Origin of the sequence: Kutzneria sp. NPDC051319 (genome assembly GCF_040682195.1) — a bacterium.
In the GTDB taxonomy this organism is placed as follows: Bacteria; Actinomycetota; Actinomycetes; order Mycobacteriales; family Pseudonocardiaceae; genus Kutzneria.
In genome coordinates this window covers 1-50,874 of record NZ_JBFBAM010000068.1, presented here as the reverse complement: position 1 = coordinate 50,874, position 50,874 = coordinate 1, and the positions used below count along the sequence as shown (strand labels likewise).

Sequence of the window (50,874 nt, the reverse complement as noted above, 5' to 3'; positions counted from 1 at the left end):
CCAAGCTGTGTGTGTGTCTGCGCCCCACCTCCCGCTCCCCCTAACCCCCCGCCTCCCCGTGCTCCCCGCCCCGGGCGCGCCTACTCGTCTTCCTCGAACGCGTCCCTGGCCGCCATGACCTCTTCGATATGGGTCTCCGACCACGTCTTCACGGCCACCAGCACCGGGACCAGGGTCCGGCCCAGGTCGGTCAGCTCGTAGTCGACGCGGACCGGGACGGTGGGGGTGACCGTCCGGGTCAGCAGGCCGTCCCGCTCCAGCTTGCGCAGGGTCTGGGTGAGCATCTTCTGGCTGGCGCCGCGGATGGTCTTCATCAGCTCGCCGTGCCGGCGCGGGCCGTCGGCCAGCGCGGACACCACCAGTGCGGCCCACTTCTCGGCGATGGTGGCCAGCACCTGCCGGGTCGGGCAGGTGGCCATGAAGGCGTTGTAGACCACCTTCTCGTCGGATCGGCGCTGCTCCGCGGTGCGGGTCATCCCGTCCTCCCTTAGGCACTGACAGGTGCCTACTTACGAATCGTACCCACCACGCCGCAGGGTGGAGGCACAGTCGTTGAGGAGGAAGTCATGCGAGTCATCGAGGTCCGGGAGTTCGGCGGCCCCGAGGTGTTGTCCCTGGTCGACCGGCCGGAGCCGGTCGCCGCCGAGAACGAGGTCCTGGTCCGGGTGCACGCCAGCACGGTCAACCCGGTCGACCGGGCCGTCCGCGCCGGCCGGATCCCCAACCTGACGGCGCCGCTGGTGCTGGGCTGGGAGTTCGCCGGCACGGTCGACGGCAGCGCCGTGGTCGGCATGGTGCCGTGGTTCGTGGTCCGACGCGGTACCAATGCGGAGTTCGTCGCGGTCCAGCGGGAGTGGCTGGTGCCGCTGCCCGACGGCGTCGACCCCGTCGCCGCCGCCACCCTGCCGCTGTCCGGGCAGACCGCCAAGCAGGCCCTCGACCTGGTCGGCGTCCAGGCCGGCCAGTCGCTCCTGGTCACCGGGGCCGGCGGCTCGGTCGGCGGCTTCGCCGTGCAGCTGGCCTCTGCCGCCGGCGTGCATGTCACCGCCATGGCCTCCGACGCCGAGTACGTCTCTTCCCTCGGTGCGAAATCCGTCATTGGTCGCGGCGACGTCCAGGGCCAGTTCGACGCGATCCTCGATGCCGGCCTGGCCGGTCCGAAGCTGATCTCCGCGGTCCGCGACGGCGGCGCCTTCGTCACTGTCAACGAAGGCGCCAAGCCCACCCCCGAGCGGGATGTCCGCGTCGACGCCGTGCACACCAAGCCCTCCCTGGACGACCTCGACGCCATCGTCACGGCCTACGCCAGCGGCCGCCTGCACACCCGCGTCGCCGACGCCGTGCCCGCCGCGAACGCCGTCGAGGCCCACCGCCGTGCCGACGCCGGAATCCAGGGCAAGCTCGTCCTCACGTTCTGAGCAGGCACGTCAATGCCAGCGCGGAGCGGCGGAAGTACTCCAGGTCCACCGTGCCGGGCTCCAGCACGGCCCGGCGGACCAGGCCGCCGAGCAGGGCGGCGAGGGCCGGGGCGAGCTGTTCGGCCTGCTCGTGCGTGACCTCGCCGTCCTTGTGCCGACGGCCGACGAACAACTCGGCCAGCCGGCCGGACGTCGTCAACGACAGGACGGTGGGGTCGCGCAGCATGAGGCCCGCCAGTTCGAGCTCGAAGGCGAAGCGGCGGCGCGCGTCGGAGGCGGTGGCGACCTGGTGGAAGGCGTCGGCGCAGCCGGTGAGCACCTCGGGCAGGGACAGCCGGGGATCCGACAGCTCGGCCAGGTGGCCGTCGAGCTCGTCGGCGTAGCGGGAGACCACGGCCAGCAGCAGGTTCCGCTTGCTGCCGAAGATGGAGTAGACGGCGCCGGTGGTGAGCTCGGCCCGCTCGGCGATGTCGTCGAGGCGGGCCTGCTGGTAGCCGCGCTCGGCCATCTCCACCAGCGCGGCGTCGATCAGCGCGTCCCGGTTGCGCTGCCGCGACTGGGAACGGGTCAACCGCATGATGCCAGCCTTCTGACCACCGCCAGTGCCGCCTCGGACTGCACGCACACCAGCTGCCGCACCGGGAAGGGATCCTGCGACAGCTCGGTTTCCCCGGCGGCGCACCAGGTGTCGAACAGCTCGTCGACCTGGCGCCGGATCCGGCGGGACTCGGGCGGCTGGTTGCCGGCGGCGTGCTCGACGGCCAACTGCCGGCGCATCATGCCGGCGGCCCGCAGCCGCAGCATGTGCACCAGCGTCGACGCCGCGAACGTCTCGGCCACCGTGGCCGGTCGCTCCGGCGTGTCGTCGGCCACCGCTTCGTTGGCCGCGGCCGCCGACAACGCGGTGGCCAGCGTGTCGGCGATCGACCTCCGCATCGGTGTCGGCACCACGAGCCACGGTCGCATCTGCTCGTACAAGTCGGACAGCACGCCCCTATCGTCCCGCAGTTCGACCGCCGTGTGTCGGAGAGTGTCCCCGTAGGACCGGCCCGACTCGGAAAGGTCGTCCGCCCGGGCATCGTGCCAGAACGGCACCTCGGTGATCAGGGTCGTCGTGCCGTAGCGCTCCGCGTAGTGCGCGCTGGAACCCCCGTGCCGCACCGAATCCCGCGTTCCCCGCGCCGCCGCCTCGATCAACGTCTCGGCCGGCGGCATCAGGTAGACGGCCGGCGCCGCGGTGTCCCAGCCCAGCGTGTCCACCGGGCCCAGCGACAGCGGAACCCGCTGATCAGCCGCCACCCGGCCCAGATCTTCGGCCATGCCGGGTAAACCGCCGTTGAGGATGAAGAACACGCCGCCGAAGTTCGCGTTGTGCAAGGAATACTGGAAGCTGGGCCGCAGCTCGTCGATGACCCGGGCCAGCGCCTCGGTCTCGGGCAGCGTGCGGTCGAAGAACGCCCGCTCGTCCAGCACCGGGAAGGTCCATTCCGGCTGGTCGGAGAACGCCGGGCGGTAGAAGTTCTCGTGGTAGTTGCGGATGGTCAGCGGGCCGGCGAACCAGCCCTCGTTGAGCCGGGTCCCGTCCGGGTCGATGCACGGCACGAAATGCCAGCTGAAGTTCATGCCCTCCCGTAACTCCGGCGTGGTCGCCACCCGGCGGGCCAGGTCGAGCACCGTGCGCAGGCCGATCGGCTCGTTGGGGTGCGGGCAGCCGACCACCAGCGCGTTGCGCCGGCCGTGGCCCACCGACAGCATGCGCAGCGGCTCACCCAGCCGCGACGTGCCGATGCGGCGGGTCCGGCACACCTCCGGCAGGTCCGCGGCCAGCTTCTCGACCTCGGAGACCACCTGGTCGACGGTCGGGATCACGCGCCACCTCCGGCAATGGTAATCAGACTACTTTCGTAATCAGATTACCGAAACGCGAGCGTTCCACATCCGCCACAAGGTTGGATGCGGTGGACGTTCGCGACAAGCCGACCGTGCACGGCGCCGCGGGGTCGATGAACAAGGTCTACGAGGTTCGCGCCGGGTTTCGTAGCGGCGGCCGGGTGACATGGCCCACCGGCGGCCTCGGCGTGGTGACACGATGCTGGCGGGTCCTTGCCTTATCCGCCCGCGACCCGCGTCGACCAGGGGTTTTGTGCTCGAATTGGGGCGTGGAGGAGTTTCGGGAGCTGCTGTCGCGGCACGTGGGGAGCACGGCGATCGACGGGATGCGGATCTGCCGGACGGGGCGGGCGACGGCGCCGGAGCGGGGGATGTCGGGGACGGCGCTGGCGATCGTGGCGGACGGCAAGAAGCGGCTGGGGCTGGGGGAGCAGCTGTACGACTACGGCCCGGGCCAGTACCTGGTGACCTCGGTGGACCTGCCGGTGATGGGCCACGCGACAGGGCCGGCGCTGGCGTTCGGCATGACGCTGGATCCGAGAGAGATCGCGAAGCTGGTGACGGAAGGGCCGCGAGAGCCGAAGCCGGGAACAGCGGTCAGTGAGGCGGGAACGGAGCTGCTGGACGCGGTGGTGAGGCTGTTGCGGCTGCTCGACCGGCCGAGGGACCGCGAAGCGCTGGCGCCGCTGTACAAGCGAGAGATCCTCTGGCGGCTGCTGACGGGGGAGCAAGGCGACCGGCTGAGGCAGATCAGCGCCCCCGACCGGATCACGCGCGCGGTGGGCTGGATCAGGCAGAACTACCCGAGGCGGTTCAAGGTCGCGGAACTGGCGCAGCGCGCGGGCGTGAGCGTGCCGACGTTCCACCGCGACTTCCGGACGGTGACGGCGATGAGCCCGATCCAGTTCCAGAAGCACATCCGGCTCCAGTCGGCCCGGCTGATGCTGGCCAACCCGGGCCAGGACGTCACGAGCGTGGGCTACGAAGTGGGCTACGACAGCCCCTCGCAGTTCAGCCGGGAGTACCGACGCGTGTTCGGGGCGACACCCAGCCAGGATCGGGCAAGCCGGTGAGAGGATCTCGCTAGCACCGGCAACGCGGCCCTGATGTGCTGGAACACATGGAATATCGCAAGCTGGGCCGGACCGGGATCGACGTCAGCGCGTACTGCCTGGGCACGATGATGTTCGGACAGATGGGCAATCCCGATCACGAGGAGTCGATCCGCGTCATCCACCGTGCCCTGGACGCCGGCGTGAACTTCGTGGACACCGCCGACGGCTATTCCTTCGGTGAGTCGGAGGAGATCGTCGGCAAGGCGCTCAAGGGTCGCCGCGACGACGTGGTGCTGGCGACGAAGGTGTTCTACCCCATGGACGACAAGCCCAACCACGGCGGCACCTCACGGCGCTGGATCGTCCGGGAGGTGGAGAACTCCTTGCGGCGCCTGCAGACCGACCACATCGACCTGTACCAGATCCACCGGCCGAACCCGGACACCGATATCGAGGAAACCCTGTCCGCGCTCACGGATCTGGTGCGCGGCGGCAAGGTGCGCGCGATCGGCTCGTCCACGTTCCCGGCCTCAGGGATCGTGGAGGCGCAGTGGGCCGCCGAGCGTCGCGGCTACGAGCGGTTCCGGACCGAGCAGCCGCCGTACTCGATTCTCAACCGGAGCATCGAGCGCGAGGTGCTGCCGACGATTCAGCGCTACGGCATGGGCACGCTGGTGTGGAGCCCGCTCGGCCAGGGCATGCTGACCGGCCGCTACCGCAAAGGCCAGCACCAGCAGACTCATCGTGGAAGCTTGATGCCGCAACACTTCGAGGACGAACGCCGGCTTGAGGTCGTGGAGCAGCTTGCCGCCGTGGCGGACAAGGCCGGCCTCCCCATGACCCACCTGGCGATGGCCTTCGCGATCAACCACCCGGCCGTGACGAGCGCGATCATCGGCCCCCGCACCATGGCCCAGCTCGACGACGTGCTCGCCGGCGCCGACGTGCGACTGGACGACGAGATCCTGGACCGGATCGACGAGATCGCCCCGCCCGGCGCCGACGTCAGCCCCAATGCCGTCGCTTACACGCCGCCGGAGATCAAGGACGCCAGGCTCCGCCGCCGCTAGCTCACTCGAACGGCTTGCGGCCGACCCCGGCGTACACGCCTTCGGGCCCGGGTTCCCGCACGCCGGCGTCGGGCCGCCAGGAGGGGGCGCTGACCAGGCCGGGGTCGATCAGGTCCAGGCCGGCCAACATCGGCGCCACGTCGTCGTAGGCGCGGAAGTACATGGGATCCCGGCTGTTGCGCATGGCCTCGACGACACCGTCCATGGCCTCGGGCTGATGGTCGGCGGTCAGGTGGGACAGCGCCACGAAGCTGCCGGCGGGCAGGGTGTCGCGGTAGGCGGCGACGATGCCGGCGGGGTCCGATTCGTCCGGCACGAAATGCATCACTGCCACCATCAACAGCCCGATGGGCTGGTCGAAGTCCAGGAACTCCCGGGTGACGGGCGCGTCCAGCACCGCATCGGGCCTGGTCAGGTCGGCGGCGAGCATGATCGCGTCGGGATCGTCGGCCAGCAGCAGCTCGCTGTGCGCGACGGCCACCTCGTCGTGGTCCACGTACAGCACGCGGGCCGACGGGGCGATCTCGTGCACGTTGCCGGCGGTGGGAATGCCGGAGCCGAGGTCCAGGAACTGGGTGATGCCCTGCTCGACCAGGCAGCGCACGGCCCGCCGCAGGAAGGAGCGGTTGGAGATGGCGACCTGCCGCCCGTGGGGCAGCACCTGGAGCACCCGCTCGCCGACGGCCCGGTCGGCGGCGAAGTTGTGCGCCCCGCCGAGCAGGTAGTCGTACACCCGGGCGGCGCTGGGCAGGTCGACGTTGACGTCCTTGGGCACCCACGCGGCCTGGTTGACGGTCACCAGTTCCCCCCCATTGCAAAAGTCGCCGGGCATCCGTTCGGCCCTGTGGGGCACCCTACCGCCGGGTCAGCCGCCGCCGGTCAAAGTCGACCGGATGGAGGCATGGACCGCAGGCGGTACCGCTGCACCTTGCCGGTGGCGGTGCGGGGGAGGCTGTCCAGGAACACCACCTCGCGGGGGTACTTGTACGGCGCGAGAGTGCGCTTCACGAAGTCCTGCAACTCGGCGGCGGTCACCGCGCTTTCGGCCCGCGGCACCACAAAGGCCTTGACCACGGCGCCGCGCTCGGCGTCGGGGGCGCCGATCACCGCGGCCTCCAGCACATCCGGGTGGTCCAGCAGCGCCGCCTCCACCTCGGGCCCGGCGATGTTGTAACCGGAAGAGACGATCATGTCGTCGTTGCGGGCCTCGAACCAGTAGTAGCCGTCGGCGTCCCGGTGGTAGCTGTCCCCGGTCAGCGTCCATCCATTGCGGACGGTCGTGCGCTGGCGCTCGTCGCTCAGGTAGCGGCAGCCGGTCGGCCCCTTCACGGCCAGCCGGCCGGAAACGCCGTCGGGCACGGGATTGCCGTCCTCGTCGAGGATCACCGCCTGGAAGCCCGGCACCACCAGACCGGTGGCGCCGGGCCGGATCTCCTCGTCGGCGGCCGCGATGTAGATGTGCAGCATCTCGGTGCCGCCGATGCCGTTGATGATGCGGATCCCGGTCTGCGCCAGGAAGTCCCGCCAGGTGGCCGGCGGCAGGTGCTCGCCGGCCGAGATGCAGCGGCGCAGGCCTTTGAGGGCGGATGCCTTACCTCCGGCCAACATTGCGCGGTACGCGGTCGGGGCGGTGAACAGCACGGTGACGCCGTGCTCGGCCACGGCGTCGGCCAGCTCGACAGGGGTGGCCCGCTCCAACAGCAGCGTGGAAGCGCCGGCGCGCAAGGGAAACAGCACCAGACCGCCGAGCCCGAAGGTGAAGCCGATGGGCGGCGAGCCGGCGAAGACGTCGTCCTGGCTGGGGCGCACCAGGTGGCGGGAGAAGGTGTCGGCGCAGATCAGCAGGTCCCGGTGGAAGTGCATGGTGGCCTTGGGCTTGCCGGTGGTGCCCGAGGTCGGCGCGAGGATGGCCACGTCGTCGGCGGCGGTGGCGACGCTGGCGAAGGTGTCGCTCGCGGACTCGGCCAGCGCGGTCAGATCCCCCGGATCCGGTCCGCCGTAAGCGATCGCGGGCAGGTCGGGCGCGCCGAGTTGGAGCTCAGCCAGGAAGCGGTGATCGCACACGGCCAGATCCGGTCGGGTCAGCTCGACCAGGTCGGCGATCTCCCGGGACCGCAGCAGCGGCATGGTGGTGACGGCGACGCCGCCGGCCTTGAGCACGGCGAACCACACCGCCACCAGCCACGGATTGTTCGGTCCTCGCAACAGAACGCGGTTGCCGGGCTTGAGTCCGAAGTGGTCGGTCAGCACGTGCGCGGCCCGGTTGGCCGCGCCGAGCAGGTCGCCGTAGGTCCACGTGCCGGTCTGCGTGCGCAGGCACGGGCGGTCCGGGCCGAGCCGCCGGACGGTGTCGTCGAGCAGGGCGTCGGCGCAGTTGAGCCACTCGGGGTAGTGCAGCTCCGGACGGTCGAAGACCAGGTCCGGCCAGGCGTCGACCGGCGGTAGGTGATCCCGGCAGAAGGTGTCCACGTGCGCTGATCTGACAACCGGCATCGGCAGCACCTCTTCGGTGAGGAGTTGTCCCCCAGTATGCCTCGCTGATGACGACAGTCAAGAGAACGCGATAAAGCTCAGGAGACGTAGTCCCTCGCGCCCTCGGCCAACCGCTCGCGCAGGGCGAAGAACAGGTCGGCGGCGCGGGTTCCGACCCAGTCCGAGGGCAGAAGTTCCACCGGCAGACCGGGATCCAGGTACGGCAGCCGCCGCCACGCCGTCAGCACGCGCACGTAGTCCACGAACGCCTCGCGGCCCTCGCCGCTGCGCTTGCGCTTCCACCGCTGCCACACCGGCTCGTGCTCGTCCAGGAACGCCGCGTACTGGCGCTCCAGCTCGTCGAGATCCCACCACTGCCGCATCTTCCCGGCCACGTCGCCGAAGGCCAGGTGGTCGGCGCGGAACAGATCGGCGTAGCCGTCCAGATCCTGTTGGCGCAGCATGGCCGCCGTCGCCTCGTGCAGGTGCGCGGGCGCGATCCACACGCCGGGCGCGGCCGTGCCGAAGCCCAGCCGGGTCAGCTGGGACCGCAGCACGTGCCGCTTGTTGCGCTCCGACTCCGGCACCGAGAACACGGCCAGCAGCCAGCCCTCGGCCAGCGTGGAGCGGTCCCGGCGGAAGATCCGCTCGTCGCCCTCGCGCAGCACCGCGAGGCCCTCGTCCGACAGGGCGTAGCCGGCCGCGCCGCCGCGCCGCTCGGCCACCAGGATGCCCCGCCGCTTCAGCCGTGAGATGGACGACCGCACCGCCGGCTCGTCGATGTCGAGATCGGCCAGCAGCGCGATGAGCGACGCCACCGACAGCCACCCGCCGTCGGCGCGCGCGTACAGGCCGTACACCGTGACGATGAACTGCCGCGGCTGAGCCGACCGCGCGCCGGAATCACCGTCCGTGAAAGCCTCTCCGGCCGCTGTGATCGCCATGCCGGAACTCTAACCGTGCCGCCCGCCCGGATGCAGGGAAGGACGCCTTACCCGCGTTGAACGAGGGTAAGGCGTCCTTCCCTGCATCAGGGGTGTCAACGCGCGTCCACGACGGGATTGCGCAGGGTTCCGATGCGCTCGATCGTGGCCTCCACGACATCGCCCGGCCGCAGGAACTGCTGCGGGGTGAAGCTCGCGCCGACGCCGGCCGGGGAGCCGGTGGAGATCACGTCGCCCGGTTCCAGGGTCATGCCGGCGCTGATGTCGGCGATCAGGTCCGGGATGCGGAACAACATGTAGCGGGTGTTGGACTTCTGCTTCACCTCGCCGTTGACCCGCAGCGACAGATCGAGGTCGTGCGGGTCGGCCAGCTCGTCGGCGGTGAGCACGGCCGGGCCGAACGGGGCGTAGGAGTCCTGGCCCTTGGAGAAGAACCACTGCCCGGACCGGCGCTGGTCGCGGGCGCTGATGTCGTTCATGATGCTGTACCCGAACACGTGCTCCAACGCGTCCTCGGCCCGCACACGTTTCGCCGTGCGCCCGATGATCACGGCCAGCTCGCACTCCCAGTCCAGCTGCCGGGTCATGTTCCCGTTGTGCTGGATGGGCTCGTCCGGCCCGACCACGGCGGTGGCCGGCTTGCTGAACAGCACCGGCCGCTGCGGCAGTTCCTTGTCGGTGTCCAGGGTTCGGGCCGACTCGGCGACGTGCTCGGTGTAGTTCAGGCCGATGCCGACGATCTTGCCCGGCCGTAGCGGGGCATGCAGGGTCACCGCTGAGAGGGGGTGCCGAACGCCGGTCTCCGTGAGTCCACTGTGGAGAATCGACTCCGCGGTGGTCTCGAAGACCTCGTTGTCCCGCAGGATGCCGACCCGGCGCCGGCCGTCGATCGAGTACGTGGCAAGCAGCATCTTCGAACGCCCCTATTCGACGGTCTGGTGGCCGTTGTTGTCCGGGTAGGCCTCCTCGCGCCAGAACGCGAGCGAGCGCATCACCGGGAAGTCGTTGTAGGAGAACAGCACGGCGTCATCGGTCAGGTGGCCGTTGGCGTGCTCGTGCCACGCCCACGACGGCACGCAGAACACGTCGCCCTCGTTCCAGTCGTACCGCGTGCCGGCGATCACCGAGTGCCCGCTGCCCTTGGCCACGGTGTACATCACGGAACCGGTGTGCCGGTGGGCCTTCGTGGCCTCACCCGGCCGCAGCATCTGCAGGTGCGCGCTCATCGTCGGCATGACGGAGCCGCCGGTGAGCGGGTTGCTGTACTCCAGGATGATGCCGTCGTAAGGACTTCCGTCGCTCGCCGCGGCGACGTCCAGGAGCGCTTGATAAGTCTGCTCCCACGGATAGGCGAACAAGGGGGAGTAGCACCTGTCCCAGGCCTCGTAGCCGTACGGGCGCAGCTGCCCGTGGCCGTAGGTCAGCAGCGAGGAGTTCACCACCTCGCCCTGCTTCTGGCACAGGTCCGGGTGCACCTCGTAGAAGCCGGCGTCGTGCGCGTTCACGAGCGGGATGTCCAGGCCGTCCTGCCAGATCACCGGCTCGTCCGAGCCTTCGTTGCCGTGCTCGTGCCACGTCCAGTTCGGGGTGATGGCGAAGTCTCGCGGGCCCACCTTGAGCTTCTGCCCGTCGACCACGGTCCACGCGCCCTGGCCCTCCAGCACGAACCGCAGCGCGGCGGCCTGATGCCGGTGCGCGGTCATGGATTCGCCGGGGCCCATCACCTGGAGGCCGCTGTAGAGCAGGCCGACCGAGGCGGAGATGTCCTTGCGGCCGGGGTTGACCAGCATCACCACCCGGCGGCCGGCGTCGTCGCCGGTGACCAGGCTGAGCGCCTCCAGCACCAGCGGCCGCAGCTCCTGGTACGACCACAGCGTGGGCACCGACTTCGGCTGCGGGTACCAGGGTTCGATGTCGTTCGCGACCGTCCACAGTGCACCGGCCTGGAACTGGCCGAGCTTCGAGTAGTACGCCTTGAGATCGTCCGTGTCGACCACTCGCGCGCGGCCGAGCACGTCATCGCTGAGGGTCATGCCGTTATCTCCTTATCTTGACGGTCGTCATCGTCGCGCTATACCGTGGAGGTGTCAAGGAGGTGCTCCCCTTGTTCGAGGTGACGATCGAGCGCGTGGTCGAGTGGTACGACACCGACGCGGCCGGCCATCAGCACCATTCGGTGATCCTGCGGTGGGCCGAGGCCGCCGAAGCCGAGCTGCTGCGCCAACACGGCGTGGCCTGGCTGTTCGGCCGCACGCCACGCGTCCGGCACGAGGTGAACTACCGCTCGCGGCTGTGGTTCGGCGAGCTGTGCAAGACCCGGTTCTGGGTGGAGAGCCTCGGCCGCACCTCGCTGACCTTCGCGTTCGAGGTGCACGGATCCCACGGCCTGGCGGCCACCGGTTCCGTCGTCGTCGTGCACGCCGAGCCCGACGAGGGGAAGGCCACCCCGTGGCCCGAGGAAGTCGTGGCAGCGCTCGGAGGCCGGTCATGAGCAGATATGCGGTGATCGGCGGCGGCCCGGCCGGGCTGTACTTCGCCGCCCTGGCCAAGAGCCTCGACCCCACGCGCGAGATCACCGTGTGGGAGCGCAACGCGCCCGACGACACCTTCGGCTTCGGCGTGGTGTTCTCCGACGAGACGCTGGACGGCATCGCCGCCGCCGACCCGGAGATCTTCGGTGCGATGGAGTCGGAGTTCGCGCGCTGGAGCGACATCGACATCCACTACCGAGGCCGCATCGAGACCTCCGGCGGCCATGGATTCGCCGCCATATCCCGGATGCGGCTGCTCCAGATCCTGCAGCAGCGCTGCCTCGACCTCGGCGTGGACGTCCGCTTCCAGTCGGTCGCGCCGACCGCCGCCGAGCTGTCCGGGGAGTACGACCTGGTGGTGGCGTCGGACGGCGTCAACTCGCTCACCCGCGCCGCCCACGCCGAGGTTTTCCAGCCCTCGCTGGACGTTCGCAACTGCCGGTACATGTGGCTGGGCACCGACCGGGTGTTCGAGGCGTTCACGTTCATCATCGCCGAGACGCCGCACGGGCCCATGCAGGTGCACGCCTACCCGTTCAGCGGCGACCGCAGCACCTTCATCGTGGAGATGACCGAGCGCACCTGGCAGGCCGCCGACCTGACCGACGAGTGCGGGCCGATGCGGCTGGCCGAGCTGCTCGGCGACCACCTGGGCGGCCACAAGCTGATCACCAACAACTCCAAGTGGCTGCGCTTCACCACCGTGCGCAACAAGACCTGGCGGCACGGCAACATCGTGCTGCTCGGCGACGCCGCGCACACCGCCCACTTCTCCATCGGCTCCGGCACCAAGCTGGCCATGGAGGACGCCCTCGCGCTGGCCGCGAACATTCAGCGCCACCAAGGCATTCCCGCGGCGTTGGAGCGGTACGAGGCCGACCGGCGGCCGGTCGTGCAGTCCACGCAGCGGGCCGCCCAGGCGAGCCTGGAGTGGTTCGAGACGATCGAGCACGCCGTGGGCAAGGCGCCCGAGCAGTTCGCGTTCAACCTGCTCACTCGCAGCCGCCGCGTCACCTACGACAACCTTCGACAGCGGGACCCCGCCTACCTGTCGCGTTTGGACGGTTGGTTCGGCGACGGCAACCCGCCGCTGTTCCAGCCGTACGAGCTGGGAAATCTGCGTCTGCGAAACCGGATCGTCAGCGCGCCGATCACCTTGGACGCCGCCGTCGATGGCGTGCCCGGGGACGTGGAGTTCGCGCACCTGGTCGGCAAGGCGTTCGGCGGCTCCGGCCTTGTGCTCACCGGCCGGACCGCCGTCAGCGCGGAAGGGAGGAAAACCCCGTCCTGCACGGGTCTTTACACCGACGAACACGTGCGCGCCTGGCGGCGGATCACCGACTTCGTCCACTCACAGACCGGTTCACTGATCGGCGTGCAACTCAGCCATGCCTCCCGCGATCTCTCGCTGCGCGTGGAGGACCAGTTCGCGCAGGCCGCGCGGCGGGCCGTCGAGGCCGGCTTCGACGTCATCGAACTCCAGGCCGGGCACGGGAATCTGCTGTCCGTGCACCTGTCCCCGCTGACCAACCCGGGGCTCGACCGGTCGTTCCCGTTGCGGGTGCTGGACTCCGTCCTCGGCGAGCTGCCGGTGATCGTGCGGATCTCGGCCGTCGACTGGGCGCCCGGTGGAACCACCATCGAGGACGCCGTCGAGACCGCGGCGGCGTTGATGGCCCGCGGCGCCGCGGCGATCGACGTCTCCAGCGGCGAAGTCGTGGCCCACGAGAAGCCGGCGTACGGACGCAGTTACCAAACCCCGTTCGCCGAACGGATCCGCGCCGACGTCGGCGCCCCGACCATCGCCGTCGGCGGCATCTCCTCCTACGACGACGCGAATTCCATCGTGCTCGCCGGCCGTGCCGACCTCGTGGCCATCGGCCAGGCCCAGCTCCACGACCCGTCCTGGCCGCTGCACGCCGCCGCTTCTCTCGGCTATGCCGGCGAGGGCGCGTTCTGGCCGGCCATGCACCGGGCCGGCAGCCGACGACCCCTGTCCGCCGGCCGCCCCCGCCCGCAGCTTTCCCTGCGCCCCACCGAGGATCTCGTGCACCGACGCTGGAGGGCCAATGGATGAGTTCCCGCGGTTCACCGCCGCCGCCGTCCAGGCCGCGCCCGTCTACCTGGACGCCGCCGCGACCGTCGACAAGGCCGTGTCCCTGATCCACGAGGCCGCCGCCAACGGCGCCACCCTCGTGGCGTTCCCCGAGGTTTTCGTGCCCGGGTACCCGTACTGGAACTGGACCATGAACCCGGTCGACGGTTCCCCCTGGTACGAACGGCTTTACCGCTCCGCCATCGATGTCCCCGGGCCCCATGTCGAGACCCTGTGCGCCGCCGCCAAGGCCGCTGGATGCACCGTGGTCATCGGCGTCAACGAACGCGGACCGCACAGCCTGGGCGTGCTCTACAACAGCGTGCTGACCATCGGCCCCGACGGCACTCTCCTGGGCGTGCACCGGAAACTGGTGCCCACCTGGGCCGAGAAGCTCACCTGGACCAACGGCGACGCCAGCTCCCTCCGTGTGCACCAGACGCCCATCGGCCCGCTCGGTGTGTTGGCGTGCGGCGAGAACACCAACACCCTGGCCCGCTTCGCCTTGCTGGCCCAGGGTGAGCTCGTGCACGTGGCCGGCTACATCTCGCTGCCGGTCGCGCCGACCGACTACGACATGTCCGAGGCCATCGCCATCCGCACCGCCGCACATTGCTTCGAGGGCAAGCTGTTCTCCCTCGTCGCCTGCTCGACCATCACCGAGGAGATGATCGAGATCGCCGCCGGCGACAACGCCGTGATCGCCGAACGCATGCGCCGCAAGCGCAGCGCCCTGTCCGGCATCTTCGGCCCCGACGGCCGTCCCCTCGTCGACCCCCTCATCGACGAGGAGGGCATCGTCTACGCCGAGATCGACCTCGCCCGCTGCATCCAGCCCAAGCAGATGCACGACATCATCGGCCACTACAACCGCTTCGACATCTTCCACCTCACCGTGGACAACACCCCCCGAGCGCCGGTGACCTTCACCGCCTAGGGTCGGTTGTATGACCACAACGATCGGCTCCCTCACCGTCGGCCCGCGCTGCCTGGGCACCAACGTCTTCGGGCGCTCCGTGGACGCTCCCGGTGCGGCCCGGATCCTCGACGCCTTCGTCGACGGCGGCGGCGACCACGTGGACACCGCCGCGCTGTACGGCGGCACGCTGTCCGAGAGCTACATCGGGCAGTGGGGCAAGCGGGACGGCGTGGTGATCGCGACCAAGATCGGCTGGCCCGACGACGCGAACCACCCGGGCCTCCGGCCGGCGACCATGCGGGCCGCCGTCGATGGCTGCCTCCAGCGGCTCGGGACCGACCGGATCGACCTGCTCTACACCCACCACGACGACGAGACGGTGACCGTCCCCGAGATCATCGACACCCTCGACGAGCTGGTCCGGGCGGGCAAGGTGCGGGAGATCGCCGCCTCCAACCTGTCGCCCGAGCGTCTGACCGAGTCCCTGGAGTACTCCGCCAGCAACGGCAAGGCCGCCTACGTCGCGCTGCAGCCGCACTACAGCCTGATGTCCCGCGACACCTACGAGGGGCCGCTGGCCGCCGTGGCCGAGAAGTTCGACCTGGCCGTGTTCCCGTACTTCTCGCTGGCCATGGGCTTCCTGACCGGCAAGCACCGCCCCGGCGTGACCGCCGACTCCGTGCGCGCCGGCGGCGTGGCCCAGTACGTCGACTCCGAGCGTGGACGCAAGGTGCTCGCCGCCCTGGACGCCATTGCCGCCGCCACCGGCGCCGAGCTCGCGACCATCGCCCTGGCCTGGCTCGGCTCGCGCAAGCAGGTCGCCGCCCCCATCGCCAGCGCCCGCAAGCTCGACCAGCTCCCCGCCCTCCTGGCCGCCCCCTCCCTCCACCTCACCCAGCCCCACCTCGACGCCCTCACCGCCGCCTCGGCCTGATGCAGGGAAGGACGCCTTACCCGCGTTCAACGAGGGTAAGGCGTCCTTCCCTGCATGTCGGGGGTATCGCGGGCGTGCCGAATTGACAATGGGGGTTGCTGAAACTGCGATGGGGTGGTGGGTGACGAGCTGGAGCAGGTGCTGACGGAGGTGGGGCCGCGGCTGCGGGCCCTGCGGGAGCAGCGCAACATCACGCTGGCGGCGCTGTCCAAGGCGACCGGCATCTCGGTGAGCACGCTGTCCCGCCTGGAGTCGGGCGGCCGCCGACCGAGCCTGGAGCTGCTGCTGCCACTGGCCAAGGCCTATCAGGTGCCCCTCGACGAGCTCGTGGGCGCCCCGCCGACCGGCGACCCGAGGGTGCATCTGAAGCCGTTCCGCCGCGGCGACGAGACGATGATCCCGCTCAACCGCCAGCCCGGCGGCCTGCGGGCGTTCAAGCACATCATCCCGGCCGGCGTCCGCCTCGAACCGGACCTCAAGACGCACGAGGGCTACGAGTGGCTGTACGTGCTGACCGGGCGGCTGCGGCTGGTCCTGGGCGAGCACGACATCGTGCTGAAGGCGGGGGAGGTGGCGGAGTTCGACACGCACGTGCCGCACTGGTTCGGCAACGGCGACGACCGCCCGGTGGAGGTCCTGAGCCTGTTCGGCCCCCAGGGGGAGCGGATGCACGTCCGGGCCGCGCCCAGGAATTCTGGAGTGGACGGTCCGTAAACTGGGGTCATGACCGAGCGCCTGACTGCCAAGGGGCGGGCGACCCGTGAGCGGATCGTCTCGGCCGCCGCGCTGCTGATGTTCGAGCACGGCGTGGCCGGCACCAGCACCGAGGACGTGCAGACCGCGGCCGAGGTCAGCACGTCGCAGGTCTACCACTACTTCCGCGACAAGAAGGCCCTGGTACGGGCGGTGATCGCGCACCAGACCGAGGTCGTCGTGGGCCACCAGGAGCAGATGCTGGCCCGGCTGGACTCCGTGGCGTCGCTGCGGGCCTGGGCCGACGCCATCGTGGCCCTGCAGCGCGAGCTGGAGTGCCGCGGCGGCTGCCCGATCGGCTCGCTGGGCTCGGAGATCGCCGAGCACGACGCCGACGCCCGGGCCGACGTCGTGCTGGGCTTCAACCGCTGGGAGCGGGCGATCCGGGACGGCCTGCACGCCATGCGCGACCGCGGGGAGCTGCGCCGCGAGGCCGACCCGGACCAGCTGGCGATCACCCTGCTGACCACCTTGCAGGGCGGCCTGGCGCTGACCCAGCTGCGGCGCGACACCGTGATGCTGGAGATCTCGCTGACGCAGGTGATCGACTACATCGAGTCGTTCACGGCCTGATCTCGTCCAGCGCCGCGAGGATCTCCGACGCCTCGGTGCGGGTGGTGTAGTTCGGGTGCACGTCGATCCAGCGGATCACGCCGTCCGCGTCCAGCACGACGGTCGTCGGCATCGGCAGCGCGACCGTGCCGTCCGCGTTGATGCTGGTCAGGTCCATTCCCAGCGCCTTCTGGGCGCCGACGGCCGCGTCGGTCGGCGCGGTGAGGATGCCCAGCTTGCCGGCGATCTGGTTGCCGGGATCCGACACCACGGCGTACGTGAGGGCGTTGGTCTCCCGCATGCTCAGCGAGCCGTCGGGCTTCTGCGGGCTGAGGGCGACCAGCGTTGCGCCACGCGCGGTCAACTCCGGCACCAGTTCCGCTTCGTATGCCCGCAGCGCGACGTTGCAGTACGGGCACCAGGCGCCGCGGTAGAAGACCACCACCGCCGGCTTTCCTCGCGTGACCTCGGCCAGCGTGGTCGGCTGTCCGTGGGCGTCCAGCAGCTCACCGTCCGGCATCGGGCTGCCCGGCTCGGCCACCCCCGACGGCGTCCCCGCCGCGTCCAGCCCCTGCTGCTCCTCGGTGAACGGCCGTGCCACCTCTGCCGGCAGCTGGCCCGCCATACCGGCCTGCATCTGTTCGACCTGCTCCGCGATCGTCACGATCCCCAGCCTTCATAGTGGAGTGTTCACTCCATTCCACCCCGCCAATTCTGGAGTGTCAACTCCAAAACACCGCGAGTCCCGCTCTCGGGCACTCATATGTCGACTTCGGAACCCCCGCGAGTCCCGCTTAGCGTCACACCGAAATACGGATTCCGGCAGGTCAGCAGTCGGTCTGGAACACCAGGGCCTTGGCGCTGGCCGCCCACTGGTACGGGATCTGCCGGAACCAGTCCCACCAGGGCAGCGGCGAGGTCGCCACGGAGATCGTGCCCGGGAAGCACCGGCTGATCCGCAGCTGCGCGCGCAGGGCGTGATCGGGCGTGGTGACGATGATGACCGACCGCCAGTGCCGCTGCGCCGCCATCTCGCCGATGTAGCGGGCCTCGCCGCGGGTGGTGCCGGGGTCGGGGTTGAAGCACAGCACCTCGACGCCCTCGACCGCCGGCAGGCACCGGTGCGTGCCGGCCTCGACCGGCACCGTCGACTGCGCGACCACCGGCGCCCGGCCGGAGCGCACCAGCGCCATGGTCGTCGCGTCCCGATTACCCGGACCGGCCAGCTCGATGATCGCGTCGGCGTGCGCGGGCAGCGGGTTCAGGTCCGGCAGCACGAACAGGCGCACCGTGGCCACGCCGAACACCACCAGCACCAACACCACGACCACGGCCAGCTTGCGACGCCAGGTGGTGGTGACCGGCTGCTCCATGACCGGTACATCGTTCCATCGCGCGCGGACGTTGCCGGGATCTAGGCTCCGTGTCGTGCGTCGCATCGTGGTGAAGCTGAGCGGCCGGGCCATCGCCGGGCCCGACGAGTACGGATTCAGCGCCGCCGCGCTGGATCACCTGGCGTCCGAAGTGATCTCCGTGCGGCGGCTGGGCATCCAGGTGGCGGTGGTCGTCGGCGGTGGCAATGTCTTTCGGGGCAACAGATCCGAGGCGTGGGGCATCGACCGGGTCGAAGCGGACAACATCGGCATGCTCGGCACGGTCATCAACAGCCTGCTGCTGCGCGGGCGGCTCACCGCGCTGGGCGAGCACGACGTGCGGGTGATGACCGCCGTGCCGATCGACGCCGTGGCCGAGCCGTACATCCGGCTGCGGGCGGTGCACCATCTGGAGAAGGGGTCCGTGGTCATCCTGGCCGGCGGGATCGGGCAGCCGTTCCTGACCACCGACTATCCCAGCGTGCAGCGGGCCATCGAGATCGGCGCCGACGCGTTGCTGGTGGCCAAGCACGGCGTCGACGGCGTCTACGACAGCGACCCGAACCAGCATCCGGAGGCGCTGCGCTTCGCCCGGTTGACCTACGCCCACGTGCTGGACAACGAGCTGGGCGTGATGGACCAGTCCGCGTTCATCCTGGCCCGCGACCACAAGCTGCCGATGCACGTGTTCGACATCGAGCGCACGGGCGTGATGGCGGCGATCTGCGGCGGCGAGCGGCTGGGCACCTATATCGGGCCGGACGTCGAGCGATCGGTGCACGCGCACGATCGGCGGTAGCCTGGCTTTCATGGCCGATCTTCACGAGTACCGGCGGAAACGGGATGCCCGGCGCACTCCGGAGCCGGTGCCCGCGGACGGTCCGCTGCCCGTCGGCGACGACGACGTCTTTGTGGTGCAGGAGCATCACGCCACCCGGCTGCACTACGACGTGCGGTTCGAACGAGATGGCGTCCTGGTGTCGTGGGCCGTGCCCAAGGGGCTGGTGATGAATCCCGGCGCGGTGCGGCTGGCCGTGCACACCGAGGACCACCCCATGGAGTACGCCTCGTTCGAGGGCGACATTCCCAAGGGGGAGTACGGCGGCGGTCACGTGTCCATTTGGGACCGTGGCACGTACGAGACGCACAAGTGGACCGACTACGAGATCGACGTGACCTTCCACGGAACACAGCTCGACGGGCGCTATGTGTTCATCCACAAGGAGGACAAGGACTGGCTGGTCCGCAAGCGTGGCAAGCGGATCAACACCTCGACCATGGTCGAGGTCGAGGGGCGGCGGCTGAAGCTGACCAACCTGGAGAAGATCCTCTATCCGGCCGACGGCTTCACCAAGGCGCACGTCATCGACTACTACCGCCAGGTCGCGCCGGTGCTGTTGGCGCATCTGGCCGAGCGGCCGGTGACGCTGAAGCGCTTTCCCGACGGCGTGGACTCGCAGTCCTTCTTCGAGAAGAACGTCTCCCGCCACGCGCCGGAGTGGTTGCGCACCATGACCTTGCCCACGCCGGGCAGCTCGCGCGGGGCCGAGACCCTCGACTTCGCCATGATCGACGACCTGCCGGGCCTGGTGTGGTCGGCCAACCTGGCGGCCCTGGAGCTGCACGTTCCACAGTGGACCGTCGGCCCGCGCGGCGGCGTGCGGCCGCCCGATCTGCTGGTCTTCGACCTCGATCCGGGCCCCGACACCACCGTCGTCGAGTGCTGCGAGGCCGCCCTGCTGATCCGGGAGATCCTGGCCGAGGACGGGTTGACCGGCTTCCCCAAGACCAGCGGCTCCAAGGGGCTTCAGATGTACGTCCCGGTTCAGGTCCGCGACCCGGAGCGCACCTCCGAGTACGCCAAGGCCGTGGCTCAGCGCCTTGCGTCCGCCCACCCCGACCGGTACGTCGCCGTGATGGCCAAGGCCCGTCGTGGTGGCCGGGTTTTTGTCGACTGGAGCCAGAACAACCCGGCCAAGACCACCGTCGCGCCGTACTCGCTGCGGGCTCGCGACATGCCGACCGTGTCCACGCCCGTCACGTGGCGTGAGGTCGAACGCTGCCGCAAGCCGGCCGACGTCACCTTCACCGCGCCGGACGTCCTGGCCCGCCTGGCCAAGCACGGCGACCTGCTGGCCGATCTGCACAAGGAGCCGGGCCGGCTGCCGCGTCCTTAGGGTGTCGATGCGGTTCGATTTGGGCACGGTGACTCGTTGTCCAGCGTGGGTGTGGACCTATTTCGCACATTTATCGTGAGCGTCGCCGGTGGTTGCGACGCGTCAACGAAGGCCGTCGTGAATACCGTGGGTGCCAATAGCATCACGCGGCGGCGATTTGTATACCGTAGTCATCCCATGACGGGACCATCACGTGGTCCATTCGTGTATAGGGATCGTTGCGGCCCAAATGCTCTGCGGATATGGCAGTTGACGTGCATGGATGTGGAGATTCGGACAGTGGTGACCGCTATTGCGACCTGGCCTGTGATCCAGTTCATAAGTTAAGATGTGGATGAAGTTCAGGTCTGCCTGCCTGAGGTTTGTTTTGCCATGCAATGCGAACTTGAGGAGGCATGACCATGCGCCGCCGTGGTTTGGTGCGGATTACTGCTGTGCTGGCCGCCCTGACATTTGTCGCTGCCTGCGGATCGAAGGGGCCGGCCGGATCGCTGAGTGCGGACGCCGGTCAGGGCCACCTGACCATCGGCATCCGGTTCGATCAACCCGGGCTGGGTGAGCGCACGCTCAACGGGGAGTTCAAGGGCTTCGACGTGGACGTGGCCAAGTACGTGGCCAACGAGCTGGGCGTCAGCCCGGAGAACATCACCTGGAAGGAGGCCCAGCCCACCTACCGGGAGACGCTGCTGACCAGCGCCAAGGTCGACATGGTGGTCGCCGCGTACACGATCAGCGACGAGCGCAAGAAGCTGGTCGACTTCGCCGGCCCGTACTTCACCCTCGGGCAGGACCTGTTGGTGCGGCTGGACGACCCCTCGATCACCGGGCCGCAGTCGTTGAACGGCAAGAAGCTCTGCACGGTGCCCAACACGACGTCGGCCCAGGCCGTGAAGGACAAGTTCGCGCACGAGGTCGCCCTGGTCGAGTACCCGCGGTACACCGACTGCATCACGGCCCTGCTGGCCGGCATCGTCGACGCCGTCACCACCGGTGACGTGATCCTGGCCGGCTACGCGGCGCAGAACCCTGAGCTGCTCCGCATTGTCGGCAAGCCCTTCACCAACGACGCCTACGGCATCGGCCTGCGCAAGGGCGACCCCGACGGCATGGCCAAAGTGGACGCCGCGCTGCGGAAGATGATCACCAGCGGGGCGTGGCGGGCGTCGGCGCAGGCCAATCTCGGCGCCTCCGGCTACCAGCTGCCCTCACCGCCGGCCATCACCGAGCACTGAGGGCTTCGGGCCTCCGGCGGCGGGATCCGTCGCCGGGGCGCCCCGCCGTCAGACCGAGCCGACGAGTTCGGTCAGGGCCTGGCCGAGCGGGCGGTCGACCCGCACCGTGGCCTCCTTGTCGCCCCGGGTCCGGCCCTTGTTGATGATCAGCACCGGCTTGCCGGCGCGGGCGGCGTGCCGCACGAAACGCAGGCCGGACATGACGGTCAGGGAGGAACCCAGCACCAGCAGGGCATCGGAGTCGTCGACCAGCTGGTAGCACTGCTCGACCCGTGGGCGCGGCACGTTCTCGCCGAAGAACACGACGTCCGGCTTGAGCACGCCCTGGTCGCACCCGCCGCAGTCGACCAGGGAGAACCCGGCCACCACCTGCTCGTCCAGCTCGACGTCGCCGTCCGGGTTGATGCGGGTGGCGACGCCACCGAAGTCGGGATTCACGGCGTGCAGGCGCCGGTCCAGCTCGTCGCGGGGCGAGGTCTCGCGGCAGCCGAGGCAGATCACGCGGTCCAGGCTGCCGTGCAGCTCGATCACGTCGGTGGCCCCGCTGGCCTGGTGCAGGCCGTCCACGTTCTGCGTGATGACGCCGGTCAGCAGGCCGCGTTTCTGCAGCTCGGCGACGGCACGATGGCCGTCGTTCGGGGCCGCGCGGGCGATGGTGCGCCAGCCGACGTGGCTCCGGGCCCAGTACCGCCGGCGGCCGTGCTCGGTGGCCACGAAGTCGTCGTAGGTCATCGGGGTGTGCCGGCGCAGGCTGCCTTCGTCGCCGCGGTAGTCGGGGATGCCCGACTCGGTGGAGAGGCCCGCGCCGCTGAGCACGGCGACCCGGCCGCGCCCGACAACGTCGACAACCTCGGTCAAGCTGGTGGTGCGCGGCAGCTCCGCACCGGGATCGGTCCAGGTCAGGGTCGGTCGAGTCCGCACCTTTGCAGCTTACGTTTCAGCGGGCCGGCGGTGTGGTCTGCGTGATCTGCACCAGGAAGTCGGCGTTGGTGCTGGTCTTGCGCAGGCCGTCCAGCAGCACGTCCACGTCCCGGCCCTCCAGGGCCCGGCGCATGCGGCGGGTGGCGGCGAGCTCGGCCGGCGTCATCAGCAGCTCCTCGTGGCGGGTGCCGGAGCCGGTCACGTCCACGGCCGGGAACACCCGCTTGGCCGCGATCTTGCGGTCCAGGCGCAGCTCGGCGTTGCCGGTGGCCTTGAACTCCTCGAAGATCAGATTGTCGCCCAGCGAGCCGGTGTCGACCAGCGCCGTGGCGAAGATGGTCAGCGAGCCGCCGTCCTCGATGTTGCGGGCCGCCGCCAGGAACTTCTTCGGCGGGGCCAGCGCGCCGGCGTCGATGCCGCCGGACAGGATGCGGCCCGAGTTCGGGGCCGACAGGTTGTAGGCGCGGCCCAGCCGGGTCAGGGAGTCCAGCAGCACCACCACGTCCCGGCCCATCTCGACCAGGCGCTTGGCCCGCTCGATGGCCAGCTCGGCGATGGCCGTGTGCTCCCTGGAGGGCTGGTCGAACGTCGCCGCGATCACCTCGCCCGGCACCGATCGGGCCAGGTCCGTGACCTCCTCCGGGCGTTCGCCCACGAGCACCAGCATCAGGTGGCACTCCGGGTGGTTCTTGCTGATGCCGTGCGCGATCGCTTGCAGCACAGAGGTCTTGCCCGCCTTCGGCGGGGCGACGACCAGGGCGCGCTGGCCCTTGCCGACCGGCGTCACCAGGTCGGCGACCCGGGTCGTGAGCAGGTGCGGCTCGGTCTCCAGGCGGAGCCTTTCGTTGGGGTACAACGGGGTCAGGTTCTCGAACTGCGGACGGCGATAGCCCGGCCGCTGGCCGTTGACCGTGTCCACGCCGACCAGTTTCCCTGCGGCGGTGGCCTTTCCGGTGACGGAGTCGCCCCGGCGCAGCCCGCTGTCGCGGACCTGCGTCGTGGTGACCTGGACGTCGTCGGGGCCGGGAAGGTAGCCGTCGACCCTGAGGAAGGCTCGGTTGTTGACGATGTCGAGGATGCCGCCGACATCCTCGAACTCGGTGTTGTTGTTGGTGTTCATGGGTTTGTGTTCCTTGCTTCGATGGATGCGGCAGGCAGGCCGCGGACAGAGATCTCTCGCAGAAGGCTGCGGTGATGGATCTCGGTGGTGAGTTCCTCTGGTGGGGGAGTGATCCGCACCCACTTGAGGTAGACAATGCGGATGGTAGGGCACTCGGCCCGGGCCGCGCAAGTGTGTTCCCGGCGGCTCGCTCCGTAGCATGATCATCCGGGGCGCTATCGTTCTCGCATGCAGCGTGGCGAGATCGTGGCGGTGTGGAGGCGTGACGTCGCTTCTTCCGATGGTCCGCTGCCCGGCGCCGTCCTGGACCCGATGCCCACGCCGCACGGCTGGTGCGGTCATGTCAGCGGGACGACTCCGCAGCTGGCGGCGGCTGCCGCCGCTCGGATCGCGTCGATATACGGCCTGCCGGACCGGTCTCTCCTGGTGGAAACAACGGAGGGCGGTGGCGTATTCCTGTGGGCCTATCGCGCCTCGTCCGCCGCCGACTACCACCGCCAGTGGCCGCAGCCGGTCATCGACGGCTCCGAGTTCACCGACGTGCCCCGCTCCGGCTCCGGCACCAGCCTGCTCGACTACGTGCGGCTGACCGAGATGGCCCGCAAGCACCAGGCCGAGTGGCTCGACCTGCGTGGCGGCCGGCCCGTCGACATCCAGCGCTTCAGCCGGCGGCTCAGCCTGCTGCGGGCCGGCGTCATCGACATCCTCACCCGCTCCGAGTCCGTCCAGGTCCGGGAACTCCTGCTCCGCGTGGGCGTGCCGGCCGAATCCCTGCCCGACGACATCCTGCAGGCGCTGGACTACCCCATCGGCGGGCTGCCCACCGTGCCTCGCGCCCGTGGCGTCGCGTTCACCTCGGACGGCGACCGGACGGACCGGATCGCCAAGTAGGTCAGCGCGTCGGCAGCAGGCCCATGCCCTGGGCGCGGAGGACGGCCATCAGGCGGTCGGTGGCGGAGAGCTTCCGGTAGAGGTTCTCGGTGTGCTTGTGGACCGTCCGGTTGGAGATGCCCAGCCGGCGGCCGATCGCCTCGGCCGTCATGCCGTCGGCCAGGAGGCTGAGCACGGCGATCTCGCGTGGCGTCAGCTTCGTCTCGGCCGCCGACTCCAGGGGCTGCTCCTGTTGTCGCACGGACTCGGCCCACTCGGTGAGCTGGCGTACGAAGCGGTCGACACTCACCAGCAGCGGCTGCATCCGGCGCACGTAACTCCGCTCCCGGTCATCGAATTCTCCGCCGTCGCGATGCACCACGAACGTCCGGAACTGCCCCTTCGCCTTGGCCGGCAAGGGAATCGCGATGTGCCGCACCACTCCCACCGTCTCGTGCAGCGTCGCGTACGCCTCCGTTCGCCGCCACACGCTCATCTCCGCCACGTCGGTCACCGCCAGCGGGCGTTGATCCCCCGTGCGGGCATAGTGCTCCGGCAGCGGATGGCCGCCGTCAAGTCCCTTGCGCAGCAACCGATCCAGCGGCAGCGAGCCCACCCACTCCGGCGCCCAGGCCTCCACCCGCGCCGTCCCCGCCGGGCCGTTCACGTCCGACAGCAGCACCATCGTGCCGCCCAGCGCCCGCGCCAGCTCCTCCGCCACCAGGGGCCACGGGGACTCCGGCGCCGCCGTGTCCATCACCGCGGCCGCCAGGTCCAGCATGCGCTCGTAGTCCCGCGTCGACAGGCCGCCCATGGATTCCCCTCAGAATTCGGACAGCCCCATGTATAGCGCACGTCACCCCAGGGCCGCATCGATCTTCGCCAGGCACCCGGCCAGCGCGTGCCTCTCCTTCGCGCTGAGCGATTCGACCAGCCCGGCCTCGTGTTCCAGCAGCTGCCGCACGGTCTGCTCGATCAGACGGTGTCCGGCATCCGTGAGCCTCACGGCCACGGCCCGCCGCGACGCCGTCGACGGCGCCCGCTCCACCAGACCGGCTTCCTCGGCGCGGCCGATCCGCTGCGAGATCGCGCCCGCCGTGACCAGCGTGCGGCGCGTGATCTCCCGGGTCGTCAGCTCGTACGGCTCTCCCGCGCGCCGGATCACGCTGAGCAGATCCAGCGTCGACGGATCGACCCCCAGCGCCGCCAGCGTCCGCCGCCGATCGTCGGCCAACGCCTTGGCCGTGCGCCAGAGCGGCGTGATCACCGCGATCGAGTCGGTGGCCGCCCCCGGCAGCTCACGCGTCCACGCCTCCACGATGTCCGCGACAGGCCAGGTCGGCACCGGATCGTCGAGCGGATAGTTGGACATCGCCCTGCCTCCTAGCTACGTTTAGCGCTAAACATAGCAGCGAGAGGGTTGGTCATGACGCGCAAGGTGCTGGTCACGGGCGGTAGCGGCGGCATCGGCAAGGCGGTCGCGGCCCGGTTTCGCCGGGCCGGGGACACGGTGGTGATCACCGGGCGGGACGGGGCGCGGCTGGCGGCGACCGCGAAGGAGATCGACGCCGAGCCGATCGCCTGCGACGCCGCCGATCCGCGCCAGGTGCGGGAACTGGCCGAGGCGATCGGGCCGGAGTTGGACGTGGTGGTCAACATGGCCGGAGGCAACACGGATATCGGTCGGCCGTCGGCGACCGACCTGGCTGACGTGGCGGCGTCCTGGCGCGCGAACCTGGATGCCAACCTGCTCAGCGCCGTCCTCACCACCACGGCGGTGCTCGACAAGCTGCGCCCCGGCGGCACGGTGATCAACGTGGGCTCGATCGGCGCGGAGTACGCCGGCAGCGGCTACGGCGCAGCGAAGGCGGCGTTGCATGCGTGGACGGCCGGACTGTCGGCCGCGATCGGGCCGCGGGGCCTGACGGCCAACCTGGTGTCGCCGGGCTACATCGAGGAAACCGACTTCTTCCAGGGCCGGCTCACCGATCAGCGCCGCGAGGCCCTGATCGCCGCCACCCACACGGGACGCGCCGGCAACCCGGACGACATCGCGGCGACGGTGGAATTCCTGGCGTCGACGGGGGCACGGCACATCACCGGGCAGACGGTTCACGTCAACGGGGGCGCGCACACCACCCGTTGACGTGAACCGTTCAGTTCAGCTGCCGAAGACCTGGAACTCCCACAGCGAGTAGCCGTACTGGGTGGCCCGGGCCGTCCCGTTCACGCGGACGTAGCGGCCGGAGCCGGACACGGGCAGCGACTGGTTGCCGCCGGCGCCGGTGGTGGTGCTGTAGATGTTCGACCAGGTGCTGCCGTCATTGGACGTCTGGATCTGGAAGGCCTTGGCGTAGGCGGCTTCCCAGCTCAGATCGACGCGGCTGATGGCGTGGGTGGCGCCGAGGTCGACCTGGAGCCACTGGGGGTCGCTGAAGGCGGACGACCAGCGCGTGCCGGTGTTGCCGTCAACGGCGTTGGCAGCGGTGAAACCGGTGTTCTCGGACGACGAGGAGGTGGCGGTCTTTCCCTGCGACAGCAGGGAACCGGTGCCACCACCGGAGGTCGGCGAACCGTACAACGCCAGCTCGTAGAGGGAATCGCCCCACTGGGAAGCCCGGCCGGTGGCCAGGACCCGCACGTAGCGGGCGGTGGCCGACAATGGTGTGGACTGTATGTCCTGTGGGGAGTTGTTGTTGGTGTAGGCCGTTGCCCAGTTGGCGCCGTCGGTGGAGGTCTGTAGCTGGTACGCCGACGCGGTGGCGGCCTCCCAGGTCAGGGTGGCGTGGTTGAGGTTGTAGTTCTGCCCGAGGTCGACCTGCAGCCACTGGGGATCGCTGAAGGTGGAGGACCACCGCGTGGTGATGTCGCCGTCGGTGGCGTTGGACGCCGGGAACTGCGCGCTCTCGGCCGACGACGCGGTGGTGGGCTTGCCCTGGGCGATGTTGGTGCCGTAGTTGGGCGACTTGTTGTACACGGCCACGTAGTCGACGTTCAACGACCCGCCGGACGCGGTGGCGGCGTTGGGGCCGCCGCCGAACGCGGCCGGGAAGGCGCCGCCGATGGCCAGGTCGAAGATGATGAAGTAGCTGTGGTCGACGGCGTTGGCCCAGGTGGTGGCGTCGACCTGGTTGGAGCTCAACGAGAAGTACTGCGTCCCGTCGAGGTACCAGCGGATCTGCTCGGGCGAGGTGGAGCGGTCGAGCTCGACGGCGTAGGTGTGGTAGCCGGTCTGGCAGCCGCCGCAGGCTCGTTCACCGCTGCCGAGGCCGGTGCCCTCGTTGCACGGGCCGCCGGGGCTGACGCCGCAGTGCAGCGTGCCGAACAGGGAGCTGCGGCCGTTGATGTCCTCGAGGATGTCGACCTCGCCGGAACCGGGCCACACCTGGCCGATCCGCAGCGGCGCGCCCAACATCCAGAATGCCGGCCAATATCCGGCCCCGTTGGCCGTGGACAGGTCGGGCTGCTGGATGGAGGCCTGGATCCGCACCACGCCGCCGGGCTGGGCGCCGAAGCCGTCGGCCTGGGTCTCGACACGACCGGACGTCCAGCCGGAATTCGGGTCACCGCCGGAATGCAGGGCCTTGAGCACCAGGTGGCCGTTGCCGTCGTGGTAGACGTTGTCGGTGCTGGTGGTGGTCGTCTCGATCTCGCCGGTGCCGAAGCTGGAACCGGGACCGGCGTCGTAGCGCCAGGTTCCGGTGTCAAGGCCGGTGTTCGCGGCGCCGGTGAAGTCGTCGCTCCAGGTGGTGGTGAAGCCCGCCGGTGGGGCGGGCACTGCGGAGGGCTGCGCGACGGCGGCCTCCACGATCGTCGGCGCGGTCATGGCGACCGCGCTGGTGGCTGTCAGGGTCAACGCGAGCAGGCCGGTGGCGAGCCGTCCGGGCGAGCGGACCAGGCGCGCACACTTGTCCCTGATCGACATGGGCACTCCTTGCGGGCGGGCAGGGCGACCGCATCTGGCGGGAGGCGTCACCGACGTAGGTAACAGGGAGCATTGCGAGAGCGCTCTCACGAGGAAGCATCTCCCTCGATTCCGTTGACGTCAAGGGGTGTGCCGCCAGACGCGTCAACATCCTTGACATCTGGCCGTAATCGTATGAACCTGCCCGTTGAGAGCGCTCTCCCCCTGCCCCCTGTCGGCTCAGGAGAGACCATGTCCACCACCGCACCGCGACGACGACTTCGCGGATCGCTGCTGCTCGCCGTCGCCGCCATGACGGCCACCCTGTTCGGCGCCGTTCCCGCGCACGCCGCGGGAACGCTGATCTCGCAAGGCAAGGCCGCCACGTCATCGTCCACAGAGAACGCCGGTTTCGGCGCGGCCAACGCGGTCGACGGCAACACCGGCACCCGCTGGTCATCGGCCTTCAGCGACCCGCAGTGGATCGAGATCGACCTCGGCGGCGCCGCCACGATCAACCAGGTCGTGCTGAACTGGGAGGCCGCGTACGGCAAGGCCTTCCAGATCCAGGTCTCCGACGACAACGCCAGTTGGAAGGACATCTACGCCACCACCACCGGTGCCGGCGGCACGCAAACGCTGAACGTGACCGGATCCGGACGCTACGTGCGCATGTACGGCACGCAGCGCGGCACTCCGTACGGCTACTCGCTGTTCGAGTTCCAGGTCTTCGGCGCCGGCGGCGGCTCCAACCCCGGCGGCGGTGGCACCGGCGCCCCGCCCGACTCCTTCTGGGGCGACACCAGCACCATTCCCGCCGCCAACAACGTGGTCGAGGTGAAGATCCTCAACCGCACCAACGGCAAGTACCCGGACAGCCAGGTGTACTGGAGCTTCAACGGCCAGACCCACTCCATCGCCGAGCAGCCCTACCTCGACATGCCGGCCAACTCCGCCGGCCGCATGTACTTCTACCTCGGCTCGCCCACCAGCCAGTACTTCGACTTCATCGAGTTCACGGTCGGGGCAGCGGTGTTCAACGGCAACACCACCCGGGTCGACGCCTTCGGGCTCAAGCTGGCCATGCGCCTGCACGCGCACGACGGCTACGACGTCCAGGTCGGTGAGGACTACCAGACCTTCCAGGAGGACCGCGCCGCGACCTTCCAGAAGTTCGTCAACGAGGTGCCCGCCGAGTTCAAGCAGCTCGCGCAGGTCCAGTCCCCGTACCGGATCCCCGCTCCCGGCAGCGTCGCGGCCTTCCAGCCCGGCGGCCAGTACGCCAACTACTTCACCTCCTACGCCCAGTCCGTCGGCGTCAACGAGACCACGCAGTTCATCTTCGGCTGCGCCAACTCCATGGCCGGCAACCCGACCATGTGCGCCGCCCTGAACCGCCACACCGCCCAGCTGCCCTCCTCCCAGCAGCAGGACCCGTCGCAGTTCTACAAGGCCGCGCCCGGCAACTACTACGCCAAGTTCTGGCACGACCACAGCATCAACCACCTCGCCTACGGCTTCCCGTACGACGACGTGGCCGGCCAGTCCTCCTTCGTCTCCCACGGCAACCCCCAGTGGCTGGAGGTCGCCGTCGGCTGGTGACTCGTGTGCCGCTCGGCGGAACGGCGATCGTTCCGCCGAGCGGGCATGCTGGTGCGGTGCGAGTAGTGGTGCTGTCCGACACTCACGCGCCGCGCCGGTGGAAGGCCTGCCCGCCGAGGGTGGCCGAGCACCTGCGGGACGCCGACCTCATCCTGCACGCGGGCGACGTGTGCGTGCCGTCCGTGCTGGACGAGCTCGCGGTGTACGCGCCAGTACAGGTGGTGCTCGGCAACAACGACGGTCCCGACGTCGCCGCCTGGGGCGCGCCGGAGGCGCTGGAGCTGGACATCGACGGCCTGCGGGTGGCGATGATCCACGACAGCGGCCACAAGGACGGCCGGGCCGCTCGCATGCAACGCCGCTTTCCACGCGCCGACCTCGTGGTGTTCGGCCACTCGCACATCCCGATGGACGTCACCGAGGCCGGCGTGCGGATCTTCAACCCGGGCTCGCCGACCGACCGCCGTCGCCAGCCGCACGGCACGATCGGCCTGCTCACGGTGGCCGAAGGGCAGCTGGTGGAGGCGGCAATAGTCCCGGTGGCCTGACTACTCCATCCGGGTTACGGTGGCAGGCGTGGCGGGACGGTCGGCGGTGCCGGAGCCGGTGGAGCCGATGCTGGCGAGCTCCGACGGGGGAGAGTTGCCGGACGGCGACGGGTGGTCGTACGAGTTCAAATGGGACGGGTACCGGGCGGTAATGCGGGTGGCCGAGGACGGCACGACGCGGCTCAACAGCAGGAACCTCAACGATTTAACCGTCAGGTACGCGGAGCTGACGGAGCCGGGGCTGCCCACCTCGGCGGTCATCGACGGGGAGATCGTGGCGCTGGACCGGAATGGGGTCCCGGACTTCAGCCTGCTCCAGAACCGGGCGGTGAAGGTGCAGTACTTCGCCTTCGACCTGCTGAGCGTCGGCGACACGGACCTGACGGACGAGCCGTACGGCCGACGCCGGGAGCTGCTGGCGGAGCTGGGGGCGACGAGCCCGAGGATCTCGATCACGCCGTACTACGACCACGCCGACATCGACCCGAACGAGCTGCTGCGCATCGCGGCGGCCTCGCGGCTGGAGGGGCTGATCGCCAAGGTCACGAACTCCCGCTACCACCCGGGCCGCCGCAGCACGGAATGGCTCAAGCACCCGTTCATCCACACCCAGGAGGTGGTGCTGGGCGGCTGGCGGCCGGGGCAGGGCCGCCGGGACGGCACGATCGGGGCGCTGCTGCTCGGCGCGTACGACGACAGCGGGCTGCGGTACATCGGCGACGTCGGCACGGGCTTCACGGACCAGGCGCTGCGTGACCTGCAACGCGAACTGGAACCTTTGGCCCGCAAGGATCCTCCGTTCGTCAACACGGTGCCGAGAGAACGGGCGCGGCGGGTGCACTGGCTGCGGCCGGAGCGGGTGGGCGAGGTGGAGTACCGCAAGTTCACGGTGGACGGCGTGCTGCGGCACTCCTCGTGGCGCGGACTGCGGCCGGACCGCCGCCCGGACGAGGTGCGCTGCCCCGAATAGCCGGCTCGAACAGCTGGCCGGATTAGCCGTGCCCGCAGCGGGTATTCGATCAGAGTGGAGCAGAAAGAGCTGCTGCGCTCGCTGGCCAAGGTCGCGAACACGTTGCACGCCGCCGACGTGCCGTTCGCGCTGACCGGCGGATGCGCCGTGTATGCGCGTGGTGGCCCGCCCACCACGCACGACGTGGACGTCCTCGTGCGGGAAGAGGACACGCCGCGAGCGGTGAGTGCCTTGGTGGCGCAGGGAATGCGCGCCGCCGACACGCCGCTTGACTGGCTGGCCAAGGTGTACGACGGCGATCGGCTGGTGGATCTGTTGCACCACCCCAATCGGGAGCCCGTCACCGAGGACGTCCTCAAGCGGGCGGAGTGGATGCGGGTGGGGCCGGCGGAGATGCCGGTGGCCACCGCGACCGACCTGATGGTGGACAAGCTGAAGGTGTTCGGGCCGCATCGCTGCGATTTCACCGACGTGCTGCCGATCGCGCGGGCGCTGCGCGAGCAGGTCGACTGGAAGCAGGTGTGGGACCGCACCGCCGAATCACCGTACGCGGAGGCGTTTCTGTTGCTGCTCAAGCGATTGGACATCGAGGAGGTCGTGCCGTGAACGTGCCGCAGTACGACGTGGCCGCGCTGCGGCGTGCGCTCGCCGAGGACCCGCGGACCGCGGAGCTGGGGGTGCACGTGCGCATCCGCGGCGACCAGCTGTTCCTGTCCGGGGATGTCGCGTGCGAGCAGCGCCGGGCGGCGATCGCCGAGGTCGTCACCGAGCACACGGACGGAATGGTGCTGCACAACGAGGTGCACATCGTGCGGGCGGATCCGCCGACCGAACAGGAGGATCTGCGATGATCCGGGTCGCCGCCGTCGGCGACGTGCATCTCGGCGTCGACACGAGGGGAACCCTGCGCCCGTCTTACGAAAGCATCGCCGAACAGGCCGATGTGCTGCTGCTAGCCGGTGATCTGACCCGGCTCGGCACCGCGGCCGAGGGCGAGGTCGTCGCCGACGAGTTCGCCGAGCTGGACGTGCCGGTCGTGGCGGTGCTGGGCAATCACGACCACCAGTCCGACGCCGAGGACAAGATCGCCGCGCTGCTGGCCGACCGGGGCATCACCGTGCTGGAGGGCAGCGGAACGGTGATCGACGTCGACGGCACGCGGATCGGCATCGCCGGCGCCAAGGGCTTCGGCGGCGGGTTCGCCGGCAAGTGCGGGCATGCCTTCGGGGAGCGCGAGATGAAGGCGTTCATCCATCACACGGAGGACGTCGCCGAGCAGTTGCGGACCGCGCTGCTGGGGCTGACCGCCGACGTCCGGGTGGCCTTGACGCACTACTCGCCGTCGGCCGACACGCTGCGTGGCGAGCCGCCGGAGATCTTCCCGTTCCTGGGCTCGTACCTGCTGGCCGAGGCGATCGACGACAGCGCCGTCGACCTCGCCGTGCACGGGCACGCCCACTACGGCAGCGAGGCCGGCACCACCGCCGGCGGGGTGCGGGTGCGCAACGTGGCCCAGCCGGTGATCCAGGCCGCCTACCGGGTCTACACGTTGGAGCCGGTCTCGACCGTCTCGGAGTGAGCCCGGATCTCGGCCGCCTCGGCGTGGAAACCGGCGTCGTCCAACAGGGTTTCCGCCTGCCGCCAACACAGTCCGGCGTCCGCCGGCTTGCCGGCCGCATGTAGCACGTGGCCGAGCTGCCGCAGCGCACGGGCGTGTTCCTGCCGCAGCTCCAGGCCCTCGGTCGTGGCGACGGCCCGCTCGGCCAGCGCCAGCGCCGACTCCGGCGAGTTGGTCAGCAGCCCGACCCAGCTCAGCAGCCGCCACGCCCACGCCTTGCCGGCCATGTCGTCGTGCTCGTCGAAGAACACCAGCGCCTGCTGCACCTCGGTGCGCGCGGTGTCCTTCGCGCCCATCCGCAGGTACGTCTCGGCCAGTGTCAGCCGCAGGTTGGCCACCAGGTCCGGGTCGCCGAGCTGGTGCGCGTCGGTCAGGCTGGCGTGGATCTGCTCGACGGCCCCGGCCAGCTCGCCGCGGGCGTGCAGCACCCGGCCCAGCTCCAGCGCCGCCGACAGCATGCCCATCCGGTCGTCCAGCTCGGTCGCCGTCTCCAGGGCCCGGCGCAGGTACGCCTCGGCCGCGGAGTTCCGGCCGGCCCGCCGCTCGATCGCGCCCAGCGAGCACAGCACGTCGACCTGCCCGTGCCGGTTGCCGGCGGTCTCGAAGCGCCGCATCGCCATCTCGTGGCACGCCCTGGCCTCGGCCTGCCGGCCGAGCCACTCGTGCATCCAGCCGACGCCGTGCCAGGCGTAGCCGGCGCCGTCGGCGTCGGCCAGGTACTCGAAGACGTCCTTGGCCCGGGTGAAGTCGCGCTGGGCGTCGGCGAAGCGGTGCTGACGGCTGTTCAGCAGGCCACGCTGCTGCACGAGGATCGCCTCGGCCGGTGTCGCGCCGACGGCGGCGGCCAGGCCGAGCCCGTTCGACATCTCCCAGTCGTCGAACCGGGCGCGCAAGTCGCAGGCCGCGGCGCCGGCGATGGCCAGCCGGGCCGTCTGCTCGGCCAGGCCCATGGCGGCGCACTGGGCGATCACCCCGCCCAGCGTCATCCACTCGGCGTCGAACCAGCCGGTCGGGTCGGCCAGCAGCCGCTCGCCCAGCACACCGGCGTCGCTGACGGCCAGCCGCGGGCCGCGCTGAGCGATCTTGTGGTCGGCGCACTCGGCCAACGCCACCCACTGGTCCATCAGCGCGACCAGCGCGGCGTCGTCGGCGTCGCCGAGGTCGCGGCCGAACACCCGGAGCAGGTCGTGCAGGCGGTAGCGGGTCTGCCCGAGGGCGTCCCAGCCGACGGTGTCCACCAGCCGGGCGTCGACCAGCGCCTCGACGTGGTCCTCGGCGGTGTCCGGGTCGACGCCGAGCAGCGGCCCGGCCACCCAGGCCGGGAAGTCGGGCGTGTCCAGCCGGGCCAGCAGCCGGAACGCCCGCTGCTGCGGCTCGGCCAGCTCCCGGTAGCTCAGCGTCAGGCTGGCCCGCACGTCCAGGTCGCCGAACCGCAGCTCGTCCAGCCGTCGCCGCTCGTCCGACAGCCGGGCGGCCAGCTGCGTCAGCCGCCAGTGCGGCCGCGCGACCAGCCGGGCCGCCGCGACCCGCAGGGCCAGCGGCAGGCGGCCGCAGTACTCGACGAGCTGTTCGGCGGCCGCCGGTTCCGCCGCCACCCGCGCCGGGCCGAGCACCTCGGTCAGCACCCGGACGGCGTCGCCGGGAGTGAGCACCGCCAGCGGCAGGACCTGGGCCGACTCCAGGCCGGCCAGCACCGATCGGCTGGTCACGAGCGCGGCGGACGTGGTCGTGCCCGGCAGCAGCGGCCGGACCTGGGCCTCGGTCGCGGCGTTGTCCAGCACGACCAGGATCCGCCGGTCGGCGACCCGGTCGCGGTACAGCGCGACGCGCTGGTCCAGCGCCGCCGGGATCGCCGCGCCGGGGGTGCCCAGGCCGCGCAGCAGGCGGTCCAGCGCCTCGGCCGGCTCCACCGGGCGTTCCTGCGACTGCAGGTCCAGGTACAGCTGGCCGTCCGGGTAGCAGCTGCGGACCAGGTGGGCGACGTGCACGGCCAGGCTGGTCTTGCCGACGCCGCCGGGGCCGGTGATCATCCACACCCGGCGCGAGTCCCGCTCGGCCCGCAGGCTGTGCGTCATCCGGACGACGTCCTCGGTGCGCCCGGCCAGCGTGGCCACGGCCGGCGGCAGCTCGCAGCGCGGGGCCCACGCCGGCTCCGCCCGCTGTGGCACGCTCACCGGCTCGGCCGAGCCACCCAGCACGGCCTGGTGCAGCTCCCTGAGCTCGGCGTTCGGATCGATACCCAGCTCGTCGGCCAGCACCTCGCAGCAGCGCCGGTACGCGTCCAGGGCCTGCGCCTGCTGCCCGCCGTGGTGCAGAGCCAGGATCAGCTGGGCCCAGAACCGCTCACGTAACGGGTGTTGCGTTACAAGGTCGCGCAGCTCGTCGACGAGCGCCTCGTGCCGGCCGAGCCGCAGCTCGACCTCGTTGCGCCGCTCCACCGCGTCCCACCGGCGCTCGTCCAGCCGCAGCGACTCGGTCGGATGGCCGGTGAACGCCGGCCCGCGCCAGAGGCTCAGCGCCTCGGTCAGCAGGCGCGCCTCCTCGGCCGTGTCCTCGGCGCGTTCCGCCTGCCGGGCCTGCGACCGCAGCCGGTCGAACCGGATAAGGTCGAGGGCGCTCGGCTCGATCCGGATCGAGTAGCCGCCCGGCACGGTCCGCACCAGGGAGCTGTCGCCAAGGGTGTTGCGCAGCCGCATCACGTGGGTCTGCAACGTGGCCCGGGCGCCGTCCGGCGGATCCTCGCCCCACAGCCGGTCGACCAGGTCGTCCGCGGAGACGGGTTCGTTGGCGCGCACCAGCAACACCGCCAGCAGCAGCTGCTGTTTGGTCGAACGCAACTGGACCGTTCGGCCCTCGTGCCGGGCCAGTAGCGGCCCGAGCACGCCGAACTCCCACCCGACTCCGGACATGGCCCCCACTGCGCAGAACTCGACAGGGATCGAACGAAAGCGACTGTACATCGAGGCGTCAGCGAAAAGTCAGCGTCGCGTGCGGTCCGCGGCCAGCAGCTGATTCGTGCTCGGTTGCCGCGAAGTCACGCCCCCGGGCCGTGACCGGGTCACGGTGACCTGAGTCACGGTCGGTGGCCTCGTTCGCGGCACCCGTCAGGCCGAAGTCAGGGCCGGCGGCGAGAGTTCCCCCAGCAGAGGGGATGGACCATGATGATTCGCAAACTGTTGTTCGGCCTGGTGGCGGTGGCCGCGACGCTGGCCACGCTCGGCGCGGGCCCGGCCCAGGCCGAGTCGGCCCCCGGCTGCTCGGGCACGGTGCAGATCGGCACGACGGCCTACGTCGACTACGGCGGCCAGCACATCGCCTCGGTCAAGCAGTTCAAGGGCTGCAACAGGAACTGGGCCTACGTGTACGCCTGGCAGGGCTTCGTGGACAGCGGCAAGGGCTTCACCCTGCGCACGGCGATCGGCGCCTTCGGCAGCACCAGCCAGCAGGAGGCCGACCGCTACCTCGGGCTCACCATCGGCCACCACAACCAGCGCGAGCTGTGGTCGCCTGGCACGGACACGCTGACCACCTGCACGGCCGCGTTCGGCGGGGTCTCCATCGCCGGCGTCAGCAGCACGCCGGACAACCACACGTCAATCAGGTGCTGATGATGATGCTGCGGAAACTGTTGTGCGCCACGGGTGTCGCGGCGCTGGCGATGGCCGGCCTCGGGACCGGGGTGGCCCAGGCCGAGCAGGCGCCGGGGTGTTCGAGCACGGTGCAGATCGGCTCGACCGCCTACGGCGCCTACCAGGGGCAGAACGCCATCTCGGTCAAGCAGTTCAAGGGCTGCAACCAGAACTGGTCGTACATCTTCGTGTGGCAGAGCTTCCGGGACAAGCACATCGCCTACCGGGCGCATGCCGACGTGTACGTGCAGTTCGACGGCGGCATGTCGTGGGGCGACGTGGACAAGGGCGGCAGCCCGGTCGAGCTGTGGTCGCAGGGCACGAACACGCTGGACACATGCACCGCGGCGTCGGGTTACATCCAGTGGGACAACGACAAGACCGTGGCCGCGAAGACCGGATGGCGTTGCTGAGAGGGGAAACCGTGAAGTTCATGCTGGCCGCCGCGGCGTCGTTGGCGCTGGTGGCGGGCGGTCTCGGGGCGGGTGTGGCGCAGGCGGAGTCCGCGCCGGGCTGCGCCAGCACTGTCCAGATCGGATCGACGGCGTACGCCAAGTTCCAGGGACAGACCATTGCCTCGGTGAAGCAGTTCAAGGGCTGCGACAAGAACTGGGCCTATATCTACGTGTGGGACAGCTTCCGCGCACGGGGCCTGCACTACCTGCTGACCGCTGCCGTCGAGGTCAATCCCGGCCCGAACGCCACCTACAAGGGCGGCAAGGACAAGCTCGGCGACCCGGTCGAGCTGTGGTCGGCCGGCACCGACACGCTGTCGGACTGCACCGCCGGCTACGGCCTGATTTCCCTTTACCAGTACGACAACTACCCGGCATGGACGGACACCCGATGCTGAGATCCCTGGTCGTGGCGGCTGCGGCGGCCGCGCTGGTGATGGGCGGTCTCGGGGCGGGTGTGGCGCAGGCGGAGTCGGCGCCGGGATGTTCGAGCACGGTGCAGATCGGCTCGACGGCGTACATCAAGTTCCAGGGGCAGGACATCGCCTCGGTGAAGCAGTTCAAGGGCTGCGACAAGAACTGGGCCTACATCTACGCCTGGGAGAGTTTTCGCCAGCGCGGTCTGCACTGGTTCCTCTCCACGGCGGTCGATGTCAACCCCGGCCCGAACGCCGTGTATGAGGGCGGCCAGGACAAGATCCACAGCCCGATCGAGGTGTGGTCCGCGGGAACCGACACGTTGTCGGACTGCACCGCGGGCTACGGAATGATCTCGGTCATCGGATACGACAACTTCTCGGCTTGGACGGACACACGATGCTGACGGCGAAACTGCTGGGGATCGCGGCCGCGGCCGCGTTGGCGATGGGCGGTCTCGGGGCGGGTGTGGCGCAGGCGGAGTCGGCGCCGGGCTGTTCGAGCACGGTGCAGATCGGCTCGACCGCGTACATCAAGGACGGCGGCGAGACCGCCGCCTCGGTCAAGCAGTTCAAGGGCTGTGGCCAGAACTGGGCCTACATCTACATGTGGACGGCATACCTGGCGCATCATTCCAACTTCTACCTGACGGCGGCGGTCGACGCCGGCGCGGAGGGGCTGGGTTTCGTGCGTGGCAACAAGAACCAGCGTGAGGTGTGGTCGTACGGCACCAACACGCTGACCATGTGCACTCGTGCAGCCGGGGACATCACCTTCGTGAACGGTCCGATGCTGTACACGGAGACCGACACGCGTTGCTGAGAAGGAGAGTTGTGAAGTTTCTCGGAGTCGCGGCCGTTGCGGCCGCGTTGACCGTCACCGGTCTCGGGGCGGGTGTGGCGCAGGCGGAGTCGGCGCCGGGGTGTTCGAGCACGGTGCAGATCGGCTCGACGGCGTACGTCACCTACGGCGGCCAGACCATCGCCTCGGTGAAGCAGTTCAAGGGTTGCGACAAGAACTGGGCCTACACCTACGTGTGGGACCAGTTCCGGGACAAGCGCACGGACTACACCATCGACACCTACATCGACGCGGGCACCGACCCGCTGGGGTACCAGGTGAGCGGTCGGGGTGCGCACGAGCTGTGGTCGTCCGGCACGAACACGCTCGGTGTCTGCACCCAGGCCGCCGGCTCGATCTGGTCCACGAGCGGCAATGACCTCGGCGGTGCGGAGACCAGCAAGCGCTGCTGACCCGAGCGGCAACGCGCGAAGCCCCCGAGCCGAAAGGCCCGGGGGCTTTGTCGTGCCTGGGTGTGCTGTCAGCGAAAAGTCAGCGTCGCATGCTGGCCGGCGCCAGCAGCCGAATCACGATAGGGCGCGCCGAAATCACGCCCCTGACCGTGACCGGGTCACGGTGAGCTGGGTCACCGCCACTGGCGCCTCGGATCGGCCCGCGCCAGTGACCGGTCAGGGCGGAGTCAGCGGCGGCGGCGAGTGTTCTCTCTGACCGAGGGACCGCTACTCCTGGAGGGGAACATCGATGAACAAGACCATCGGCCGGGTGCCGGCATGACGCGCGTCCGGACGATCACGCTCGTGCTGGCCCTGCTCGCCGGCCTGCTGGCCACCGCCGGCGCCGCGCAGGCCGAGACCCCGCCCGGCTGCGGCAGCACCACCCAGGTCGGGCCGACCGCGTATGTCGACTACGGCGGCCAGCACATCGCCTCGGTCAAGTGGTTCACGGGCTGCGACAAGAACTGGTCGTACGTGTACGCCTGGCAGTCCTTCGTGGACAAGAGGAAGTCGTTCTTCCTGACTTCCGCCATGGCCATGTACACCACTCCCGCCCAGCCGGATCCCGACTACTCCGTCGGGCTGGTCCACGGCAGGACGGGCCAGCGCGAGCTGTGGTCGACCGGCGTCAACGCGGTGCGCAAGTGCACCGCGGCCCTCGGCGACGTCGCGATACTCAGCGACGACGTGTTCATCGACGCGCACACGGAGATCAGGTGCTGACGACAATGCGGAAACTGTTGTGCGGCACGGCTGTCGTGGCCGCCATGCTGGCGACCGTCGGGGTCGGCCCGGCGCAGGCGGAGTCTGCGCCGGGCTGTTCGAGCACGGTGCAGATCGGCTCGACGGCCTACCGCTCGTACCTGGGGCAGGTTGTCGCCTCGGTGAAGCAGTTCAAGGGCTGCGGCCAGAACTGGGGTTACATCTACGTCTGGCAGTCCTTTGTGGACGGGAAGCTGCCGTTCTACCTGGAGGCCGGCGTCGCCGTGTTCGACAGCCCGACGCATCGACAGCCCGATCGCTACCTCGGTCTCACGCGGGGCAAGGTCGGCCAGCGCGAGCTGTGGTCGACCGGTGCGGACACCCTGTCCGCGTGCACCGCCGCCTACGGCCTCATCTCCATCAGTGGCGCGGACGACCACGACACCCTCACCTCGATCAGGTGCTGAGGAGCAACCATGAAGATCCTGTTGGCCGCCGCGGCGTCGTTGGCGCTGGTGGCGGGCGGTTTCGGTGCCGGCACGGCGCAGGCGGAGTCGGCGCCGACCTGTTCGAGCACCGTGCAGATCGGCTCGACCGCGTACATCAAGTTCCAGGGGCAGGACATCGCCTCGGTGAAGCAGTTCAAGGGCTGTGACAAGAACTGGGGCTACATCTACGTCTGGGAGAGCTTCCGCCAGCGTGGTCTGCACTGGTACCTCCTCGCGGCGGTGAACGTCAACCCCGGCGTGCACAACGTCTACCAGGGCGACACGACCAACGTCGACAGCGTGAAGGAGTTGTGGTCCACGGGAACCGACACGTTGTCGGAGTGCACCGCGGGCTACGGACTGATCTCGATCGTCGGATACGACCACTACTCGGCTTTCACGGACACCCGATGCTGACGGCGAGACTGCTGGGGATCGCGGCTGCGGCCGCACTGGTGATGGGCGGCCTCGGATCGGGGGTGGCGCAAGCGGAATCCGCGCCGGGCTGTTCGAGCACGGTGCAGATCGGGTCGACGGCGTACATCATGGACGGCAACCAGACGGCCGCCTCGGTCAAGCAGTTCAAGGGCTGCGGCCAGAACTGGGGCTACGTCTACGTGTGGACCGCCTACCTGGCGAAGCATTCGAACTTCTACGTGTTCGCCGCCATCGGCGACGGCGGGGAGCCGATCGGCCTCGTTCGTGGCGACAAGAACCAGCGTGAGGTGTGGTCGTACGGCACCAACACGCTCAACGTGTGCACCTGGGCCGTCGGCGACATCGATTTCGTCAGCGGTCCGATGCTGCACCAGGACACCGACAAGCGCTGCTGAAGGGACGAACCATGAGGTTGCTGGGAGTCGTGGCCGTTGCGGCCGCGTTGACTGTCGCCGGTCTCGGGGCGGGCACCGCGCAGGCGGAGTCGGCGCCGGGGTGTTCGAGCACGGTGCAGATCGGCTCGACGGCGTACGCGAAGTACCAGGGGGAGATCAGCGCGTCGGTGAAGCAGTTCAAGGGCTGCGGCAAGAACTGGGCGTACATCTACGTGTGGGACCAGTTCCGGGCGAAGCACCTCGACTACTACCTCATCTCCTTCATCGCCATCGGCGACGATGCCTTCGGTTACAAGGAGAGCGCGACGGGTGCGCGCGAGCTGTGGTCGTCCGGGACCGACACGCTGGCGGCGTGCACGCGCGCTGACGGCGCCATCTTCGGCCGCGATGCGGACTACGGCTACGCCGAGACCGACCAGCGCTGCTGACCAAGAGGGAGACAGGCATGAAGTTCCTTGCAGTGGCGGCCGCTTCGGTCGCGTTGGTGGTCGGCGGTCTCGGTTCCGGCGTGGCGCAGGCGGAAACCGTGCGGGGTGTTCGAGCGCTGTGCAGATCGGCGCGACGGCGTACATCGACTACGGCGGCAGGCACATCGTCTCGGTGAAGCAGTTCAAGGGCTGCGACAAGAAGTGGGCGTACATGTACGCCTGGCAGACCTTCGTGGACAGTCACAAGTCGTTCTTCATGACCTCCGGCGTCGGCGTGTTCGGACTGGTTACCCAGCCCGATCCGGACTACCTCGTCGGTGTCGTGCACGGCAGGACCGGCCAGCGCGAGGTGTGGTCGTCGGCCACCGACACCGTGACGAACTGCACCTCCGCCGTGGGCGACATCGCCCTCGTCACCGACGACAAGTTCCTCCAGGTCTACTCGCAGATCAGGTGCTGACCGGGACGCGGAACGCGCACCGGAGGGGAGAAGTCGTGAAGTTCATGCTGACCGCTGCCGCGTCCTTGGCGCTGGTGGCCGGGGGCCTGGGCACCGGAGTGGCTCAGGCCGAGGCGGCGCCCGGGTGTTCGAGCACCGTGCAGATCGGCTCGACCGCGTATGCCAGCTACGAGGGGCAGACCATCGCTTCGGTGAAGCAGTTCAAGGGCTGCGGCAAGAACTGGGCGTACACCTACGTGTGGGACCAGTTCCGGGCCAAGCGCCTGGACTACTACATCGCCACCTTTGTCGACTCCAGCGCCAACGACGTCGGATTCCGGACGAGCGCGAAGAACGCGCGCGAGTTGTGGTCGGGCGGCACCGACACGCTGACGATCTGCACCTGGGCCGCGGGTGCGCTCTACATGGGCGACAAGACCTACGGCGCGGTGGGGACCGACGAACGCTGCTGATCTCCCGCCAGCGGCGGCCGAGCCCCCGGACCGAACGGTCCGGGGGCTCGGTCAGGCCTGGGCGTGCTGGGGCTTGTGGCGGTGAGCCCGGGCGGTCAGGAGTGGCCGGCCCTGGTCGGCGTGGTCAGTCATGTCTGGGTGTGCTGCTTCTCGCGGTGGCGGGCCTGGCGGGCGCGGTTGGCGCAGGTCTTGGTGTCGCAGAACTTGCGCCGCTCGTCGCCGTGGGCGAAGAACAGCACGCAGTCGTGGTTGGCGCAGCCGCGCAGGCTCGCACCGGCCACGACCTCGACCGCCGAGCGGGCGATGACCGCGAGCGCGCCGCCGCCCCACTCCACGACGGGTCCGTCCGAAGTGGACGACAAGGTGGCCAGGCACCGGTGCGCGGCCTGGTTGATGCTCATCGTGGCGTCCGGTGACGCCGGGCGGCCCTCGACCGCTGAACGGAAGACCTCGCGGATGGCCTCCCGTAGCTCGCGGAGCTCGTCGCCGTCGACGGCGCCCAGGTTCGGGTGCAGGTCGAGCCAGGCCGTCAGGGCTTCGTCGTCGGCGATCAGGTCGACGTCCCGGCCGCGCAGCCGGACCACGGTATTGGCCAGGTCCACCGCCAGCGGCTCGCCGACCAGGGCAAAGGTCGTCACGACAATCAGAGTAACGCATCGGGCGTTACCTGTGTTACGGTCGTTGAAGTAACGCATAAGGCGTTACTTCGACTTCGACGGAGGATGTCATGGCGATCCGGTACCGCAGGGCGACCGTGGACGGGCTGTCGGTGTTCTACCGCGAGGCCGGCGATCCGGGGCGGCCCACGCTGCTGCTCCTGCACGGCTTCCCGACCTCGTCGGTGATGTTCCGGGACCTCATCCCGCTGCTGGCCGACGACTTCCACCTGATCGCCCCCGACCTGCCCGGCTTCGGTCAGACCGACATGCCGACCGTCGAGGAGTTCGACTACACCTTCGACCGCCTGGCCGACGTGATCGACAAGTTCGTCGACCGGCTCGGGCTCGGCCCGTTCGGCATCTACGTCCAGGACTACGGCTCACCGGTCGGCTTCCGGCTGGCCCTGAAGCGCCCCGACCAGGTGCGGGCGATCATCACCCAGAACGGCAACGCCTACGAGGAGGGCCTGGTGCCCGAGTTCTGGGCCCCACTGCGCGAGTTCTGGGCCGACTGGAACCCGGCCACCGAGGCCCCCGTGGCCGGCGCGCTCACCCCCGACATGACCGTCTGGCAGTACCTGCACGGCGAGCCCGACCCCGAGCTGGTCAGCCCCGACGCCATCGCCCTCGACAACGCCCTCCTGGCCCGGCCCGGCGCGCGTGAGGTGCAGCTCAAGCTGTTCCACGACTACCGCACCAACCCGCCGCTCTACCCGTCGTGGCAGGCCTTCCTGCGGGAGCGCCACCCCGGCGTCCTGGCCGTGTGGGGCGGCAACGACCAGATCTTCGGCCCCGACGGCGCCCGCGCCTTCGCCAAGGACGTCCCCGACGCCGAGATCCACCTCCTCGACGCCGGCCACTTCGCCCTCGAATCCCAGGCGCCCACCATCGCCACCCTGATCCGCGCCTTCACCCCCAAACACCTCCCCTGACCCCGCGAGTCCCGCTCTCGGACACCCATGTGTCGACTTCCGACACCCCCGCGAGTCCCGCCCAGCGTCACACCGAAACCCGCTGCCCAGCACAGTCGAACGTCACATGCGCGTCGTTGTTGCCTCCCTGAGGCACGTGCGGACCGCATGTGAGGCAACGGAGGAGACGGGGGGAGGTGAGACTGGGGGCTCAGTTGTGCGTGAAAGCGGGTTTCGGTGTGCCGGAGAGCGGGACTCGCGGGGGATGGGGGCGGTGGTCTGGCCTGGGGGCGCGGGCGGGGCCAGGATCGGGGGTATGAGCGACAGGGTGAAGACGGGGATGCGGGACCACCTGATGCTGCACTTCGCGCAGCACGCGAAGCTCCGCGAGGGGGAGTATCCGCTGGTCATCGAGCGTGCCGAGGGTGTGCATGTGATCGACACGGACGGAAACCGCTACCTGGACGCGCTGTCCTGCCTGTTCTGCGCCCAACTTGGCTACTCCTACGGCGCGGAGTTCGCCGAGGCGGCGACGGCCCAGCTCACCCGCCTGCCGTTCAACACGAACTGGAACACGGCCCACCCGCCGGCCATCGAGCTGGCGGAGCGGCTCGCCGAACTGGCGCCGGCGGGGATCAACCGGGCCTTCTTCACCTCGGGTGGCTCGGAGTCGGTGGAGTCGGCCTGGAAGATCGCCCGCCAGTACCACGTGGCCAACGGCCAGCCGCAGCGCGTGAAAGCGGTTGCCCGACGCACGGCCTACCACGGGCAGACCCTCGGCGCCCTCGCCCTGACCGGCATCCCGGCGCTGAAGGAGCCCTTCGGCCGCCCGGCGATCGACGTCGTGCATGTGCCCAACACGGGTGAGGGCGACCTCGCCTTCCTGCTCAAAGAGACAGAGGCGGCGATCGTCGACGCCGATCCGGGCACCGTCGGCATGCTGATCGCCGAGCCGGTGCAGAACGCCGGCGGCTGCTTCACGCCGCCGGCCGGCTACTGGGCGGGCCTGCGCGAACTGACCGACCGCTACGGCATCCTGCTCGTCGCCGACGAGGTCATCACCGGCTTCGGCCGCATCGGCGAGTACTTCGCGGTGCCGGAGATCGTGCCGGACATGATCACCATCGCCAAGGGCCTGACCTCGGCCTACGCCCCGATGGGCGCCGTGCTGCTCAGCGACCGGGTGGCCGAGCCGTTCTACCGCCCGGGCCAGGCGCTGTCGCACGGCCTGACCTTCGGCGGCCACCCCCTGTCGGCGGCGATCGCGCTGCGCAACCTGGAGATCTTCGAGCGGGACAAGATCCTCGACGGCGTCCGCGAACTGACCCCGCACCTGGGCGCCCGCATGCGTGAGCTGGCGGAACTCGACATCGTCAAGGAGGTCCGCGGCGACGGCTTCTTCTACGCCGCCGAGCTGGACGTCGAGGACCTCGCGCCCATCGCGGCCGGCCTCAGGAACGCCGGCCTGATCGCCCGCACGGACAGCCGCGGCAAGCCGGTCGTGCAGATCGCGCCGCCCCTGGTGTGCGAGCGGCAGCACCTGGACGAGATCGTGGACAAGATCGGCGGCGTTCTGAGTGAATATCTACAGAAAGATTGACGTCTCGCGCCAAATCTGTAGAAAATAGGAAGCCCTACCACGAGGAGGCGGACCGTGCAGGTGTCCTTCGACGCGCACCCGGACAGCTACCGGCACTGGCGCCTGCGGGTCGAGGGGGAGCTGGCCTACCTCGTGCTGGACGTGGACGAGACGGCCGGCATCGCGCCCGGCTACGAGCTCAAGCTGAACTCCTACGACCTGGGCGTCGACATCGAGCTCTACGACGCGACCCAGCGGCTGCGCTTCGAGCACCCGGCCGTCCGCACGGTGATCGTCACCTCGGGCAAGGAGCGGGTGTTCTGCGCGGGCGCCAACATCCGCATGCTCGCCGCGTCCAGCCACGAGTGGAAGGTGAACTTCTGCAAGTTCACCAACGAGACCCGCAACGGCATGGAGGACGCCACCGAGCACTCCGGCCAGACCTACCTGGCCGCGGTCAACGGGTCCTGCGCGGGCGGCGGCTACGAGCTGGCCCTGGCCTGCGACCACATCGTGCTGGTGGACGACAACTCCTCGGCGGTGTCGCTGCCGGAGGTGCCGCTGCTGGGCGTCCTGCCCGGCACGGGTGGCCTGACCCGGGTGGTCGACAAGCGCCGGGTGCGCAAGGACCGGGCCGACGTGTTCGCCACCCGCAGCGACGGCATGCGCGGCAAGGCGGCCGTCCAATGGGGACTGGTCGACGAAGTCGTGCCGCCGCGCCGGTTCGACGAGGTGGTCAAGGAGCGTGCGCTGGAGACGGCGCGGCACTCCACGCGGCCGCAGGACGCCCAGGGCGTCGAGTTGACGCCGCTGGAGCGTGAAATCGACGAGAACGGCACCCGCTACCGGTATGTCACCGCCGTTCACGACCGCGAGCTCGGCCTGGTCAAGATCACCGTGCACGCTTCGGCCGATGAGAACTGGCCGCTGACCGTCACCCGTGAGCTCGACGACCTCATCCTGAGGCTGCGCACCAACGAGACCGAGCTCGGCACCTGGGTCTTCACCACCGCCGGCGACCCGGATGCCGTGCTGGCGCAGGAAAACCGCCTGCTGAATGACGATTCGTGGCTGGGCAACGAGATCCGGCACTACTACAAGCGGGTCCTCAAGCGCTTGGACGTCACCAGCCGCAGCCTGATCGCCCTGATCGAACCGGGCTCCTGCTTCGTCGGAATGCTGCTGGAGCTGGCCTTCGCCTGCGACCGGCAGTACATATTGGACGGTCCGCCGATCGACGACGAGGACAGCGACGAGCGGGCGGCGATCCGGCTGAGCCCGGCCAACTTCGGCCCGTTCCCGATGGGCAACGGCATCACGCGGCTGCAATCCCGCTTCTACGGCGAGGATGTGGCCCGACTGTCCGAAACGGACAAGCCGATCGACGCCGCCGAGGCGGCCGAGGCGGGCCTGGTCACCGAGGCCTTCGACGACATCGACTGGGTCGACGAGATCCGGATCGTGCTGGAGGGCCGGGCATCGCTCAGTCCCGACGCGCTGACCGGCATGGAGGCCAACCACCGGTTCGTCGGACCGGAGAGCATGGAAACCAAGATCTTCGCCCGGCTCACGGCCTGGCAGAACTGGATCTTCAACCGGCCCAACGCGGCGGGGCCCGAAGGCGCCCTGAAGCGTTACGGGACCGGCCAGAAGCCGGTGTTCGACCGGAAGCGAGTGTGACCATGGGCAGCCCCATCAACTATGACGAGAAGATCCCCAACAACGTCGACCTGTCCTCGGACCGGCGGCTGCAGCGCGCGCTCGAAGGCTGGCAGCCCAAGTTCATGAACTGGTGGTCGGAGATGGGGCCGACGCTGGAGACGCACGACGTCTACCTACGCACCGCGGTCAGCGTCGGCCGCGCCGGCTGGGCCCACTTCGACCACGTGCCGCTGGGCGAGTACCGGTGGGGCATCTTCCTGGCCGAACGCGAGCAGCAGCGGACCATCGGCTTCGGCGAGCACCGCGGCCAGGAGGTGTGGCAGCAGGTGCCCGGCGAGTACCGGGCCGACCTCCAGCGGCTGATCGTCATCCAGGGCGACACCGAGCCGGCCTCCGTCGAGCAGCAGCGCCTGCTCGGGCTGACCGCGCCGAGCCTCTACGACCTGCGCAACCTGTTCCAGGTCAATGTCGAAGAAGGCCGGCACCTGTGGGCGATGGTGTACCTGCTGCACGCGTACTTCGGCCGCGAGGGCCGCGAGCAGGCCGAGGATCTGTTGCTGCGCAACAGCGGCAACCCCGACTCGCCCCGCATCCTCGGCGCCTTCAACGAGGAGACCGCCGACTGGCTGGCGTTCTACATGTTCACGTACTTCACCGACCGCGACGGCAAGTACCAGCTGGGCACGCTGAAGGAGAGCGCGTTCGACCCGCTCTCGCGGACGTGCGAGTTCATGCTCAAGGAGGAGGCGCACCACATGTTCGTCGGCACCACCGGTGTCGACCGCGTGGTGGCCCGCAGCGCCGAGCTGATCCGTGAGCACGACACGTTCGACATCGCCCCGCACGGCGGCATCCCGCTGGAGATCATCCAGAAGTACATCAACTTCCACTACACGGTGTCGCTCGACCTGTTCGGCAGCGAGACCTCGACCAACGCCGCCAACTACTACACGGCCGGGCTCAAGGGCCGCTGGCAGGAGGGCCGGCGCAAGGACGACCACAAGCTGACCGACACCGGCTCACTGCTGGAGGCGCCGCAGGCCGACGGCACGTGGGGCGGCGAAGAGCTGTCCACGATCCTCATGCTGAACCTGGACCTGCGCAACGAGTACATCGCCGACTGCGAGCACGGCGTCACCCGGTGGAACCGGATCCTGGCCGAGGCCGGCATCGACCGCAAGCTGCGCCTGCCGCACCCGGGGTTCAACCGCAGCGTCGGTGTGAGCTCGGGCTTCCACATCTCGCCCGAGGGGGAGATCCTGGACGAGGCGACGTGGCACAGGGCCCGCGACCGGTGGCTGCCGACCGGCCAGGACCTGGCGTTCGTGCAGTCGTTGATGCGCCCGGTCTACGAACGAGGCAAGATCGCTTCCTGGGTCGCGCCGCCGACCAACGGCATCAACGGCAAGCCGTTCGAGTACGAGTACGTCCATCTGGCCTGAGGAGCACCGATGCCGGACCGGTTCAACGCCGCCGAGTACTTGGTCGACCGGCATGCGGAATGCGGTCACACCGCGGTTGTGACGAGCCGGCGGACGCTGTCGTACTCGGAGCTGGCCCACCAGGCGCACCGGGTGGCGGCAGGCCTGCGGGAGCTGGGCGTGCGGCCGGAGGAGCGGGTCGTGCTCAGCATGGCCGACGACGTGGAGATGCTCGCCGCCGTGCTCGGCGCGATGTACCTGGGCGCGGTGCCGGTGCCGGTGTCGACCATGCTGACTCCGGTCGAGCTGGCCACGCTGCTGGCCGACTCGCGCAGCCGGATCCTGTTGGTGTCGGCCGAGTTCGCGGAGGCGTGCCAGGCCGCCGTCGAGCTGGCGCCGGAGATCGACACCGTGGTGCTGGACGGCGCGGCGGAGTTCTCGGCGCGCCAAGGCGTTGCCGTGCATCCGTGGGATGACCTGACGGGCGTCGGCGTGTTGGAGACGCCGTACCGGACATGGGGCGACTCGCCGGCGCTGTGGCTGTACACCTCCGGCACCACCGGGCAGCCCAAGGCGGCCATGCACCGGCACGAGAGCATTCGCGCCGTCGGCACGTACTACGGAAACGGGGTGCTGGGCCTCAATCCTGAGGACCGCTGCCTGTCGGTGTCGAAGCTGTTCTTCGCCTACGGGCTGGGCAATTCCTGCTTCATGCCGTTGGCCGCCGGTGCGGTGGCCCTGTTGGAACGCTCACGTTCCACGCCGCAGCTGATCGCCGCCCGCGCCGCCGCCGACCGGGCGACGGTGTTGTTCGGCGTGCCCACCTTCTATGCCGCCACCCTGGCCAGTGACGTCCCCGACGACGCGTTTTCCACCGTGCGGCAAGGAGTATCGGCCGGGGAGGCGCTGCCGGCGGTGCTGTTCGACAAGTTCCGCTCGCGCTTCGGGGTGGAGATCCTGGACGGCATCGGCTCCACCGAGGCGCTGCACATCTTCTTGTCCAACCGGCCCGGCGAGGCCGTCGGCGGCACCAGCGGCGTGCCCGTGCCCAGCTACGAGGTGGAGATCCGCGACGAGGCCGGAAACCCCTCCGACACCGGAGATCTGTTCGTCGACGGGCCGTCGACCGCGACCGGGTACTGGTGCCGCAACGACATCACGCGCGAGGTGTTCCAGGGCCGGTGGCTGCGCACCGGCGACACCTACCAGCGCAACGGCGACGGCACCTACACGTATCTGGGGCGCAGCAACGACATGCTCAAGGCCGGCGGCGTGTGGGTGTCGCCGTTCGAGGTGGAGAGCCGGCTGCTGGCGCACCCGGACGTGGAGGAGGTCGCCGTGGTGTCGGCGACTGATCTCTCGGGGCTGCAGAAGCCGGTGGCCTGTGTGGTGCCGGCGGTCGGGCACAAAGTGGACGAGGATGCCCTGATTTCCTGGTGTCGGGACGGCCTCGCCTCGTACAAGCGGCCGCGGGCGGTGGTCGAGGTGGCCGAGATGCCCAAGACGGCCACCGGCAAGATTCGCCGGAACGTGCTGCGGGACATGGTCAAGGGTGTGCTGACCGATGATCGTTGACGCCCATGTGCACGTGCCGCGCCTGTCCACGTTGAAGCCGGCGTGGCTGGAGTGGGCCGACCAGTTCAGCGGCGACCATCCGTGGCGCTCGGTGTACGACGCCGACGGCGTCCCCGTTCCGTCCAAAGTCGACGACCTGCTGGCCGGGCAGGGCGTCGACCGGGCACTGCTGTTCTGCGAGTACAGCCCGCGGGCCACCGGAATTCAGCCGATCGAGGACCTGCTGCCGATCGTGGCCCACAACCCGGTGCGGTTCCGGCTGGTGGCCAACGTGAATCCGCACCTGCACCACCCGCTGGCGTCCGAAGTGGAGCGTCAGCTGGACCTCGGGGCCGTCGCGGTGAAGTTGCATCCCGTGCACGGCTGCTTCTCGCCCGGCGACCGCGAGGTCTACGCCGTGTACCGGGTGTGCGAGGAGCGCGGCGTGCCGGTGATCTTCCATTCGGGAGTGTCCAGCTTCCCCGGATCCCGTTCCAGCTACGGCGATCCCGCGCTGCTGGTCGACGTGGTCGAGGACTTCCCGGCCGTGCAGTTCGTGTTCGCCCACGGCGGCCGGGGCTGGTGGTACGACACCGCGGCCTTCCTCGCCCTGGCCAAACCCAACGTGTGGCTCGACCTGGCCGGTCTGCCACCGCGGAAGCTTCCCGAGTACTACGCCCGTTTCGACCTGCGCCGGCTGGCCGCCCGCTGGATCTTCGGCACCGACTGGCCCGGCGTGCCCGGCGCGGCCCGGAATGTGGCCGCCCTCGGTGAGTTGATGCTGCGGGAACTGGGGCTGGGGGAGGAGCTGCTGGGCGGGGTGCTCAGCGGAAACGCCGCGAAGGTGTTTCCGGGGTTGGATGTGTGACCCCCTGATGCAGGGAAGGACGCCTTACCCTCGTTGAACGCAGGGAAGGACGCCTTACCTGCATGCGGCCATGCAGGTAAGGCGTCCTTACCT

At 69.7% G+C, this 50,874-nt stretch carries 55 protein-coding genes and 2 pseudogenes; 40 read left to right on the top strand and 17 right to left on the bottom strand.

Annotated features, from left to right (window positions below):
* Positions 1-80: 80 nt before the first annotated feature.
* A complete protein-coding gene (locus AB0M73_RS39910) occupies positions 81-476 on the bottom strand; it encodes a helix-turn-helix domain-containing protein (protein WP_363902794.1) in 396 nt (131 codons plus the stop codon).
* Positions 477-566: 90 nt separating this feature from the next.
* On the opposite strand from AB0M73_RS39910, the gene AB0M73_RS39905 reads away from it, so the two are divergent.
* The gene (locus tag AB0M73_RS39905) at positions 567-1,418 is read left to right on the top strand and encodes an NADP-dependent oxidoreductase (RefSeq protein ID WP_363902791.1); all 852 of its coding nucleotides are present in this window, start codon (positions 567-569) and stop codon (positions 1,416-1,418) included.
* Here AB0M73_RS39905 and AB0M73_RS39900 read toward each other — a convergent pair.
* Entirely contained in the window at positions 1,408-1,995 is a 588-nt protein-coding gene (locus AB0M73_RS39900) for a helix-turn-helix domain-containing protein (RefSeq protein ID WP_363902788.1), read from the bottom strand. The two genes, AB0M73_RS39905 and AB0M73_RS39900, sit on opposite strands and share 11 nt — an antisense overlap.
* The gene (locus AB0M73_RS39895; protein WP_363902785.1) at positions 1,986-3,287 is read right to left on the bottom strand and encodes a M14 family zinc carboxypeptidase; all 1,302 of its coding nucleotides are present in this window, start codon (positions 3,285-3,287) and stop codon (positions 1,986-1,988) included. The genes AB0M73_RS39900 and AB0M73_RS39895 overlap by 10 nt, the downstream gene beginning before the upstream one ends.
* Before the next feature lie 89 nt (positions 3,288-3,376).
* On the opposite strand from AB0M73_RS39895, the gene AB0M73_RS39890 reads away from it, so the two are divergent.
* Positions 3,377-4,381, top strand: coding sequence for an AraC family transcriptional regulator (locus AB0M73_RS39890; protein ID WP_363902782.1), 1,005 nt, complete (start codon positions 3,377-3,379; stop codon positions 4,379-4,381).
* A gap of 47 nt (positions 4,382-4,428) precedes the next feature.
* The gene (locus tag AB0M73_RS39885; protein ID WP_363902779.1) at positions 4,429-5,433 is read left to right on the top strand and encodes an aldo/keto reductase; all 1,005 of its coding nucleotides are present in this window, start codon (positions 4,429-4,431) and stop codon (positions 5,431-5,433) included.
* A gap of 1 nt (position 5,434) precedes the next feature.
* On the opposite strand, the gene AB0M73_RS39880 is transcribed toward AB0M73_RS39885, so the two are convergent.
* The 5 genes from AB0M73_RS39880 to AB0M73_RS39860 form a co-directional block, all read right to left on the bottom strand.
* The gene (locus AB0M73_RS39880; RefSeq protein ID WP_363902776.1) at positions 5,435-6,232 is read right to left on the bottom strand and encodes an SAM-dependent methyltransferase; all 798 of its coding nucleotides are present in this window, start codon (positions 6,230-6,232) and stop codon (positions 5,435-5,437) included.
* A gap of 80 nt (positions 6,233-6,312) precedes the next feature.
* A complete protein-coding gene (locus tag AB0M73_RS39875) occupies positions 6,313-7,926 on the bottom strand; it encodes an AMP-binding protein (protein WP_363902773.1) in 1,614 nt (537 codons plus the stop codon).
* Between the two features lie 77 nt (positions 7,927-8,003).
* Complete coding sequence (locus tag AB0M73_RS39870) at positions 8,004-8,843, bottom strand: PaaX family transcriptional regulator C-terminal domain-containing protein (RefSeq protein WP_363902808.1); 840 nt, start codon at positions 8,841-8,843, stop codon at positions 8,004-8,006.
* A 101-nt stretch (positions 8,844-8,944) separates the two neighbouring features.
* Positions 8,945-9,760, bottom strand: a complete 816-nt coding sequence (locus AB0M73_RS39865; RefSeq protein ID WP_363902770.1) for a fumarylacetoacetate hydrolase family protein — start codon at positions 9,758-9,760, stop codon at positions 8,945-8,947.
* A gap of 12 nt (positions 9,761-9,772) precedes the next feature.
* A complete protein-coding gene (locus tag AB0M73_RS39860; RefSeq protein WP_363902767.1) occupies positions 9,773-10,882 on the bottom strand; it encodes a cupin domain-containing protein in 1,110 nt (369 codons plus the stop codon).
* 62 nt (positions 10,883-10,944) lie between these two features.
* Here AB0M73_RS39860 and AB0M73_RS39855 point away from each other — a divergent pair, with 62 nt between their 5' ends.
* The 6 genes from AB0M73_RS39855 (at position 10,945) to AB0M73_RS39830 (ending at position 16,654) form a co-directional block, all read left to right on the top strand.
* Positions 10,945-11,340, top strand: a complete 396-nt coding sequence (locus AB0M73_RS39855) for a thioesterase family protein (protein ID WP_363902764.1) — start codon at positions 10,945-10,947, stop codon at positions 11,338-11,340.
* On the top strand, positions 11,337-13,457 hold the full coding sequence (locus tag AB0M73_RS39850) for an FAD-dependent monooxygenase (RefSeq protein ID WP_363902761.1): 2,121 nt from the start codon (positions 11,337-11,339) through the stop codon (positions 13,455-13,457). The genes AB0M73_RS39855 and AB0M73_RS39850 overlap by 4 nt, the downstream gene beginning before the upstream one ends.
* Positions 13,450-14,412 carry a carbon-nitrogen hydrolase family protein gene (locus AB0M73_RS39845; RefSeq protein WP_363902758.1) on the top strand — a complete coding sequence of 321 codons (963 nt, stop codon included), beginning with the start codon at positions 13,450-13,452 and terminating at the stop codon, positions 14,410-14,412. Before AB0M73_RS39850 ends, AB0M73_RS39845 begins: the two co-directional genes overlap by 8 nt.
* Positions 14,413-14,422: 10 nt before the next feature.
* Positions 14,423-15,328, top strand: coding sequence for an aldo/keto reductase (locus AB0M73_RS39840; RefSeq protein ID WP_363902755.1), 906 nt, complete (start codon positions 14,423-14,425; stop codon positions 15,326-15,328).
* A 117-nt stretch (positions 15,329-15,445) separates the two neighbouring features.
* Entirely contained in the window at positions 15,446-16,042 is a 597-nt protein-coding gene (locus AB0M73_RS39835) for an XRE family transcriptional regulator (RefSeq protein ID WP_363902752.1), read from the top strand.
* A gap of 9 nt (positions 16,043-16,051) precedes the next feature.
* Positions 16,052-16,654 (top strand): TetR/AcrR family transcriptional regulator, encoded by a 603-nt coding sequence (locus AB0M73_RS39830; RefSeq protein WP_363902749.1) that lies wholly within the window; start codon positions 16,052-16,054, stop codon positions 16,652-16,654.
* Here the strand turns inward: AB0M73_RS39830 and AB0M73_RS39825 are convergent.
* Positions 16,644-17,297 carry a peroxiredoxin-like family protein gene (locus AB0M73_RS39825; RefSeq protein ID WP_363902746.1) on the bottom strand — a complete coding sequence of 218 codons (654 nt, stop codon included), beginning with the start codon at positions 17,295-17,297 and terminating at the stop codon, positions 16,644-16,646. The genes AB0M73_RS39830 and AB0M73_RS39825 overlap by 11 nt on opposite strands.
* Before the next feature lie 163 nt (positions 17,298-17,460).
* Entirely contained in the window at positions 17,461-18,006 is a 546-nt protein-coding gene (locus AB0M73_RS39820; RefSeq protein WP_363902743.1) for an ElyC/SanA/YdcF family protein, read from the bottom strand.
* A 55-nt stretch (positions 18,007-18,061) separates the two neighbouring features.
* Between AB0M73_RS39820 and pyrH the strand changes: the two genes are divergently transcribed.
* The 4 genes and pseudogenes from pyrH to AB0M73_RS39800 all read left to right on the top strand — a co-directional run bounded on the left by pyrH (position 18,062) and on the right by AB0M73_RS39800 (position 21,415).
* A complete protein-coding gene (gene pyrH, locus AB0M73_RS39815) occupies positions 18,062-18,805 on the top strand; it encodes a UMP kinase (RefSeq protein ID WP_363902741.1) in 744 nt (247 codons plus the stop codon).
* A 10-nt stretch (positions 18,806-18,815) separates the two neighbouring features.
* Positions 18,816-19,247, top strand: a pseudogene (locus AB0M73_RS39810) (DNA polymerase ligase N-terminal domain-containing protein); the annotation flags it as partial.
* A gap of 36 nt (positions 19,248-19,283) precedes the next feature.
* The gene (ligD, locus tag AB0M73_RS39805) at positions 19,284-20,183 is read left to right on the top strand and encodes a non-homologous end-joining DNA ligase (protein ID WP_363902805.1); all 900 of its coding nucleotides are present in this window, start codon (positions 19,284-19,286) and stop codon (positions 20,181-20,183) included.
* A 401-nt stretch (positions 20,184-20,584) separates the two neighbouring features.
* Positions 20,585-21,415 carry a glutamate ABC transporter substrate-binding protein gene (locus AB0M73_RS39800; protein ID WP_363902802.1) on the top strand — a complete coding sequence of 277 codons (831 nt, stop codon included), beginning with the start codon at positions 20,585-20,587 and terminating at the stop codon, positions 21,413-21,415.
* 48 nt (positions 21,416-21,463) lie between these two features.
* On the opposite strand, the gene AB0M73_RS39795 is transcribed toward AB0M73_RS39800, so the two are convergent.
* Together AB0M73_RS39795 and AB0M73_RS39790 are read right to left on the bottom strand one after the other, a co-directional pair.
* Complete coding sequence (locus AB0M73_RS39795) at positions 21,464-22,336, bottom strand: NAD-dependent protein deacetylase (RefSeq protein WP_363902739.1); 873 nt, start codon at positions 22,334-22,336, stop codon at positions 21,464-21,466.
* Positions 22,337-22,352: 16 nt separating this feature from the next.
* Positions 22,353-23,423 (bottom strand): annotated as a pseudogene (locus tag AB0M73_RS39790) (transcription termination factor Rho, short form); the annotation flags it as partial.
* 261 nt (positions 23,424-23,684) lie between these two features.
* On the opposite strand from AB0M73_RS39790, the gene AB0M73_RS39785 reads away from it, so the two are divergent.
* Complete coding sequence (locus AB0M73_RS39785) at positions 23,685-24,347, top strand: hypothetical protein (RefSeq protein ID WP_363902736.1); 663 nt, start codon at positions 23,685-23,687, stop codon at positions 24,345-24,347.
* 1 nt (position 24,348) lies between these two features.
* Here the strand turns inward: AB0M73_RS39785 and AB0M73_RS39780 are convergent, their stop codons facing one another.
* Positions 24,349-25,140 (bottom strand): LuxR C-terminal-related transcriptional regulator, encoded by a 792-nt coding sequence (locus AB0M73_RS39780; protein ID WP_363902733.1) that lies wholly within the window; start codon positions 25,138-25,140, stop codon positions 24,349-24,351.
* Positions 25,141-25,182: 42 nt separating this feature from the next.
* On the bottom strand, positions 25,183-25,698 hold the full coding sequence (locus tag AB0M73_RS39775; RefSeq protein ID WP_363902730.1) for a MarR family transcriptional regulator: 516 nt from the start codon (positions 25,696-25,698) through the stop codon (positions 25,183-25,185).
* Between the two features lie 54 nt (positions 25,699-25,752).
* Between AB0M73_RS39775 and AB0M73_RS39770 the strand changes: the two genes are divergently transcribed.
* Positions 25,753-26,472 (top strand): SDR family oxidoreductase, encoded by a 720-nt coding sequence (locus tag AB0M73_RS39770; protein ID WP_363902727.1) that lies wholly within the window; start codon positions 25,753-25,755, stop codon positions 26,470-26,472.
* Between the two features lie 15 nt (positions 26,473-26,487).
* Here AB0M73_RS39770 and AB0M73_RS39765 read toward each other — a convergent pair whose 3' ends face one another.
* The gene (locus AB0M73_RS39765; protein WP_363902724.1) at positions 26,488-28,251 is read right to left on the bottom strand and encodes a discoidin domain-containing protein; all 1,764 of its coding nucleotides are present in this window, start codon (positions 28,249-28,251) and stop codon (positions 26,488-26,490) included.
* Positions 28,252-28,482: 231 nt separating this feature from the next.
* On the opposite strand from AB0M73_RS39765, the gene AB0M73_RS39760 reads away from it, so the two are divergent.
* The 6 genes from AB0M73_RS39760 to AB0M73_RS39735 are packed head-to-tail and all read left to right on the top strand — an operon-like array spanning position 28,483 to position 32,929.
* Positions 28,483-29,832, top strand: coding sequence for a beta-1,3-glucanase family protein (locus AB0M73_RS39760; protein WP_363902721.1), 1,350 nt, complete (start codon positions 28,483-28,485; stop codon positions 29,830-29,832).
* Between the two features lie 56 nt (positions 29,833-29,888).
* Complete coding sequence (locus AB0M73_RS39755; RefSeq protein WP_363902718.1) at positions 29,889-30,380, top strand: metallophosphoesterase family protein; 492 nt, start codon at positions 29,889-29,891, stop codon at positions 30,378-30,380.
* A 28-nt stretch (positions 30,381-30,408) separates the two neighbouring features.
* A complete protein-coding gene (gene ligD / locus AB0M73_RS39750) occupies positions 30,409-31,350 on the top strand; it encodes a non-homologous end-joining DNA ligase (protein WP_363902715.1) in 942 nt (313 codons plus the stop codon).
* 48 nt (positions 31,351-31,398) lie between these two features.
* Positions 31,399-31,956: a nucleotidyltransferase family protein gene (locus AB0M73_RS39745; RefSeq protein WP_363902799.1), complete on the top strand. Its 558-nt coding sequence runs from the start codon at positions 31,399-31,401 to the stop codon at positions 31,954-31,956.
* Entirely contained in the window at positions 31,953-32,201 is a 249-nt protein-coding gene (locus AB0M73_RS39740; RefSeq protein WP_363902712.1) for a BON domain-containing protein, read from the top strand. Before AB0M73_RS39745 ends, AB0M73_RS39740 begins: the two co-directional genes overlap by 4 nt.
* The gene (locus AB0M73_RS39735; protein WP_363902709.1) at positions 32,198-32,929 is read left to right on the top strand and encodes a metallophosphoesterase; all 732 of its coding nucleotides are present in this window, start codon (positions 32,198-32,200) and stop codon (positions 32,927-32,929) included. The genes AB0M73_RS39740 and AB0M73_RS39735 overlap by 4 nt, the downstream gene beginning before the upstream one ends.
* Here the strand turns inward: AB0M73_RS39735 and AB0M73_RS39730 are convergent.
* Complete coding sequence (locus tag AB0M73_RS39730) at positions 32,893-35,877, bottom strand: BTAD domain-containing putative transcriptional regulator (RefSeq protein ID WP_363902706.1); 2,985 nt, start codon at positions 35,875-35,877, stop codon at positions 32,893-32,895. The genes AB0M73_RS39735 and AB0M73_RS39730 overlap by 37 nt on opposite strands.
* 249 nt (positions 35,878-36,126) lie before the next feature.
* Here AB0M73_RS39730 and AB0M73_RS39725 point away from each other — a divergent pair, with 249 nt between their 5' ends.
* From AB0M73_RS39725 to AB0M73_RS39665, 13 genes are all read left to right on the top strand, one after another.
* Positions 36,127-36,576 (top strand): hypothetical protein, encoded by a 450-nt coding sequence (locus AB0M73_RS39725; RefSeq protein WP_363902703.1) that lies wholly within the window; start codon positions 36,127-36,129, stop codon positions 36,574-36,576.
* Between the two features lie 2 nt (positions 36,577-36,578).
* Positions 36,579-37,010, top strand: coding sequence for a hypothetical protein (locus AB0M73_RS39720; protein ID WP_363902700.1), 432 nt, complete (start codon positions 36,579-36,581; stop codon positions 37,008-37,010).
* The gene (locus AB0M73_RS39715; RefSeq protein ID WP_363902697.1) at positions 36,998-37,450 is read left to right on the top strand and encodes a hypothetical protein; all 453 of its coding nucleotides are present in this window, start codon (positions 36,998-37,000) and stop codon (positions 37,448-37,450) included. Before AB0M73_RS39720 ends, AB0M73_RS39715 begins: the two co-directional genes overlap by 13 nt.
* Entirely contained in the window at positions 37,444-37,875 is a 432-nt protein-coding gene (locus AB0M73_RS39710; protein WP_363902694.1) for a hypothetical protein, read from the top strand. Before AB0M73_RS39715 ends, AB0M73_RS39710 begins: the two co-directional genes overlap by 7 nt.
* Positions 37,869-38,291: a hypothetical protein gene (locus tag AB0M73_RS39705; RefSeq protein WP_363902691.1), complete on the top strand. Its 423-nt coding sequence runs from the start codon at positions 37,869-37,871 to the stop codon at positions 38,289-38,291. Before AB0M73_RS39710 ends, AB0M73_RS39705 begins: the two co-directional genes overlap by 7 nt.
* A gap of 11 nt (positions 38,292-38,302) precedes the next feature.
* The gene (locus tag AB0M73_RS39700; protein WP_363902688.1) at positions 38,303-38,722 is read left to right on the top strand and encodes a hypothetical protein; all 420 of its coding nucleotides are present in this window, start codon (positions 38,303-38,305) and stop codon (positions 38,720-38,722) included.
* A gap of 318 nt (positions 38,723-39,040) precedes the next feature.
* Positions 39,041-39,487, top strand: coding sequence for a hypothetical protein (locus AB0M73_RS39695; RefSeq protein WP_363902685.1), 447 nt, complete (start codon positions 39,041-39,043; stop codon positions 39,485-39,487).
* Between the two features lie 5 nt (positions 39,488-39,492).
* Complete coding sequence (locus AB0M73_RS39690; RefSeq protein WP_363902682.1) at positions 39,493-39,933, top strand: hypothetical protein; 441 nt, start codon at positions 39,493-39,495, stop codon at positions 39,931-39,933.
* Positions 39,934-39,942: 9 nt separating this feature from the next.
* Positions 39,943-40,371 carry a hypothetical protein gene (locus tag AB0M73_RS39685; RefSeq protein ID WP_363902679.1) on the top strand — a complete coding sequence of 143 codons (429 nt, stop codon included), beginning with the start codon at positions 39,943-39,945 and terminating at the stop codon, positions 40,369-40,371.
* Positions 40,365-40,787: a hypothetical protein gene (locus AB0M73_RS39680; protein WP_363902676.1), complete on the top strand. Its 423-nt coding sequence runs from the start codon at positions 40,365-40,367 to the stop codon at positions 40,785-40,787. Before AB0M73_RS39685 ends, AB0M73_RS39680 begins: the two co-directional genes overlap by 7 nt.
* Before the next feature lie 11 nt (positions 40,788-40,798).
* Positions 40,799-41,215, top strand: a complete 417-nt coding sequence (locus tag AB0M73_RS39675; protein ID WP_363902673.1) for a hypothetical protein — start codon at positions 40,799-40,801, stop codon at positions 41,213-41,215.
* A 118-nt stretch (positions 41,216-41,333) separates the two neighbouring features.
* Entirely contained in the window at positions 41,334-41,675 is a 342-nt protein-coding gene (locus AB0M73_RS39670) for a hypothetical protein (RefSeq protein WP_363902670.1), read from the top strand.
* Positions 41,676-41,710: 35 nt separating this feature from the next.
* Complete coding sequence (locus AB0M73_RS39665; protein ID WP_363902667.1) at positions 41,711-42,127, top strand: hypothetical protein; 417 nt, start codon at positions 41,711-41,713, stop codon at positions 42,125-42,127.
* Between the two features lie 128 nt (positions 42,128-42,255).
* Here AB0M73_RS39665 and AB0M73_RS39660 read toward each other — a convergent pair whose 3' ends face one another.
* Positions 42,256-42,765 (bottom strand): CGNR zinc finger domain-containing protein, encoded by a 510-nt coding sequence (locus AB0M73_RS39660; protein WP_363902664.1) that lies wholly within the window; start codon positions 42,763-42,765, stop codon positions 42,256-42,258.
* An 89-nt stretch (positions 42,766-42,854) separates the two neighbouring features.
* On the opposite strand from AB0M73_RS39660, the gene AB0M73_RS39655 reads away from it, so the two are divergent.
* The 6 genes from AB0M73_RS39655 (at position 42,855) to AB0M73_RS39630 (ending at position 50,781) form a co-directional block, all read left to right on the top strand.
* On the top strand, positions 42,855-43,718 hold the full coding sequence (locus tag AB0M73_RS39655) for an alpha/beta hydrolase (RefSeq protein ID WP_363902661.1): 864 nt from the start codon (positions 42,855-42,857) through the stop codon (positions 43,716-43,718).
* Between the two features lie 295 nt (positions 43,719-44,013).
* Positions 44,014-45,297, top strand: a complete 1,284-nt coding sequence (locus AB0M73_RS39650) for an aminotransferase class III-fold pyridoxal phosphate-dependent enzyme (protein ID WP_363902658.1) — start codon at positions 44,014-44,016, stop codon at positions 45,295-45,297.
* A 60-nt stretch (positions 45,298-45,357) separates the two neighbouring features.
* Positions 45,358-46,956 carry a 2,3-epoxybenzoyl-CoA dihydrolase gene (gene boxC, locus AB0M73_RS39645; RefSeq protein WP_363902797.1) on the top strand — a complete coding sequence of 533 codons (1,599 nt, stop codon included), beginning with the start codon at positions 45,358-45,360 and terminating at the stop codon, positions 46,954-46,956.
* Between the two features lie 2 nt (positions 46,957-46,958).
* A complete protein-coding gene (gene boxB / locus AB0M73_RS39640) occupies positions 46,959-48,380 on the top strand; it encodes a benzoyl-CoA 2,3-epoxidase subunit BoxB (RefSeq protein WP_363902655.1) in 1,422 nt (473 codons plus the stop codon).
* 9 nt (positions 48,381-48,389) lie between these two features.
* Positions 48,390-49,934, top strand: coding sequence for a benzoate-CoA ligase family protein (locus AB0M73_RS39635; protein ID WP_363902652.1), 1,545 nt, complete (start codon positions 48,390-48,392; stop codon positions 49,932-49,934).
* Complete coding sequence (locus tag AB0M73_RS39630) at positions 49,924-50,781, top strand: amidohydrolase family protein (protein WP_363902649.1); 858 nt, start codon at positions 49,924-49,926, stop codon at positions 50,779-50,781. Before AB0M73_RS39635 ends, AB0M73_RS39630 begins: the two co-directional genes overlap by 11 nt.
* Positions 50,782-50,874: the final 93 nt, after the last annotated feature.

Bases quoted from the DNA above. Each gene is read 5' to 3' on its own strand.
- AB0M73_RS39910 (WP_363902794.1), bottom strand. From the start codon at position 476: ATGACCCGCACCGCGGAGCAGCGCCGATCCGACGAGAAGGTGGTCTAC.
- AB0M73_RS39905 (WP_363902791.1), top strand. From the start codon at position 567: ATGCGAGTCATCGAGGTCCGGGAGTTCGGCGGCCCCGAGGTGTTGTCC.
- AB0M73_RS39900 (WP_363902788.1), bottom strand. From the start codon at position 1,995: ATGCGGTTGACCCGTTCCCAGTCGCGGCAGCGCAACCGGGACGCGCTG.
- AB0M73_RS39885 (WP_363902779.1), top strand. From the start codon at position 4,429: ATGGAATATCGCAAGCTGGGCCGGACCGGGATCGACGTCAGCGCGTAC.
- AB0M73_RS39875 (WP_363902773.1), bottom strand. From the start codon at position 7,926: ATGCCGGTTGTCAGATCAGCGCACGTGGACACCTTCTGCCGGGATCAC.
- AB0M73_RS39865 (WP_363902770.1), bottom strand. From the start codon at position 9,760: ATGCTGCTTGCCACGTACTCGATCGACGGCCGGCGCCGGGTCGGCATC.
- AB0M73_RS39860 (WP_363902767.1), bottom strand. From the start codon at position 10,882: ATGACCCTCAGCGATGACGTGCTCGGCCGCGCGCGAGTGGTCGACACG.
- AB0M73_RS39850 (WP_363902761.1), top strand. From the start codon at position 11,337: ATGAGCAGATATGCGGTGATCGGCGGCGGCCCGGCCGGGCTGTACTTC.
- AB0M73_RS39845 (WP_363902758.1), top strand. From the start codon at position 13,450: ATGGATGAGTTCCCGCGGTTCACCGCCGCCGCCGTCCAGGCCGCGCCC.
- AB0M73_RS39840 (WP_363902755.1), top strand. From the start codon at position 14,423: ATGACCACAACGATCGGCTCCCTCACCGTCGGCCCGCGCTGCCTGGGC.
- AB0M73_RS39830 (WP_363902749.1), top strand. From the start codon at position 16,052: ATGACCGAGCGCCTGACTGCCAAGGGGCGGGCGACCCGTGAGCGGATC.
- AB0M73_RS39820 (WP_363902743.1), bottom strand. From the start codon at position 18,006: ATGGAGCAGCCGGTCACCACCACCTGGCGTCGCAAGCTGGCCGTGGTC.
- ligD (WP_363902805.1), top strand. From the start codon at position 19,284: ATGGTCGAGGTCGAGGGGCGGCGGCTGAAGCTGACCAACCTGGAGAAG.
- AB0M73_RS39800 (WP_363902802.1), top strand. From the start codon at position 20,585: ATGCGCCGCCGTGGTTTGGTGCGGATTACTGCTGTGCTGGCCGCCCTG.
- AB0M73_RS39785 (WP_363902736.1), top strand. From the start codon at position 23,685: ATGCAGCGTGGCGAGATCGTGGCGGTGTGGAGGCGTGACGTCGCTTCT.
- AB0M73_RS39780 (WP_363902733.1), bottom strand. From the start codon at position 25,140: ATGGGCGGCCTGTCGACGCGGGACTACGAGCGCATGCTGGACCTGGCG.
- AB0M73_RS39775 (WP_363902730.1), bottom strand. From the start codon at position 25,698: ATGTCCAACTATCCGCTCGACGATCCGGTGCCGACCTGGCCTGTCGCG.
- AB0M73_RS39770 (WP_363902727.1), top strand. From the start codon at position 25,753: ATGACGCGCAAGGTGCTGGTCACGGGCGGTAGCGGCGGCATCGGCAAG.
- AB0M73_RS39765 (WP_363902724.1), bottom strand. From the start codon at position 28,251: ATGTCGATCAGGGACAAGTGTGCGCGCCTGGTCCGCTCGCCCGGACGG.
- AB0M73_RS39760 (WP_363902721.1), top strand. From the start codon at position 28,483: ATGTCCACCACCGCACCGCGACGACGACTTCGCGGATCGCTGCTGCTC.
- AB0M73_RS39735 (WP_363902709.1), top strand. From the start codon at position 32,198: ATGATCCGGGTCGCCGCCGTCGGCGACGTGCATCTCGGCGTCGACACG.
- AB0M73_RS39730 (WP_363902706.1), bottom strand. From the start codon at position 35,877: ATGTCCGGAGTCGGGTGGGAGTTCGGCGTGCTCGGGCCGCTACTGGCC.
- AB0M73_RS39725 (WP_363902703.1), top strand. From the start codon at position 36,127: ATGATGATTCGCAAACTGTTGTTCGGCCTGGTGGCGGTGGCCGCGACG.
- AB0M73_RS39720 (WP_363902700.1), top strand. From the start codon at position 36,579: ATGATGCTGCGGAAACTGTTGTGCGCCACGGGTGTCGCGGCGCTGGCG.
- AB0M73_RS39715 (WP_363902697.1), top strand. From the start codon at position 36,998: ATGGCGTTGCTGAGAGGGGAAACCGTGAAGTTCATGCTGGCCGCCGCG.
- AB0M73_RS39710 (WP_363902694.1), top strand. From the start codon at position 37,444: ATGCTGAGATCCCTGGTCGTGGCGGCTGCGGCGGCCGCGCTGGTGATG.
- AB0M73_RS39705 (WP_363902691.1), top strand. From the start codon at position 37,869: ATGCTGACGGCGAAACTGCTGGGGATCGCGGCCGCGGCCGCGTTGGCG.
- AB0M73_RS39695 (WP_363902685.1), top strand. From the start codon at position 39,041: ATGACGCGCGTCCGGACGATCACGCTCGTGCTGGCCCTGCTCGCCGGC.
- AB0M73_RS39690 (WP_363902682.1), top strand. From the start codon at position 39,493: ATGCGGAAACTGTTGTGCGGCACGGCTGTCGTGGCCGCCATGCTGGCG.
- AB0M73_RS39685 (WP_363902679.1), top strand. From the start codon at position 39,943: ATGAAGATCCTGTTGGCCGCCGCGGCGTCGTTGGCGCTGGTGGCGGGC.
- AB0M73_RS39680 (WP_363902676.1), top strand. From the start codon at position 40,365: ATGCTGACGGCGAGACTGCTGGGGATCGCGGCTGCGGCCGCACTGGTG.
- AB0M73_RS39675 (WP_363902673.1), top strand. From the start codon at position 40,799: ATGAGGTTGCTGGGAGTCGTGGCCGTTGCGGCCGCGTTGACTGTCGCC.
- AB0M73_RS39655 (WP_363902661.1), top strand. From the start codon at position 42,855: ATGGCGATCCGGTACCGCAGGGCGACCGTGGACGGGCTGTCGGTGTTC.
- AB0M73_RS39650 (WP_363902658.1), top strand. From the start codon at position 44,014: ATGAGCGACAGGGTGAAGACGGGGATGCGGGACCACCTGATGCTGCAC.
- boxB (WP_363902655.1), top strand. From the start codon at position 46,959: ATGGGCAGCCCCATCAACTATGACGAGAAGATCCCCAACAACGTCGAC.
- AB0M73_RS39635 (WP_363902652.1), top strand. From the start codon at position 48,390: ATGCCGGACCGGTTCAACGCCGCCGAGTACTTGGTCGACCGGCATGCG.
- AB0M73_RS39630 (WP_363902649.1), top strand. From the start codon at position 49,924: ATGATCGTTGACGCCCATGTGCACGTGCCGCGCCTGTCCACGTTGAAG.